60 protein-coding genes and 2 CRISPR repeat arrays (2 of these 62 only partly in view) are annotated in these 56131 nt (G+C 45.7%); of the genes, 37 read left to right on the top strand and 23 right to left on the bottom strand.

Translation table 11 applies throughout. The features are described from left to right. Both QUA43_RS10815 and secD read left to right on the top strand, forming a co-directional pair. Window positions 1–261, top strand: the final stretch of a protein-coding gene (locus QUA43_RS10815) for an alpha-ketoacid dehydrogenase subunit beta (RefSeq protein WP_333373735.1). The gene continues 723 nt to the left of window position 1, outside the view; 261 of the gene's 984 nt are visible here — the last part of the coding sequence; its start codon lies off the left edge, out of view; it ends in the stop codon at window positions 259–261. Window positions 262–416: 155 nt separating this feature from the next. Beyond that, window positions 417–1814 carry a protein translocase subunit SecD gene (gene secD / locus QUA43_RS10810; protein WP_333373732.1) on the top strand — a complete coding sequence of 466 codons (1398 nt, stop codon included), beginning with the start codon at window positions 417–419 and terminating at the stop codon, window positions 1812–1814. An 80-nt stretch (window positions 1815–1894) separates the two neighbouring features. On the opposite strand, the gene QUA43_RS10805 is transcribed toward secD, so the two are convergent. After that, window positions 1895–2041: a hypothetical protein gene (locus QUA43_RS10805; RefSeq protein WP_333373730.1), complete on the bottom strand. Its 147-nt coding sequence runs from the start codon at window positions 2039–2041 to the stop codon at window positions 1895–1897. Between the two features lie 3 nt (window positions 2042–2044). Here QUA43_RS10805 and secF point away from each other — a divergent pair, with 3 nt between their 5' ends. Both secF and QUA43_RS10795 read left to right on the top strand, forming a co-directional pair. Further along, a complete protein-coding gene (gene secF, locus QUA43_RS10800; RefSeq protein ID WP_333373727.1) occupies window positions 2045–3013 on the top strand; it encodes a protein translocase subunit SecF in 969 nt (322 codons plus the stop codon). Between the two features lie 116 nt (window positions 3014–3129). Further along, a complete protein-coding gene (locus tag QUA43_RS10795; RefSeq protein WP_333373724.1) occupies window positions 3130–3510 on the top strand; it encodes a hypothetical protein in 381 nt (126 codons plus the stop codon). Window positions 3511–3658: 148 nt separating this feature from the next. On the opposite strand, the gene QUA43_RS10790 is transcribed toward QUA43_RS10795, so the two are convergent. After that, on the bottom strand, window positions 3659–5143 hold the full coding sequence (locus tag QUA43_RS10790) for an ATP-binding protein (RefSeq protein ID WP_333373722.1): 1485 nt from the start codon (window positions 5141–5143) through the stop codon (window positions 3659–3661). Between the two features lie 1572 nt (window positions 5144–6715). On the opposite strand from QUA43_RS10790, the gene QUA43_RS10785 reads away from it, so the two are divergent. Continuing rightward, window positions 6716–7114, top strand: a complete 399-nt coding sequence (locus QUA43_RS10785; RefSeq protein WP_333261992.1) for a DUF4342 domain-containing protein — start codon at window positions 6716–6718, stop codon at window positions 7112–7114. A gap of 696 nt (window positions 7115–7810) precedes the next feature. Next, window positions 7811–8653 (top strand): hypothetical protein, encoded by an 843-nt coding sequence (locus tag QUA43_RS10780; protein ID WP_333373718.1) that lies wholly within the window; start codon window positions 7811–7813, stop codon window positions 8651–8653. A 432-nt stretch (window positions 8654–9085) separates the two neighbouring features. Here the strand turns inward: QUA43_RS10780 and QUA43_RS10775 are convergent, their stop codons facing one another. The 3 genes from QUA43_RS10775 to QUA43_RS10765 all read right to left on the bottom strand — a co-directional run bounded on the left by QUA43_RS10775 (window position 9086) and on the right by QUA43_RS10765 (window position 13074). Continuing rightward, window positions 9086–10471 carry a hypothetical protein gene (locus tag QUA43_RS10775; RefSeq protein WP_333373715.1) on the bottom strand — a complete coding sequence of 462 codons (1386 nt, stop codon included), beginning with the start codon at window positions 10469–10471 and terminating at the stop codon, window positions 9086–9088. 809 nt (window positions 10472–11280) lie between these two features. Then, the gene (locus QUA43_RS10770; RefSeq protein ID WP_333373712.1) at window positions 11281–12810 is read right to left on the bottom strand and encodes a YifB family Mg chelatase-like AAA ATPase; all 1530 of its coding nucleotides are present in this window, start codon (window positions 12808–12810) and stop codon (window positions 11281–11283) included. Window positions 12811–12858: 48 nt separating this feature from the next. Further along, complete coding sequence (locus QUA43_RS10765) at window positions 12859–13074, bottom strand: hypothetical protein (protein WP_333373709.1); 216 nt, start codon at window positions 13072–13074, stop codon at window positions 12859–12861. Here QUA43_RS10765 and QUA43_RS10760 point away from each other — a divergent pair. The 3 genes from QUA43_RS10760 to lnt all read left to right on the top strand — a co-directional run bounded on the left by QUA43_RS10760 (window position 13068) and on the right by lnt (window position 17270). Then, window positions 13068–13415: a histidine triad nucleotide-binding protein gene (locus QUA43_RS10760; protein WP_333071428.1), complete on the top strand. Its 348-nt coding sequence runs from the start codon at window positions 13068–13070 to the stop codon at window positions 13413–13415. The two genes, QUA43_RS10765 and QUA43_RS10760, sit on opposite strands and share 7 nt — an antisense overlap. Before the next feature lie 545 nt (window positions 13416–13960). Continuing rightward, window positions 13961–15043 (top strand): photosystem II q(b) protein, encoded by a 1083-nt coding sequence (gene psbA, locus QUA43_RS10755; RefSeq protein WP_333373706.1) that lies wholly within the window; start codon window positions 13961–13963, stop codon window positions 15041–15043. Between the two features lie 334 nt (window positions 15044–15377). Next, window positions 15378–17270 (top strand): apolipoprotein N-acyltransferase, encoded by a 1893-nt coding sequence (lnt, locus tag QUA43_RS10750; protein ID WP_445301962.1) that lies wholly within the window; start codon window positions 15378–15380, stop codon window positions 17268–17270. A 73-nt stretch (window positions 17271–17343) separates the two neighbouring features. Here the strand turns inward: lnt and QUA43_RS10745 are convergent, their stop codons facing one another. Beyond that, the gene (locus tag QUA43_RS10745; RefSeq protein ID WP_333373703.1) at window positions 17344–18249 is read right to left on the bottom strand and encodes a bestrophin family ion channel; all 906 of its coding nucleotides are present in this window, start codon (window positions 18247–18249) and stop codon (window positions 17344–17346) included. A 368-nt stretch (window positions 18250–18617) separates the two neighbouring features. On the opposite strand from QUA43_RS10745, the gene recJ reads away from it, so the two are divergent. After that, a complete protein-coding gene (recJ, locus tag QUA43_RS10740; protein WP_333373700.1) occupies window positions 18618–20714 on the top strand; it encodes a single-stranded-DNA-specific exonuclease RecJ in 2097 nt (698 codons plus the stop codon). Between the two features lie 121 nt (window positions 20715–20835). On the opposite strand, the gene psb30 is transcribed toward recJ, so the two are convergent. Next, window positions 20836–20976 (bottom strand): photosystem II reaction center protein Ycf12/Psb30, encoded by a 141-nt coding sequence (psb30, locus tag QUA43_RS10735; RefSeq protein ID WP_015175616.1) that lies wholly within the window; start codon window positions 20974–20976, stop codon window positions 20836–20838. A gap of 357 nt (window positions 20977–21333) precedes the next feature. Between psb30 and QUA43_RS10730 the strand changes: the two genes are divergently transcribed. The 3 genes from QUA43_RS10730 (at window position 21334) to QUA43_RS10720 (ending at window position 22746) form a co-directional block, all read left to right on the top strand. Further along, window positions 21334–21708 (top strand): YkgJ family cysteine cluster protein, encoded by a 375-nt coding sequence (locus QUA43_RS10730; protein ID WP_333211071.1) that lies wholly within the window; start codon window positions 21334–21336, stop codon window positions 21706–21708. Window positions 21709–21902: 194 nt separating this feature from the next. Next, window positions 21903–22226, top strand: coding sequence for a hypothetical protein (locus QUA43_RS10725; RefSeq protein ID WP_333373696.1), 324 nt, complete (start codon window positions 21903–21905; stop codon window positions 22224–22226). Between the two features lie 232 nt (window positions 22227–22458). Further along, window positions 22459–22746, top strand: a complete 288-nt coding sequence (locus tag QUA43_RS10720) for a YggT family protein (RefSeq protein WP_333077786.1) — start codon at window positions 22459–22461, stop codon at window positions 22744–22746. A gap of 266 nt (window positions 22747–23012) precedes the next feature. Here the strand turns inward: QUA43_RS10720 and QUA43_RS10715 are convergent, their stop codons facing one another. The 4 genes from QUA43_RS10715 to QUA43_RS10700 form a co-directional block, all read right to left on the bottom strand. Further along, window positions 23013–23444 carry a hypothetical protein gene (locus tag QUA43_RS10715; RefSeq protein WP_333373694.1) on the bottom strand — a complete coding sequence of 144 codons (432 nt, stop codon included), beginning with the start codon at window positions 23442–23444 and terminating at the stop codon, window positions 23013–23015. A 107-nt stretch (window positions 23445–23551) separates the two neighbouring features. Next, the gene (locus QUA43_RS10710; RefSeq protein WP_333373803.1) at window positions 23552–24598 is read right to left on the bottom strand and encodes a shikimate dehydrogenase; all 1047 of its coding nucleotides are present in this window, start codon (window positions 24596–24598) and stop codon (window positions 23552–23554) included. Between the two features lie 233 nt (window positions 24599–24831). Further along, window positions 24832–26196, bottom strand: a complete 1365-nt coding sequence (locus QUA43_RS10705; RefSeq protein ID WP_333373692.1) for a P-loop NTPase fold protein — start codon at window positions 26194–26196, stop codon at window positions 24832–24834. A gap of 485 nt (window positions 26197–26681) precedes the next feature. Continuing rightward, the gene (locus tag QUA43_RS10700; protein WP_333373690.1) at window positions 26682–27362 is read right to left on the bottom strand and encodes a type 1 glutamine amidotransferase domain-containing protein; all 681 of its coding nucleotides are present in this window, start codon (window positions 27360–27362) and stop codon (window positions 26682–26684) included. A 262-nt stretch (window positions 27363–27624) separates the two neighbouring features. Between QUA43_RS10700 and QUA43_RS30825 the strand changes: the two genes are divergently transcribed. After that, window positions 27625–28020 (top strand): helix-turn-helix domain-containing protein, encoded by a 396-nt coding sequence (locus QUA43_RS30825; protein ID WP_445301961.1) that lies wholly within the window; start codon window positions 27625–27627, stop codon window positions 28018–28020. Between the two features lie 281 nt (window positions 28021–28301). On the opposite strand, the gene arr is transcribed toward QUA43_RS30825, so the two are convergent. The 3 genes from arr to QUA43_RS10685 form a co-directional block, all read right to left on the bottom strand. Further along, the gene (gene arr, locus QUA43_RS10695; protein WP_333373688.1) at window positions 28302–28736 is read right to left on the bottom strand and encodes an NAD(+)--rifampin ADP-ribosyltransferase; all 435 of its coding nucleotides are present in this window, start codon (window positions 28734–28736) and stop codon (window positions 28302–28304) included. Between the two features lie 35 nt (window positions 28737–28771). Beyond that, window positions 28772–28963 (bottom strand): hypothetical protein, encoded by a 192-nt coding sequence (locus QUA43_RS10690; RefSeq protein WP_333373687.1) that lies wholly within the window; start codon window positions 28961–28963, stop codon window positions 28772–28774. Window positions 28964–29044: 81 nt separating this feature from the next. Further along, the gene (locus QUA43_RS10685; protein WP_333373684.1) at window positions 29045–31825 is read right to left on the bottom strand and encodes a phycobilisome rod-core linker polypeptide; all 2781 of its coding nucleotides are present in this window, start codon (window positions 31823–31825) and stop codon (window positions 29045–29047) included. A 467-nt stretch (window positions 31826–32292) separates the two neighbouring features. Between QUA43_RS10685 and QUA43_RS10680 the strand changes: the two genes are divergently transcribed. Further along, complete coding sequence (locus QUA43_RS10680; protein WP_333373682.1) at window positions 32293–32448, top strand: hypothetical protein; 156 nt, start codon at window positions 32293–32295, stop codon at window positions 32446–32448. Window positions 32449–32508: 60 nt separating this feature from the next. Continuing rightward, on the top strand, window positions 32509–33759 hold the full coding sequence (locus QUA43_RS10675) for a class I SAM-dependent methyltransferase (protein WP_333373679.1): 1251 nt from the start codon (window positions 32509–32511) through the stop codon (window positions 33757–33759). Between the two features lie 113 nt (window positions 33760–33872). Here QUA43_RS10675 and QUA43_RS10670 read toward each other — a convergent pair whose 3' ends face one another. The 3 genes from QUA43_RS10670 to QUA43_RS10660 form a co-directional block, all read right to left on the bottom strand. Next, window positions 33873–34316 (bottom strand): type II toxin-antitoxin system VapC family toxin, encoded by a 444-nt coding sequence (locus QUA43_RS10670; RefSeq protein ID WP_106147866.1) that lies wholly within the window; start codon window positions 34314–34316, stop codon window positions 33873–33875. Then, a complete protein-coding gene (locus tag QUA43_RS10665; protein WP_333201940.1) occupies window positions 34317–34598 on the bottom strand; it encodes a hypothetical protein in 282 nt (93 codons plus the stop codon). It abuts the gene before it with no gap. A gap of 483 nt (window positions 34599–35081) precedes the next feature. Beyond that, a complete protein-coding gene (locus tag QUA43_RS10660; RefSeq protein WP_333373675.1) occupies window positions 35082–35225 on the bottom strand; it encodes a hypothetical protein in 144 nt (47 codons plus the stop codon). An 89-nt stretch (window positions 35226–35314) separates the two neighbouring features. Between QUA43_RS10660 and QUA43_RS10655 the strand changes: the two genes are divergently transcribed. The 6 genes from QUA43_RS10655 (at window position 35315) to QUA43_RS10630 (ending at window position 38829) form a co-directional block, all read left to right on the top strand. Beyond that, entirely contained in the window at window positions 35315–35560 is a 246-nt protein-coding gene (locus QUA43_RS10655; RefSeq protein ID WP_333244187.1) for a hypothetical protein, read from the top strand. A 223-nt stretch (window positions 35561–35783) separates the two neighbouring features. Continuing rightward, window positions 35784–36415: direct repeats of the CRISPR family, unit length 34 nt; unit sequence TCCCCACTCGCTGGGGAAACTAATTGAATGGAAA. Window positions 36416–36513: 98 nt separating this feature from the next. Then, a CRISPR array of direct repeats spans window positions 36514–37082; the repeat unit is 34 nt; unit sequence TCCCCACTCGCTGGGGAAACTAATTGAATGGAAA. 133 nt (window positions 37083–37215) lie between these two features. After that, on the top strand, window positions 37216–37440 hold the full coding sequence (locus QUA43_RS10650) for a DUF433 domain-containing protein (protein ID WP_333373673.1): 225 nt from the start codon (window positions 37216–37218) through the stop codon (window positions 37438–37440). Then, window positions 37437–37682 (top strand): DUF5615 family PIN-like protein, encoded by a 246-nt coding sequence (locus tag QUA43_RS10645; protein ID WP_333373670.1) that lies wholly within the window; start codon window positions 37437–37439, stop codon window positions 37680–37682. Before QUA43_RS10650 ends, QUA43_RS10645 begins: the two co-directional genes overlap by 4 nt. Before the next feature lie 208 nt (window positions 37683–37890). After that, entirely contained in the window at window positions 37891–38256 is a 366-nt protein-coding gene (locus QUA43_RS10640; RefSeq protein ID WP_333373667.1) for a DOPA 4,5-dioxygenase family protein, read from the top strand. 154 nt (window positions 38257–38410) lie between these two features. Then, window positions 38411–38614, top strand: a complete 204-nt coding sequence (locus QUA43_RS10635; protein WP_193972043.1) for a type II toxin-antitoxin system HicB family antitoxin — start codon at window positions 38411–38413, stop codon at window positions 38612–38614. Next, the gene (locus tag QUA43_RS10630; protein ID WP_333373664.1) at window positions 38611–38829 is read left to right on the top strand and encodes a type II toxin-antitoxin system HicA family toxin; all 219 of its coding nucleotides are present in this window, start codon (window positions 38611–38613) and stop codon (window positions 38827–38829) included. Before QUA43_RS10635 ends, QUA43_RS10630 begins: the two co-directional genes overlap by 4 nt. A 114-nt stretch (window positions 38830–38943) precedes the next feature. Here QUA43_RS10630 and moaA read toward each other — a convergent pair whose 3' ends face one another. Then, window positions 38944–39933, bottom strand: a complete 990-nt coding sequence (gene moaA / locus QUA43_RS10625; RefSeq protein WP_333373662.1) for a GTP 3',8-cyclase MoaA — start codon at window positions 39931–39933, stop codon at window positions 38944–38946. Between the two features lie 254 nt (window positions 39934–40187). On the opposite strand from moaA, the gene QUA43_RS10620 reads away from it, so the two are divergent. The 9 genes from QUA43_RS10620 to QUA43_RS10580 all read left to right on the top strand — a co-directional run bounded on the left by QUA43_RS10620 (window position 40188) and on the right by QUA43_RS10580 (window position 47261). Then, on the top strand, window positions 40188–40637 hold the full coding sequence (locus QUA43_RS10620; RefSeq protein WP_333373660.1) for a nitrate reductase associated protein: 450 nt from the start codon (window positions 40188–40190) through the stop codon (window positions 40635–40637). Window positions 40638–40977: 340 nt separating this feature from the next. Continuing rightward, complete coding sequence (locus QUA43_RS10615) at window positions 40978–41439, top strand: ATP synthase subunit I (RefSeq protein ID WP_333037348.1); 462 nt, start codon at window positions 40978–40980, stop codon at window positions 41437–41439. A gap of 55 nt (window positions 41440–41494) precedes the next feature. Further along, window positions 41495–42253 (top strand): F0F1 ATP synthase subunit A, encoded by a 759-nt coding sequence (gene atpB / locus QUA43_RS10610; protein WP_242717111.1) that lies wholly within the window; start codon window positions 41495–41497, stop codon window positions 42251–42253. Between the two features lie 128 nt (window positions 42254–42381). Next, window positions 42382–42627 (top strand): ATP synthase F0 subunit C, encoded by a 246-nt coding sequence (gene atpE / locus QUA43_RS10605; RefSeq protein ID WP_006631105.1) that lies wholly within the window; start codon window positions 42382–42384, stop codon window positions 42625–42627. A 97-nt stretch (window positions 42628–42724) separates the two neighbouring features. After that, window positions 42725–43210: a F0F1 ATP synthase subunit B' gene (locus tag QUA43_RS10600; protein ID WP_006631106.1), complete on the top strand. Its 486-nt coding sequence runs from the start codon at window positions 42725–42727 to the stop codon at window positions 43208–43210. Between the two features lie 87 nt (window positions 43211–43297). Further along, window positions 43298–43825 (top strand): F0F1 ATP synthase subunit B, encoded by a 528-nt coding sequence (locus QUA43_RS10595; RefSeq protein ID WP_190740265.1) that lies wholly within the window; start codon window positions 43298–43300, stop codon window positions 43823–43825. Window positions 43826–43828: 3 nt separating this feature from the next. Beyond that, on the top strand, window positions 43829–44374 hold the full coding sequence (atpH, locus tag QUA43_RS10590) for an ATP synthase F1 subunit delta (RefSeq protein ID WP_333373657.1): 546 nt from the start codon (window positions 43829–43831) through the stop codon (window positions 44372–44374). 111 nt (window positions 44375–44485) lie between these two features. Next, complete coding sequence (atpA, locus tag QUA43_RS10585; protein ID WP_333102796.1) at window positions 44486–46003, top strand: F0F1 ATP synthase subunit alpha; 1518 nt, start codon at window positions 44486–44488, stop codon at window positions 46001–46003. 307 nt (window positions 46004–46310) lie between these two features. After that, window positions 46311–47261 (top strand): F0F1 ATP synthase subunit gamma, encoded by a 951-nt coding sequence (locus tag QUA43_RS10580; RefSeq protein WP_006631110.1) that lies wholly within the window; start codon window positions 46311–46313, stop codon window positions 47259–47261. 148 nt (window positions 47262–47409) lie between these two features. On the opposite strand, the gene QUA43_RS10575 is transcribed toward QUA43_RS10580, so the two are convergent. Both QUA43_RS10575 and QUA43_RS10570 read right to left on the bottom strand, forming a co-directional pair. Beyond that, window positions 47410–47718, bottom strand: coding sequence for a DUF2442 domain-containing protein (locus QUA43_RS10575; RefSeq protein WP_333373653.1), 309 nt, complete (start codon window positions 47716–47718; stop codon window positions 47410–47412). Beyond that, window positions 47699–47935 carry a DUF4160 domain-containing protein gene (locus QUA43_RS10570; RefSeq protein ID WP_333054534.1) on the bottom strand — a complete coding sequence of 79 codons (237 nt, stop codon included), beginning with the start codon at window positions 47933–47935 and terminating at the stop codon, window positions 47699–47701. Before QUA43_RS10570 ends, QUA43_RS10575 begins: the two co-directional genes overlap by 20 nt. A gap of 108 nt (window positions 47936–48043) precedes the next feature. Here QUA43_RS10570 and QUA43_RS10565 point away from each other — a divergent pair, with 108 nt between their 5' ends. Then, complete coding sequence (locus QUA43_RS10565) at window positions 48044–48412, top strand: hypothetical protein (RefSeq protein WP_333373650.1); 369 nt, start codon at window positions 48044–48046, stop codon at window positions 48410–48412. Between the two features lie 35 nt (window positions 48413–48447). Here the strand turns inward: QUA43_RS10565 and QUA43_RS10560 are convergent, their stop codons facing one another. Beyond that, the gene (locus QUA43_RS10560) at window positions 48448–48660 is read right to left on the bottom strand and encodes a helix-turn-helix transcriptional regulator (protein ID WP_332958465.1); all 213 of its coding nucleotides are present in this window, start codon (window positions 48658–48660) and stop codon (window positions 48448–48450) included. A 151-nt stretch (window positions 48661–48811) separates the two neighbouring features. Here QUA43_RS10560 and QUA43_RS10555 point away from each other — a divergent pair, with 151 nt between their 5' ends. Further along, complete coding sequence (locus QUA43_RS10555; protein ID WP_333373647.1) at window positions 48812–49300, top strand: hypothetical protein; 489 nt, start codon at window positions 48812–48814, stop codon at window positions 49298–49300. Between the two features lie 133 nt (window positions 49301–49433). On the opposite strand, the gene QUA43_RS10550 is transcribed toward QUA43_RS10555, so the two are convergent. Continuing rightward, on the bottom strand, window positions 49434–52058 hold the full coding sequence (locus QUA43_RS10550; RefSeq protein WP_333373644.1) for a CHAT domain-containing tetratricopeptide repeat protein: 2625 nt from the start codon (window positions 52056–52058) through the stop codon (window positions 49434–49436). A gap of 307 nt (window positions 52059–52365) precedes the next feature. Here QUA43_RS10550 and QUA43_RS10545 point away from each other — a divergent pair, with 307 nt between their 5' ends. Then, window positions 52366–52566, top strand: a complete 201-nt coding sequence (locus QUA43_RS10545; RefSeq protein WP_333373642.1) for a hypothetical protein — start codon at window positions 52366–52368, stop codon at window positions 52564–52566. A gap of 31 nt (window positions 52567–52597) precedes the next feature. On the opposite strand, the gene QUA43_RS10540 is transcribed toward QUA43_RS10545, so the two are convergent. Next, a complete protein-coding gene (locus QUA43_RS10540; RefSeq protein ID WP_333373639.1) occupies window positions 52598–53524 on the bottom strand; it encodes a hypothetical protein in 927 nt (308 codons plus the stop codon). Window positions 53525–53777: 253 nt separating this feature from the next. On the opposite strand from QUA43_RS10540, the gene QUA43_RS10535 reads away from it, so the two are divergent. The 3 genes from QUA43_RS10535 to QUA43_RS10525 form a co-directional block, all read left to right on the top strand. Beyond that, complete coding sequence (locus tag QUA43_RS10535) at window positions 53778–54422, top strand: PD-(D/E)XK nuclease family protein (protein ID WP_333373637.1); 645 nt, start codon at window positions 53778–53780, stop codon at window positions 54420–54422. 194 nt (window positions 54423–54616) lie between these two features. Next, window positions 54617–55156 (top strand): Uma2 family endonuclease, encoded by a 540-nt coding sequence (locus tag QUA43_RS10530; RefSeq protein WP_333373634.1) that lies wholly within the window; start codon window positions 54617–54619, stop codon window positions 55154–55156. Window positions 55157–55351: 195 nt separating this feature from the next. After that, a protein-coding gene (locus tag QUA43_RS10525) for a GTPase (protein ID WP_333373632.1) crosses the window boundary here: on the top strand, window positions 55352–56131 show its 5' portion. Its footprint extends 402 nt past the window's final position; the window shows 780 of its 1182 coding nt (coding positions 1–780); the start codon lies at window positions 55352–55354; the stop codon falls past the right edge of the window.

The following is a 56131-nucleotide window of genomic DNA, read 5'->3' as shown; positions in this document are numbered from 1 at the left end:
GACATGGAGACCATCGGCGCATCCATTCGCAAAACTCACAAAGTAATTATTGTAGAGGAGTGCATGAAAACAGGAGGCATCGGTGCCGAACTAATTGCTTCGATTAGCGATCGATTTTTTGACGAACTCGACGCACCGGTTTTGCGCCTGTCTTCACAAGATATTCCCACACCTTACAACGGCAATTTGGAAAGACTGACAATTGTCCAGCCCAATCAAATTGTCGAAGCCGTCCAAAAAATGGTAGCTTTGCGAGTATAAATAGTTATTGGTAATTTGTTATTTGTTGTTGGTTATTTGTTATTTGTTATTTGAAGACCGAAAAAAAGCTCGGGACGAACCAATAACCAATAACCAATAACCAATAACCAATAACCAATAACCAATAACCAATAACCAATAACCAATAATTAAATATGCAAAAACAACGTTCCCTATTAGCCCTAATTTTTGTTTTAATCATCGCCGCCATTACTGTAATAGTAACAATTCCGACGCGGCTGGGATTAGACTTGCAAGGAGGGTCGCAACTCACAATTCAAGTAAAAACTACCCCCACAATTCCCAAAATTGATCAGGGAATGTTAGAAGCAGTGCGGCGGATTGTCGAAAACCGCGTCAACGGTTTGGGTGTTTCCGAAGCATTAGTCCAAACAGTAGGAGAAGACCAAATTCTCGTGCAGTTGCCCGGAGTAAATGACCCGCAGCAAGCAGAACGAGTTTTGGGAGGCACGGCCAAGCTAGAATTTCTGGAACAACTGCCCGGAACAGAAGCACAATTAGGCATTGAAAGGCAGTTGCAGCAGGAATTACTGGTCAAACAAGCAGAATTGAAAACTAGCCCGAATGAGGCAGCAATTAAAGAAAATCAGGCTGCTTTGAAAAGAAGCAATGAGGCGATCGCCAAACTCTTCAAAAGCAGCGGCCTCGGCGGCGAAAACCTCAAAGACGCTCAACCTCAACCCTTGGCCTCTGGGAACAACTGGAACGTTGCTCTTGTTTTCGATACCAAAGGAGGCGAACTCTTTGCCCAACTCACTAAAAATTTAGCAGGCACCGGACGCAGTATCGGTATTTTCCTAGACGACAGAATGATCAGTTCTCCAGTCGTCGGCGTTGAATTTGCCCAGACAGGAATTACTGGTGGAAGTGCCGTAATTCAAGGCAACTTTACAACGCAAGAAGCCAACGATTTGGCAGTGCAATTGCGGGGCGGCGCTTTGCCGGTACCGGTCGAAATTGTAGAAAACCGCACCATCGGCGCTAGCTTGGGTAGAGACAGCATTCAAAGCAGTATTAACGCAGGTATCGGCGGCTTAGTTTTAGTCTTGATTTTCATGGTTGCCTACTATCGACTCCCTGGCGTAATTGCCAATATTGCGCTGTTAATTTATGCTCTGTTAACTTGGGCAGCTTTCGTGCTTTTGGGAGTGACATTAACGCTGCCGGGAATTGCGGGTTTTGTACTCAGCATCGGGATGGCCGTGGATGCTAACGTGTTGATTTTTGAACGCACGCGGGAAGAGTTGCGGGCGGGGAAATCGCTTTATCGATCGGTAGAATCGGGTTTTTACCGCGCTTTTTCCAGCATTTTAGACGGTAACGTCACAACAGTTATTGCTTGTGCTGCTTTGTTCTGGTTGGGCGCTGGTTTAGTTAAAGGGTTTGCTGTAACTCTGGCATTGGGAGTATTAGTGAGTATGTTTACTGCGCTCACTTGCAGCCGCACTCTGCTGTTCGTAGTATTAAGCTTTCCAGCATTGCGGAAACCTCAGTTGTTTTGTCCCGGTTTGTCGAAAACTGCTAATAGTTAACTGTTGACTGTTGACTGTTGACTGTTGACTGTTAACAGACTACGTAAGGTACGCACTCGGTAAGGTACGCATTGCCCACCCTACATTGAGAAGTTTTTCTTCCCTCTTCCTTCTTCCTTCTTCCTTCTTCCTTCTTCCCTCTTCCCTCTTCCCTCTTCCCTCTTCCCTCTTCCTTCTTCCTTCTTCCCTCTTCCTTCTTCCCTCTTCCCTCTTCCTTCTTCCTTCAAATTATGAAATTCAGTGTAATCAAACAACGATCGATCTGGTGGAGTATTTCCGCCGCTATCATCCTCGCAGGTATAGTGTCGATGGCGATTTCTTGGACTCGTCCCGACATCCGCGCACCGCTGCGCCCCAGTTTAGATTTTATCGGCGGCACTCGCCTGCAATTTGAACTCGACTGCACGAAACCAGAAAATTGTAAACCGATCGATCTTGCTGCTGTCCGCGAAGTCCTGGACGCCCAAGGTTTGGCAGGCAGCAGCATTCAAGTTATCGGCCAAGAACAGCGTGGTTTGTCGCTGCGAACAAAAACTTTGGATGTCGAACAGCGGACTGAGTTGCAAGCAGCTTTGAGCCAAAAAATAGGTGCTTTTGCTCCTCAATCTACTCAAATTGATACAGTGGGGCCTACCCTCGGTAAACAATTATTTACTTCTGGATTGTTGGCTGTATTTATTTCCTTTGCTGGAATTACGGTTTATCTAACATTCCGGTTTCAGTTGGATTATGCCTTTTTTGCTTTCGTTGCTCTATTCCACGACGTGTTGGTTACTCTTGGTGTTTTCTCGTTTTTGGGTTTAGTTCAAGGAGTGGAAGTTGACAGTTTATTTGTGGTCGCTATCTTGACAATTATCGGTTTTTCTGTTAACGATACAGTGGTAATTTACGATCGCGTGCGCGAAGTAATTAAGCTAAATCCGGGACAGTCGATCGATCAAATTGTCGATGATGCGGTCATGCAGACGCTAGGAAGGTCAATTAACACGACGATGACAACGCTGCTGACATTGTTTTCAATCTTTTTGTTTGGCGGCGAAACCCTCAAATACTTTGCTTTAGCATTGATTGTCGGCTTTATTGCGGGTGCGTATTCGAGTATTTTCATTGCCAGTACGCTACTAGCTTGGTGGCGCAGTCGCACCGGCCATTCCATCCCCGTCCCTGCAGAAGGAATCAACCAGTCAGAGGAAGTTTAATTGACTGTTAACGGTTAACTGTTGACGGTTAACTGTTGACGGTTAACTGTTGACTGACTAATAATAAATCATCAATAACCAATAACCAATGACAAATGACAAATGACAAATAACAAATGACTACTGACCAAACTTTTCAAATTGAAGTCCAAAGGCTTCACAAACTAACAGTTTACGGCCGCTGGTTAACTGTGATATTGCTGTGGATTAGCGTCGGTTCTTTGAGCCTTTGGGGTTTGCGCCGCGAAATCGCTTTGTGGTTAGAACACTTCACTTGGGCGGCGGTGCGCTACGGTTTATCTTTTCATCGCTGGCCGACTCTCGGTTTGGGTTTGTGCTTGGGAATGACTTTAGGAGTGCTAACTTGGCAAAGTCGCAATATGGTGCGAGGATTGCCCCTGCGGGAAAAACAGGGTTTGGAAAACCAAGTGCGCCGCATTCGCCAACAGGGGCCGAGTCATCCTTTGTGGAAGTGGGTTTGCAAAGGTTCACCGTAGCTGACGGGCTTTATTCTTTAGTCTCAAGCGAGAGGAACGAAAGTTTAACAAGAAGCGGTTTCAACGGCCAAGTCCCTAACTTTTATTGCTTCTGCCTTCTCCCTTCTTCCTTCTTCCTTCTTCCTTCTTCCTTCTTCCTTCTGCTATATCACGCAAAGCGAGGCAAAATCTGTGCTAGGGAAGACTGTTGAAGGGGAATTTCGATCGCAAATTCTGCACCTTTTCCCGGTTCCGAAAAGCACTTCAATGCGCCGCGGTGTTGGTTGACAACAATTTCATAGCTAATGGACAGTCCCAAACCCGTTCCTTGGCCGACCGGCTTAGTAGTAAAGAAAGGGTCAAACAACCGCTTCCGAACATCTTCTGTCATCCCCGGCCCGTTGTCAGAAATTTTAATTATTACCTTTTTTTTCTCAATTAACTCGGTGTGAATCCGAATCGTAGGAATCAGGCGGGTAGACTTAGAAAGGGATGATTGAGTCGTTGTACAAGACTGCTTTTGGTCGCCTAAGTGCGACTTTTTAGGGTTTTTTCTATCGACATTTTCGTATTTATTAGACTCAACCAGAGCGTAAACTGCATTAAGTAAAATATTCATAAATACCTGATTGAGTTGTCCGGGATAGCACTGCACCAGCGGCAAGTCGCTGTATTCTTTGTGAATTTCGATCGCCTCCTGCCCCGGTTTCCCTTTAAGCTGGCTTTGCAAAAGCATAATCGTGTTGTTGATACCGTCGTGAATGTTGACCTGCTTCATTTGAGCTTCATCTAATCTGCAAAAATTCCGCAGCGACAAAACGATATCGCGGACTCTTTCTGCACCTTGCTGCATGGAATTTAAGACTCTTGGCAAGTCTTCTAGCAAATAATCGAGTTCAATTTTTTCAGCTTCCGCTGCAATTTCCGGTATGAATTCGGAACACTGCTGCCTGTAGATGTCGAGCATCTGCATTAAAGCTTGCGTGTATTCTTTAGCGTGGTGCAAATTGCTGTAGATAAAGCCGATCGGATTGTTGATTTCGTGAGCTACTCCTGCTACTAACTGTCCCAAAGAAGACATTTTCTCAGTTTGAATTAGTTGAGTTTGAGTGCGCTGAAGTTCCAGCAGGGCAAGTTCGAGCTGTTGGGCTTGATGTCTCAATTGCGCTTGCGACTCGCGCATCGCCACGGTTGATAACTCGTGAATTTGCAACTGAGAAAGCAGCAGTTGGTGTACGTCTAAAAGTTTGTAAATTTCCGGTTCTACTTGTACTACAATTGGCTCGTGGATGAGTTCGGGCGATCGCTCCAAAGACTGCCGCACTGCTGTCATAATTGAGGTTTCGCGATCGAGAACCAACATATCAGTTTTAGTAAAGCGGTAGAGTATCAACAAAGGCTGTTGAGAAAATAACTCCAAGCTGTAGGGGCGGCTCATGTGTTCAAAAAAACGCCGCCGCGAAATCATCCCTGTAAACTTTCCTTCCTGAGTGATGATGATCCCGGGAAGTAAAGGGTTTGCCTGAAAAATTTTAGCAACTTCGTCCCCCGGACACTCAGACTCTAGGAAAAAATCGTAGAGGGTTAATTCCTGTAGAGTCGATCGCAAACCAAGCGGCGATTTCAGGGGACTCAACCCGTCAGTTTCATACACTGCTCCCTCCTTTGGTAATTGGCAGTTGCGGTTGGCTGCTGGAGTCTTGCCTACTATTTAGAAGGCCTTTTCAACTCTTTTTATAGCTTAGTCATCAACTTTCGTCTGCTCCCTCGAATCCAGTTAATTCAGCAGGATTATTTTTTGCCTTAAATCGTGCTGGTGTCCCCCGAAACGATATTGCAGGTTAGATTGATTTAACAGCAGACACCCCTTTGAAACCTGACTATGTATTGAATTTTATATATCCAAGATTTTACTAATCCGAATATAACAGTCATAACTATTTTTAATGTTTGATGACATTAATTTGGTTCAGATGGATAGACATCTGCGACCTGTGGCAGTACATTTCGTATTACCCCTTGCGTAAAATTATATTACAATAAGACAAGAATAGCGACAAATCGGCAGCCGATCGCCCGATTTTAAAATTCAGGCAAAACAGGTTTCCGGCAATTGCTAATAAATCTCAATTGTCAGTTTTTTTGCACAAATGCCGATCGCACTCAACCCGAAGATTGTATTGTAGGTAGTCTCCGAGCCAGGGACAGCCGAGGGCGAGCAATTTGTCAAGTTCGGCAGCTTATACTTTAGCCACATCGAGACTCCAAAGCTTCACCAACGAAATTTTTCCCGGCAGATGCTAAAGTTGTGCGATCGCAACTAAAACTCACATTCCACACATCCGCTTGATGTGCCTTAAAAGTTTCCCGAAAAGTACCGTCGGGGCATCAACTTGAGATTCAAATTCTGTCGCTGGCAAATCGGACACGGAGAATCAAGAGGAAGCAGAAGCAAATAATTCTATTTTACCTGATATCTTACACCTCTGTCAGCAACAGGCTTTGGGCCCTGTTCCACAAAATATCAAGTTTCTTGTGGGGAGTAGGGGTTGGGCCCCAGAACCCGCCCATAAAAGCCTTATTGAGAATGGTGCAACATCTCAGTTTGACCCGAATTTTTTCCCAACCTCCACTTCAATTTGAGGAAGTTGGTTTGGTTGCGATAATCTTTCGATCATTATTACTTCTCCTCCCCCTTGATTTTAGGCAATTCTCATTAGAAACTCTAAGATGTTGATTTGAGGAACCCTGGGGGGTCGGGTTTGGTTGGGCGATCGCACTGAGCTAAATTGAAATGACATTTGAGGAAAGTAAGCGACGGTTTCCATGTGCGGTTTCCCGAACGAGAGGTGGTAACTGTATACACGGCGGGACGATCGTACTTTCCGTACAATGTCAGTATTTCAACCTGTACACCTGTTGAGTCAGAGTCTGTGAGAGTGTAAAAGTCGCTCTCATCCTTTCGTTGTCGGGATTGGAGGTTTTTCAAGGGTGGGGCGGTGCGAGAACCCGAAGCAGACAGTTAACTAAACGGCACAAAGAGACAGGGACAGATGGGATCAGCCCAGAAGCGAGAGAGTGAGGGAATTTTCATCATCATACCTTCAGAAAATCACGACAGCAGCAGCAAGATCACCCAAAAGAATGATTGATTCAAAAAAAGTTGCATGTTATATTTCAATATAATTCTATACAAAAATACTTTTACCTAAAAGGAGAACAAAAAATGGACACACCTACAGATCGCGAACAAGAACCTGTCGGGACAAGAGAGCTCGAATCAATACCTGTATCTGAAAAAGTTTCTGCCCAAAAAGTTGCTGAGGTTAATTTTGAAACGACTCCTTTAGAAACCCCTGCTTATACTCAGGAAAAAGTTAGCGTCGAAGAGGTAAAAATTAACGGAGACGATTTGGTTGCTAAAGTTAAAGAATTGATTCACGAAGGAAATATCCGCCGCATCATTATCAAAAATGAAGAGGGACGGATCTTAGTAGAAGTTCCTTTGACAGTGGGAGTAGTTGGTGGAGTCATCGGTGCGGCCTTGTTTCCCGTCATTGCAGCCGTAGGAGCGATAGGTGCATTAGTCGCTCACATGACCATCATCATTGAAAGAACAGAATAAAAAAATTCACTTGTTAGTAAGGCTCCTGTCCGGTTAATTTCCCGCAATAAAGCTTGTTGGTAGTGAGTACGACTATCCTCTCTAGATGGATGAGAAAAAACTTGCTTTTATTACTAAAAACTTAATTGTGGCTATCTAACCGGACTTAAACACATTTCAAGCACAAACTGGCTTTATAAATATAGCAATCCTAAATGAGTCGTAAAAAATTTACGACTCATTTAGGATTGCTATAAGCTGTCGCGCATTTAAATTGTATATTCAGGGCAGGCGGGACGCCCAACCCCTACTCCCCACAAGACTTTAATTGTTTTTGACATACAATTTCAATGCCGCAACAGCTAATGCTTGCACAGCAAGCATTATAAATAACTCATTTAGCCGATATTCTTTGTTGAAGTCCGGCTAATTCTATCCCTTTGGGGACTTGGGAATCACTCTAGGGGTAGAGCCTGGTTAATACCTTAACGAGTTAGATTGGATACAAATGAAGGAAAAACCAAAAGTTCTCTAAACTCCCTAAGCTAAAAGCTGTTAAGCATTTAAACTCATGAGCCAAACACCCAACGCTTACACCTGAATCTTGACAGTAAATCAAAATAAGTGATTTAAATGCTCAACAGCTTAGCTCAAGTTTTCAAACCAGAGCATCTCCTACAGACAAATATTTTTTGAATAGTTGTGCCGAAGATAATTATGAAACCTAACGAAGAAAATAGCTCTAGCCGTGAAATTCATCAAGAAGTTCACACCGATGCAACTAACGGTCACGTCAGTACAACGCGAACTACTACAAGTGTTCCGAGTACAACGGGGAAGGCTTCTCAAGAAGCAGCTCATCACCAAGGTTATGTACAGGGTGAAATGGCCGAAAACCACCGCCAAGTTGGAGTCCAAGAAGTCCGCGATAACGAGAATGCTGGTCGCGGGTTACTGTTAGGGATTCTTCTTGCTTCTTTGGTAGGCTTAGTTCTGGGCAGTGTATATTACTTCAATCGGGGTGAGGAGGCTCCTACTCCTACTGCTGCTCCTGTGATTGTTGTACCGAAAGCGAATCAGCCTTCAGCAACACCAGCTCCGACTCGGACGATAGAGAGAGAAAAAACGATCATTCAAAAGATTGTTCCGGTTCCGGTTCAACCATCTCCAGCTCAAAACGCTACGCCGAGTCCTCAACCAAGTCCAGCTCAACAGGCAACTCCGGCTCCTCAAGCAAATCCTTCTCCCAATATCAATATTACAATTCCAAATTCACAGCAGCAAGATGCACCCGCTCAGCAAGCAGCGCCGTCTCCATCTTCGCCGTCAAATAATACCAATACTACGGTTCCGACTCCGCAGAATGAGCCAGATTCCACTCCACCAACTCCAGCACCTGAGAGTTCAGCTACTCCATCTCCAACTCAAGGTGAGGGCGCTCCTGGAACAGGTACCAGCGGCGAAACTAATACCGACAGCCAGAGCGATTCTAATCCTACAGATACGGCTGTACCTAATAGCAACTCCGGGGCAGAGGGTGCGGCTGGTTCACCGCAATAGAAGTTTGATGTCGAATTAGTCCGCCAGAGGTTCAAACCCCTGACTCATAGCTAAAGTCCTTTAAAGCTGATATCTGGCACCATTGTCAGCAACAGGCTTTTCGGCCTGTTCCACAAAGAGTTAATTTTCTTGTGGAACAGGCCGAAAAGCCTGTTCATAAAAGGCTTATTGAGAATGGTGCAACATCTGAGTTAAAGAGGACTTTTTTTATGGTTTAAACTGAAATCTTGCACCATTATCAATAAGCCTGCTATAGGCGGGATCTCCTGCCCAACCGCTACTCCCCACAAGAAAACTCATTTTTTGTGGAACAGACCCGAAAGCCTGTTAAGCGAGAATGGTGCAACATCTCAAACTAACCGGACATTGTAGCTGAACTCAAGAAACCGGGTTTCTGCGATGGAAAACGTTTTAAGATTTTGCCAACCTATCCTAAGAAACTGTTTGGTGAACTAATTTAACTTTCCCTAAAGCCGTCTTCCTGCTGTCAAAGAGTTTCATCACGCCGGAGGAGATGGTCTCGATGACATCGGGAGCGCAGTAAGAGAGAAACTCTTCCGAGGAAGTAGGATCTGCAAAAAACTCTTGAGCTTTCTTCAAAAAGTTTTCAGTTTCAGCAAAGCCGATAGATTTGATAATAAACGTAGAAACCGGGGAGTTTTTAATATCATAGCGCGATTCTTGATTGCGTCCTATTTCTAGCAGGTCTAACACTTCTCTTTGTAACTGACTTTCTAATGGGTAGGCGCTCTGTCTGTTGGGCAAGTAATCCTCCAAAACAGAAGTTTTAAATCCTGGTGTGCGTAATTCTCCCATCATAGTTGAAAGCGGAATATCGCGGCCCAAACGGTAGGAAAGAGCTTCTAAAATGGCGATAGTAATTAGCTTTACCCCCAGATAAAGTTTAGCAACTTCGATATTTTTGCGAGTTCGGGCAATCAGGTTAGCGTAGGTTTCATCGTCCGGCTCTTGCATAAACTGCTGGAAAACCAGTTCTGGTTTGAGGAAGTTCAAAAATCCTTCCATTTTTTGCAGAGACCTGCGATATCCGGCAACAGTATAGGAATTAACATTGCTCAATTCGTGGTTGGTTTCAGGCATCAAATTCCAGGTATTGTCTAAGAAATTAGAGGAATTTGGAGATGCAAAATTCTCGACATCTCTATTTGCTAACCTGACAGCACGCTTGACAATTTCTACAATTTCTGCATGGCTCCATCCCAAGTTAAAATCGCGATTCGCATTTGCCAAACGCTGGTACAAAAGTTCGATCGCACTCAAACCACTGGGCGAAACGGGACGAAAAGGGATAGTAGCTTCGATGCAAGCTGTGATCTCAGCGATCGTACTAGCTGGCAAAAAAGGCTCCAAAGATTTGGCAGCAATAACGGCACTCAAAAATTCGTTTTGGCCGCCAAACGGAGAGAGAGTCTTGCCGGGAATAAACCCAAATACTGAGGCCACTAGGTGATACATGGCATCGTTGGGCAGTTCGGTTTCATCTCTAATAACTAACTGCGATCGCACCTCTTTGACAAAAGGACAAAGGGCGCTGCTAATATTGAAACTAACGCCCTGATCGACTTGCACGTACACGAGGTCGTGAAACAGCGCAGCCAGCACCTCGATCGGATCGACTGACCCCCCGACCTCAAAAATGTGTTCCGACGTGTGAAAGTAGCGCCAAGGCCCTCTCATCGTTTGAATGATTAGCTCAGCTATCTGCTCCAGCTTGGGAATGTCTACTCGACCTCCCAATTGCTCGATCGAGCTTACCAAGCAATCCAAGCACCGTTTTTGTTCTGCCAAAAGCTCCATTTACACACCTCCAGTGCATTCCCTGATTGTCTTGCGCTTGATTGAATGGTATCAAAACGCGCTGCGATCGTGCCATAATTCGTCACTCAAAAATTTCAAATTTTATGGTGAAACAGGGAGAGGGGGCCAGAGAAAGAGGAAGAGGGAGGAAGAGCGAGGGAGAGCGAGGGAGAGCGAGAGCGGGAAATTAAATATTAAAAATTCGGCCGTTGTGGAGATTCGGGCAACTTGGGCGATCGGTATCATAAATTACAGTAAAAACGACAAAAAGTGGGTAAAAACTTGATGAATTTTTGATGAAATTATGAGGAATTTTTGACAAAAGCTGTGGGTGGGTGGCATTGACACCAGCTTCTAGCTGCGGTGGTATAAATACTGCGTGTGGTCTCAGAATAAGATTCCTAGACGTGCTGATAAACCTCTTGATATTTGCGCTGATACACTTCAGTTGATTAGCTTTCGGGCAGTTGGTCTAAAGTTTCCTCGATCGCCACTTTAACTGCTGCCTTGGTTTGCTGTCGCATTCCCAATGTAACACTAACAGAACTTACACAACTGTCACAAGTGATACTGGCACCATGCCACACAAAATCAGACAATCAACATGGGAACATCGGGGCGTTTCAGTTGCTCAATTAAATAATTGGATAACATCAATCGAGCTTCAATACCCCCTTAAGCCCTTAGTCCCCATCTGGTGGGACTTCGTATGTTTAGAAGCGATTTAAATCACCGAATCAACTGTTAGATCCCCAACTTCTTTAAGAAGTCGGGGATTGGAGTATTGTGTCTTTTGAGCCGTTGCTGACTTACTGCATGCGATCGATCGTCCGATACTGCACCGCCTCCCCCACATGATTCGTTTTCAAGCTTTCATCCCCCGACAAATCAGCAATAGTTCTAGCAACCTTCAAAATGCGATCGCTAGCCCTCGCCGAAAGCCCCAATTTCCGAATCGCCATCTCCAATAAATTCCGAGAAGCATCATCCAACTGACACCATTGGTTAATGTGACTGCTTTGCATCTCCGCATTACAGCGCAAACTAGATTCCGACTGAAAACGGCGAGTAGCGAGTTCTCGCGCCCGCTGCACCCTCACCCGCACCGGTTCCGACTCCTCCCCCGTCGGCTGTCGCGTAATTTCCTCGGGTTTCAAACGATTAACCGCCACTTGTAAATCGATCCGATCCATCAAAGGCCCTGAAAGTTTTGCCCAATATTGCTCCCTCTTTTGCGGCGAACAAGTACACTGTTGGATTGAATCTCCGTAATAACCACAAGCGCAAGGATTCGTACTCGCAACTAAAGTGAATTGAGCAGGAAACATCACCGATTGTCTAGTCCGAGAAATCGTCACATAACCATCTTCCAGCGGTTGCCGCAAAAACTCCAAAACATCTCTTTTAAACTCAGTTAATTCATCCAAAAAAAGTATGCCGCGATGTGCTAAAGAAATTTCACCCGGACGCGGAAAACTGCCGCCACCTACCAAAGAAGGCCCCGATGCCGAATGGTGAGGACTGCGAAAAGGTCGATCGCCCACCAAGCTTCCCTTATCCTTCAACAACCCCGCCACCGAATGAATCTGAGTCACATCCAAAGCTTCATCAAAAGTCAGCGGCGGCAAAATACCCGGCAAACGCCTCGCCAACATAGTCTTACCGCTCCCTGGCGGCCCCACAAAAATTAAATTGTGTCCCCCCGCCGCCGCAATTTCCAAAGCCCGCCGCGCGTGAATTTGCCCCTTTACATCTTTTAAATCTAGACCAGAAAACCGCGTTTTTGCTAACTCTTCTCTACCGTTTACTTCTACAGGCGAATAAACTTCAGGATTGTTCAAAAAATCAGTAACAGCAAAAATATTCTCAAAACCATAAACAGATATTCCGTGTACCAAAGCCGCTTCCTGCGCGTTACCAGCCGGTACAACCAACCCCGAAATACCCATTTTGGCAGCAGCAGCGGCGATCGGCAAAACCCCAGCCACAGGCCGCAAACTCCCATCTAAAGAAAGTTCCCCTAAAAACAAATAATCTCCCAAAAGTTGACCGCTGACTTGTTCGGATGCTGCTAAAATGCCAATGGCGATCGGCAAATCAAAACTCGGCCCTTCCTTCCGCAAATCCGCCGGAGTCAAATTAATCACAATACTCCGCATCGGAAAAGCATATCCCGAATTTTTTAGCGTAGCCTTAACCCTTTCTTTAGCTTCTTGCACCGCAGAATCGGGCAATCCCACAACCACAATTTTCGGTAGCCCCCCTGACACATCAGCCTCAACACCAACCTTTACCGCGTCAATTCCAACGATCGATGCACTCCAAACCCTAGCAAGCATTTTTCTTTATCCTTAATTTGCCTGTCCTTGATTCATCATCTATTATGATTAACAATGACTAATGAATATCGGAAGAGGCAAGAAAAACTTTTCCTTGCCTCTTCCTTTTCTCCTCTTCCTTCTCTCCTGCTGCGTCTTCCCTCGAACCTCTGTCCCTTCCCCCTTCCCACTTCCGCCTTCTTCCCACTTCCGCCTTCTTCCCTCTTCCCTCTTCCTTCTTCCTTCTTCCTTCTTCCTTCTTCCTTCGTTAACAACCCATGACAACTCAAGAAACGCTTTTCAGCAAAATCATCCGCAAAGAGATTCCCGCAGACATCGTTTATGAAGACGACTTGGCCCTCGCGTTCCGAGATATCCATCCGCAAGCACCCGTCCACATCCTCGTCATTCCCAAACAGCCTATTGCCAAATTAGCCGATGCCGAGTCAGAAGATCATGCTCTGATGGGACACTTGCTGCTGACTGTCAAGCGGGTAGCAGAACAACTCGGACTTAGCAACGGCTATCGGGTCGTCATTAATAGCGGCAGCGACGGCGGCCAAACTGTAGACCACCTGCACCTTCACATTCTCGGCGGACGGCAGATGAACTGGCCCCCAGGCTAAAGGCTAAGTTTTACGCAGAACTTGCGGACTCATCCTCAGAAACCCGGTTGATTTCTATTGCCAAGCGCTTCAGAAACCGGGTTTCTTTTTTCGTCAATAAACCCGGTTGATTGGAGATTATTGAGAATGCAGCCCGCACTAGAAACCCGGTTTTCAGTATTCTCCCGATAAAAATTTCCCCTCTCAGAATCCACCGATGATATGTAAATAAATATTACGAATCATCTCTTCACGACCTAATTAACAGATATTTAAATTAAAAGAGAATCGACCTGAACCAAAATAATTTGCTCGAACTGCTGAACCAAGCTACAGACAATAGATTCAGTTCTTCAGGTCGCTATATTTAAACAGTGTGGTGTGTAATATTACTTTGTAAAAAACTACAAATCTTTACTAATAATCAAGTGGTTGTAAATGTTTGTAAAATCTTTAAATTGTCAGCAGTAATCCCTTGGCAAACTTTAGTGAATGGTGTTACTAATATAAGCGTGGGGCATCCCCACAACGAACCTTGAAAATTCAATTAAGCCATCATAAACCAAATGACAACAACCGTACAGCGTCGCGAAAGCGGCAACGTTTGGGAACGGTTCTGCGAGTGGGTAACTAGCACTGACAACCGGATTTACATCGGTTGGTTCGGCGTCTTGATGATTCCTACCTTGCTGAGTGCCACCATCTGCTACATCATCGCCTTCATCGCAGCCCCTCCAGTAGACATCGACGGCATCCGCGAACCCGTTGCTGGTTCCTTGATGTACGGCAACAACATCATTACTGGTGCTGTTGTTCCTTCATCGAATGCGATCGGGCTTCACTTCTATCCCATCTGGGAAGCGGCTTCCCTCGATGAATGGTTGTACAACGGCGGCCCCTACCAATTGGTAGTATTTCACTTCCTGATTGGCATTTTCTGCTACATGGGTCGTGAATGGGAACTGTCCTACCGTTTAGGTATGCGTCCTTGGATCTGCGTCGCTTACTCTGCACCAGTTGCAGCAGCCACCGCAGTATTCTTGATTTACCCGATCGGACAAGGCAGCTTTTCTGACGGTATGCCCTTGGGTATCTCCGGCACATTCAACTTCATGATCGTGTTCCAAGCCGAGCACAACATCCTGATGCACCCCTTCCATATGTTGGGAGTTGCTGGTGTCTTCGGCGGTGCTCTGTTCTCCGCCATGCACGGTTCCTTGGTAACATCTTCTTTGGTTCGGGAAACAACCGAAACTGAATCTTTGAACTACGGTTACAAATTCGGTCAAGAAGAAGAAACCTACAACATCGTTGCAGCCCACGGCTACTTCGGTCGTTTGATTTTCCAATACGCAAGCTTTAACAACAGCCGTTCTTTGCACTTCTTGTTAGGTGCATGGCCAGTTGTCGGTATCTGGTTTACCTCTTTGGGTATTTCCACGATGGCGTTTAACTTGAACGGTTTCAACTTCAACCAATCGGTTATCGACTCGCAAGGTCGCGTGATCAACACTTGGGCTGATGTCATCAACCGCGCTAACTTGGGTATGGAAGTAATGCACGAGCGCAATGCTCACAACTTCCCCCTCGACTTGGCCGCCGGTGAAGTCACCCCAGTAGCAATGGTTGCTCCTTCCATCAACGGCTAAATTTAGCTTTTGATTAACAAAAAGCGCTCCTAGAAATAGGGGCGCTTTTTGTTTTGGCAAGTAGAATTTGAGAGATTTTTTTCTGTTAAATCCGTTAAATTTGAGATGTTGCACCATTCTCAATTAATTGTTTAGGAACAGGCTTTTCGGCCTGTTCCACAAGAAAATTAACTCTTTGTGGAACAGGCATCTTGCCTGTTCTTGAGAAGGGTGCAAGATGTGAGTTAAATCCGTTAAATCTGTTAAATCCCGTACACTGCGCGTTTCCGAGCTTTCTTCTTCCCGATCGATCTGATATATTGATTAAGAATTATTATTTTTGGCAATCATCAAAGTGGCGATATTTAACAGGCACAAATTTGAAAAACTCGTGGTTCATAAATCCAAAACATTAGCCTGGGCGATCGCACTTTTCAGCGGCATTTTGATGGCATTGACAACCGCACCAGTAAATGCTTGGCTGTTGGCTTGGGTAGCATTAGCTCCCCTGTGGGTTTTGGTTGTTAGTTATGAAAGGCCAAAGCAAGAAGTAAAACAACAAAAATTCTTCCTTCTTCCTTCTTCCTTCTTCCTTCTTCCTTCACTCTGGGGAATTGGCTATCACGGATTAGCTTTATCTTGGATTATGGGAATTCACCCGATGACTTGGTTGGGAGTTCCTTGGTGGCCGAGTTTGGCGATCGCACTTTTTTGCTGGGCATTCATCACCCTCTGGGGAGCAGCATTAGTCTCCGTTTGGGCGTGGCTATTTGTAATTCTCAACTCCCTAACTTTACCCCGAAAAAATCCAAATCTTATTCTTAACTCCCCCCCTTTACAAGGGGGGGCTGGGGGGGGTAGCTCCGATCTTATTCTTAACTCCCCCCCTTTACAAGGGGGGGCTGGGGGGGGTAGCTCCGATCTTATTATTCTTAACTCCCCCCCTTTACAAGGGGGGGCTGGGGGGGGTAAAGCTCAATTTTCAGCATTAACTCGCGTTTTAATTGGCACAGCTTTGTGGTGCGCCTTAGAAAGTATTTGGAGTACAGGTTCGCTGTGGTGGACATCACTATCTTACACGCAAAGCCCCCACAATTTAGCAATATTGCACCTCGGTCAACTCTCCGGGCCCAGCGCAGTAACAGCCGCTATTGTAGCAGTAAATGGCTTAATCGCCGAAGCTTTTATTGAAGGAAGAAGGAAGAAGGAAGAAGGAAGTTCGGCAACGGATTGTGTAACGGATGTAACGGATGTAACGGATGGATGGAAGCAGGAGAGAGTCCGAGGTAAGAAGGGAGAAGTCCGAGGGAAGAAGTGGGTTGCTTATATTTGGCCTGCGGGTTTATTTTTAGTTTTGCATATTGCAGGCTGGAGTTTGTACAATCGCCCTTTGAATCAAGAGGCGGGAACCTCATTAAAAATTGGCATTATTCAAGGCAATATTCCTAACGAGATTAAGTTTGACTCAGCGGGTTGGGGGCGCGCTTTGGAAGGTTACACCACTGGGTACAAACAGTTAGCAGACAGAAAAGTCGATGCTGTGTTAATTCCAGAGACAGCTTTGCCTTTTATCTGGACAAACGAGTATCAGCGTTCTACTCTTTCCTTTTACCAAGCTATTCTCGAACGCGGCGTTGTGGCTTGGGTTGGAGGATTCGGACAGCAAGAGAATAGTATCACTAACAGCTTATTGGCGATCGATCGCACTGGAGAAATTGTCGGCCGCTACGATAAACTAAAGCTAGTTCCTTTAGGCGAATATATCCCTTTTTACGAAATCTTAGGCGGGATTATTAATCGGCTTTCTCCCTTAGATGCTCATTTAGTACCCGGTAATTCTAAACAATTGTTTGATACGCCGTTTGGCCGCGCCATTGTCGGAATTTGTTACGATTCCGCGTTTGCGGAAATTTTCCGATATCAGGCGGCGAATGGAGGCGAATTTATGCTCACAGCTTCCAATAATGCCCATTACAAACCGCCGATGTTAGCTCAACATCACGCTTTAGATGTGATGCGGGCAATTGAGACGGATAGATGGGCAGTTATCGCAACTAATACGGGTTACTCTGCTTTTGTAAATCCTCGGGGCGAAACGATTTGGAAGTCGGGAATTAATACCTATGAAGTCCGAGATGCTACTATTTATCGGCGGCAAACTCGAACTTTGTACGTGCGGTGGGGAGATTGGCTGACACCTGTATTGTTAGTATTAGCGGGGTTAATGCGGTTTCTTGTTAAAAATTAACCAGAAGCTTTTAGATTTTAGATTTTATCTACCAATCTAAAATCTAAAATCTAAAATCTAAAATCGAATGACTCTACTTATCTTTCACGTGTTCGTGAACGCTAGGAGAGAAAGAAATTAAATCGTCGATATTGCGCTGCATGGCAGCACAAATATTGTCCAAAGGCAAATCATTGTCATCGTGCCCGAAGGGATTTTCTATTTCAATGCCGATTTCTTCGATGCCGAACAAAGTAAAACTAATTAAAGCCACAATAGGGCCGGTTCCCCAAGTCAAATCGTTCACCATTTGAAAGGGCAGTGCCAAACAGTAAAGCAACAATAGTTGTTTCAAGTGAATCGCGTAAGCCAAAGGGATAGGCGTCTTCAAAATCCGCTCGCAGCCACCTAATACATCAATCATAGAGTTGATCAACTCCTTCATAGCAGTTAACTGATAGACATCAACGCAATTGCCCTCATACTGCTCGTGCAAGTAATCCTCAATCCAAAAGGCAATTTCTAGAGGCGGATTGTTCATCGACTTGAGCTTTTGGTAGTGCACTGGGGACATTAACGGCTCCAACTCTGGATTTACTGATTGTTGCCGCAAGTGCAGTTTCAGGGCCACTGCAAAGGCAGGTAACAGGCGCAAAACTGACTTTTTTAGTTCGATATCCGGCGGGTCTTTTTCCTCAATTGCTACCCAGATTTGGCGCGCCAAATTGCGGACGTTGTTGACTAAAGTTCCCCACATTTTTCGACCTTCCCAAAATCTTTCGTAGGCTGTATTTGTCCGAAAAACTAACAGTAAACCCAGGACAATACTCGGTACAATACTCGACAAAATTGGTAAGGAAACTGGCCACTTAAAAAAGTGCAGCAGGGAAATAAGAACTCCAAAGCCGCCGCACAGCAAAACGCGGGGCAAAATTGAGGGAATGACAGACCCCCGAACCTGTAATGCAACTTTAAACCAAGGCGGTCGATCGCCACTCATGCAAGTCTCCTCATTAAATTAGCACTCAGCGCCCTAGCGCGGGCGGCGCAAATGCCTGGTAAACTTAGTTCTTCGGCTGCCGCCAGTCGATTGGAGATTCGAGATTTTAGATTGACTCCACAGATAAATCTGGGGGGTTTCAACTTTGGTCTAAAATTTTTTGGTCTCCACGACTGCTGTCGGGGGCTTGTATCCCTATTGGGGTGGGGTGAGAGCTTCCGAAAAAAGCTTTCCTACAAACAACCTTTGGATTTTACCCAAAAAACTCATCAGCATCAATCTAAAATCTAAAATCTAAAATCTAAAATTGATGGACTGATGCACTTAATTAGGTAAGATTAACTATGTATATTTAAACCTCAGCTTCCGTGCAAGAGCTACCGACATCTGTACCCCCGCATTTTCACCGATTGCCAAACCAACGGTGGCAAATTTATTCGCCTCAAACGCAGCAAGCCGAACAGTTTGCCGCAGAAATCGGTTTGTCGCCCTTGCTGGCACAGGTACTGATTAACCGGGGCATCGATTCGGTTAAAGAAGTGCAAGGGTTTATCGAACCGGAATCTCTGATTTTGCCCGCGCCAACCGATGAGTTTCCCGATTTGGCTGCGAGTGTCAAACTGTTGCGGGAGGCGATTTCAGGAGGGCAAAAAATTGCGATTTGCGGCGACTACGATGCTGACGGGATGACGAGCACGGCTTTGTTGCTACGCGCTCTGAGGCTGCTGGGGGCGAATGTGGATTATGCTATTCCCAGCCGGATGCGAGAAGGTTATGGGATTAACGATCGCATTGTAGAAGAATTTCACTCGGAAGGTGTCGCTCTCATTCTCACAGTTGACAACGGAATTGCAGCCTACGGCCCGGTTGCTAGAGCGCGAGAACTCGGTGTCAAAGTTATTATTACAGACCACCACGATTTGCCGCCAAAACTGCCCCCGGCAGATGCTATTCTCAACCCGAAATTAATTGCAGAATCTTCGCCTTATCGCGGTTTGGCTGGCGTAGGTGTTGCTTATGTTTTGGCGATTACTTTGGCTCAGGATATGCAGAAAGTTGGGGGATTGGTGAATCCGCTGCTGGAGTTATTTACTTTAGGAACTATTGCGGATTTAGCGCCTTTGACTGGAGTGAATCGGCGTTGGGTAAAGCGGGGTTTACGGCTGTTGCCTCACTCCCAATTGGCGGGTATTCAGGCTTTGATTCAGGTGGCGGGAGTGCAGCCGGGAAGTGGGGAAAGTCCCTCACTTCTCAACTCGCAAAATAAAACTAATAATTCCTTAAAGCCTGAAGATATTGGTTTTAGGCTTGGGCCCCGGATCAATGCTGTGGGGCGGCTGGCTGATCCTCAAATTGTGATAGAGTTGCTGACTACGGACGATCGCGAATTGGCTCTCAAAAACGCGATGCAGTGCGAACAAATCAATCAGCGCAGGCAGGAATTGTGCCAGGAAATTGAGCAGGAAGCCATTGCTTGGTGCGAGGAAAGTGATCTCGATTTGCAGCAAGAACGAGTTTTAGTTGTCGTGCAACCGGGTTGGCACCACGGGGTGATCGGGATTGTAGCTTCTCGGTTGGTGGAACGCTACGGCGTACCCGTTTTTATCGGTACTTTTGAGGATGAGGCTGGCGAAAACGAGGCTGTAGGGACGGTCGCCCATAAAATTGTCCGGGGTTCGGCGAGGGGAATTCCTGAGTTTAATGTATTTGACGGGCTGAATTTTTGCGCGGATTTATTAACTAAATTTGGCGGACACAAAGCGGCTGGCGGTTTTTCGATGCCGGCTGATAATCTCGAACAATTCCGCAATCAACTGTCAATTTTTGCTAATCAATGTTTGCAGCCGGAACATCTAAAACCGCTGGTTTCAGTTGATGTGCGAGCAGATTTGGCTGAGATTAATCTTGACCTTTACCGACAAATTGATGCTCTGGAACCTTGCGGGATTGAAAATAAGGCTCCTGTATTTTGGACGCCTAATGTTTGCATAACTGAACAGAAAATTGTTGGTAAAGGAGGTCACGTTAAACTAACTGCAACTCAAGATGGAAATGTATCGGCTAGTGTGAAGGCGATTGCTTGGCGTTGGGGCGAATATTTTCCTTTGCCTCGGCGGGTTGATATTGCTTACCGATTGCGGGAAAATAGTTTTAATGGCAAGACATCGGTTGAGTTAGAATTGTTGGGCGTTCGGCTACCGGCAAATGCTGCTACTTCCAGGCCACCGAGGTTCGGAAAAGTTGAGTTTGATTATTGCGATCGCACTTATTCTTGCAGTCTGTCTCCTGCAGGCTCGATCGAGGAATTGAGAATTCGCAACTCTCAAGGACAAGTTTTGGCTGTTGCACCCGGACAAAACATCGGTTTGTTAGGCAACTCCCGCAAAGATGCTAGAGAAGTCGATGTATCTCTACCTTTTTTTGAGAATTTGATTCAAACTGCTAAACACGCCCTGGGTATTTGATAACTCGCTATTTGATCGGAAAGCTCGTGCAGCAGGGAAAATTGGCGATCGAGCGTTGTGAATTTTGCATAATTTAAAACTCAAAACTCCCAACTCTCGATCGCCCCGGAGCGTGCTATAATTACAGGTCGCCGCCTTTAGCTGCCAAGAGAAAAATCACGATCGGGCCAGAAAGCACGACGGCTGCGAGTAAAGCTACCTGAACAATGAGTTGGTAGTCTACACCACCCAGACCACTGAAAAGATCGGTTATAAAGTCCATTTGTCCTCCTGACTGTAGTGATTAAGTCTAGATTGTTGAATTAGAAAATCCGCTTCTGATTTTACCGGGCGATCGACCCTATTTTTTAAGGAACTTTACAAAATTCAACAAAATGTAAACTACGATCGACCTCTCAGTCACAGGAAACCAGGGACTTGATGCCCCTTCCCGGAAAGTCCCCCAAATCTCAAATCTAAAATCTCAAAGCTCAAATCGAACCGCCCCTTCGGGATATCCGCCTCCGGCGCTGGCAATTGATATACTTGAAGAGCTCTAGTCTCCTAAAGTTTGGCATTTTCCACATAATGCTCCGAATCTAAAATCTAAAATCTAAAATCTAAAATCTAAAATCAAACTATGGCTACTTGGCGTTGCGTAAAGCAGTGCGGTGCTTGTTGTTACCTCGACCCAACAGAGCGCCCAGACTTAGACGAGTATTTATCTGAAGACGAATTAGCGGTCTATTTGAGCTTAGTCGGAGATGACGGTTGGTGTATCAATTTTGACAAAACCACCAGAGAATGCGGAATTTATGCCGATCGCCCGCGCTTTTGTCGGGTAGACTCAGAGGTGTTTCAGGAAATGTACGGCGTTGAGCCGACTGAATTGAACGATTTCGCGATCGAGTGCTGCTTGGAACACATTGAAGATTTGTATGGCGATCGATCTTTGGAAATGATCCGCTTTAACTCTGAAGTCGGAATTCTCGCCTTACCTGACGGTGTTGCATAATTGCGGGATGATTTTGATGGTTTTGGGGGATGGGCCCCTGATCCCGAAGGCGTGTATTTTCACAGCAGGCGGGACACCCCACAACCATCCTCCTCAAATTTTGCAACACCTGACAACTAACAATCTCCCGGTTTCTCACCGGGAGAGTGTCAAAATAAACAAATCAAGGAAATATCGCGCAGTTGAGTTGAGCTATGAGTAATCGAGAGGGTTTTACAGGGGGATTTATTGCCGGAGCTGCCGTTGGCGGCTTGGTGGGTGCAGTTTTGGGCGCGGTGCTGTCGCGGCGCGCTGCTGAAGCTTTGCTGAGTGAACCTTCAGACGCAAAAACCAGAAAAATCCGCCAGAGGAAAGCCAGCCAACTCGAAGCCGAAGGGATGGAAGTAGCAAGGCTGAGTTTAGAAGATAAAATTGCCCAGCTAAATCAGGCAATAGATGACGTGCGGCTGCAACTCGGCGACGTAAACGGCAACGCACCGGCGCCCGGTAGCGAGGGTTCTATCGCCCCAGACTCCTGAATCCATTTAAAATTTTAGATTAGTCGGGCAGATCAATGCGGGCGATCGGTCAACTGTCGCACATTTCTCTCTTCATCTTTCCAGCTAAAAGGGGGAGACAGAAGGAACAAGGAACAACAAAAACGCTCTTGGTCTCCCCCTCTCCCCCTCTCCATCCTCTCTGACTCCCCCAGCTATGCTAAACTCACAGTTAAAGTGTCTGTAAACTTTACTCAAACTAGAAGCAAAATTTATGAGTTCTTCAATAGCCCTTTTGGCAACCACGCTGTCCACATTTCTGCAAATCTATCTAGTCCTGATGATTTTTAGAGTGCTGTTAAGCTGGTTCCCCAATATCAATTGGTACGACCCCCCCTTTTCGATTTTGAGTCAGTTAACAGACCCTTACCTCAATCTATTCCGCTCGATTATCCCCCCCTTGGGAGGGATTGACTTTTCGCCACTGATTGCGTTTTTTGTACTTCAGTTCGGCTCGGAATTCTTGATCGGTCTTTTGACCAGCTTGCAAACATCTTTGTAGTTTGAAAAGCTTAAGTTTTTAAGCATCGAGCGTAAATTGTTTGGCCGACTTACCTGCCCGCAACTAAATTTTAGATTTGACATTTTTAGATTTACTCCCCGGTTGAAAAGCTGGGGAGTTAGTCTTACATTAGAAATGAGAAATTGCCACCCACTCAACAATCTCAAATCTCAAATCACCAATCTAAAATCGAAAACTGCATCGCAATTTCACAGGCAGCCAACCCAAAATCTCAAATCACCAATCTAAAATCTCCAAGAGTTTTGTTAGCGGCGAACCACGCCAGTAAAACCTGTAGCTTTAAATTGCTTGAGCTTCAAAGGTGTTCGTTGATTGGCGGCAACCGAAATTCTGAGCTGAAAATCGCTAACTCCGGGAGGAACTTCTTCTATAGAACCCAAGCGAGTCCGGTTTTGCATCACCGGATTGTCGTCAGCATCATAAATGCGGCCGAAAATATCGGCATTGACAACTGGTTTGCCGCTGCTATTTTCAGCTTTCCCAGTAATCAAAAAGCAGGTAGCTTCCATAGAACTGCCGCTGGTGACTGTTCCTTCTCCCATTTCTGCCGGACATTCGCGATAAGAAAGGTCGGAAAGTTTAATCGGGGTCAGAGCCCAAGCAGGTGGAGTGAATACCAAACTAAAAATTCCGATTAGGCAAGTAGCAAAAAAAAGGCTGATAGCTCGAAATTTCATAAATGGCGGGGCAAGTATATTTTAATTTTCAGCTTAGCGCGAATTCAGCCTCAAATTCCTACTTATATGAATTCTGAAAACTACAGCTACTTTTTGAAGAAATGGCATTAATCTAGACCTAAATGCTGGCGCAAGGCTTGGCGCATCACATCAACTGGGACGGATTCTTGATCCAGCCAAATTTTTAAGGCGGCCGCTCCTTGTTGAACTAGCATTTCGAGTCCGTCAATAGCTCGCGCTCCCCGAATCTGTGCATCTTTGAGAAACTGGGTAGGATTAGGGGTGTAAATTAAATCATAGACGATCGCACCTGCGGAAATTCGATCGATCTCACCAACCGCAACCGGCGACTTTTCCCCCTGCGGATACATCCCCACAGGCGTCGTGTTCACCAGCAAATCTGCCTGCGAAATTAACATTGACAAATTATCCCAAGTATGCACCTGCAAATTCTGCACGGGCATCGGAGAATTGACCCAACTCTGCTGAAATTCCGCTAAATTTTGTTCGCTGCGGCCGACAACGTGAATCTCTGCACATCCCAATTGAGCGCATCCAGCCACAACAGCCCTCGCCGCCCCGCCATTCCCCAAAATTACCGCTACTTTCTGACTCCAATCGGAACCCCCCCTAGCCCCCCCTTGGTAAGGGGGGGGACAGGATTCCACAGCCGTATTGCCCGTTTCTTCGGAACCCCCCCTAGCCCCCCCTTGGTAAGGGGGGGGACAGGATTCAACAGCCGTATTGCCCGTTTCTAAGGGAGAGGTCGCGTCTTTAGCCCCCCCTTGGTAAGGGGGGGTTGGGGGGGTTTGCAGCGGCGCGAGAAAGCCTTCAACGTCAGTATTTGTGCCGCACCAACCTTTGTCAGTCAGGTATACGGTATTGACTGCGCCGATCGATCGGGCGATCGGGGAAACTTCCGACAACAGCGGTAAGATTGCTTGTTTGTGCGGAATCGTGATGCTAAATCCCCGAACGCCGATCGCCGCAAATCCTGCAAGAGCAGCTTTTAAATCCCCTGGTTTTACCGGAAACGGCAAGTAAACAAAATCGACTCCCAAGTGGGAAATAGCAGCATTGTGCATCGCCGGCGACAAAGAATGTTCGACGGGATGACCAATTACTCCCAACAGTTTAGTAGTGCCTTTAATCATTTTTGTTAGTGGAGTGTTGACTGTTGACGGTTGACTGTTGACGGTTGACTGTTGACGGTTGACTGTTGATGGTTGAAATCGCTCTTCGGTCAAACGAAGTTCACTTCTAGCGAACTAAAGAATAAGGGCGTTATTGTAGCAGGATGTGCTAGGAAAACTAACAAAAGTCAACAGTCAACAGTCAACCGTCAACAGCATTGCCCGATCAACTGTCAACCGTCAACTGTCAACTGTCAACTCTCAACTGTTTGCCGAAACTCTTTGGCGTCAGCCAAAATCGGATTGACATCAAACCAATAATCTTCGCCGTAACGGTATTCAAACACCCAGAGACTCCGCAGCAATATTTGGTATTTAGTTTCCCCACTCACAGTTTTGGTAGCGGATACTTGGCGCAGCAATTGCCACTCATCAGGTTCGATCGCCAAAGTAAGCTGGTGGCGGCGCTGGACGATCACATTTTCCAAAGTTTCCCGCGACAGAGGAGGGTCTTGTTTCTGCAGACAGCCATACAGTAGTTGCAGCAAGTTGCGGACATGACCACCGCTGACTCGACACAGGCGATCGAGAGTTTCTGCAGAGTCAAAAACTTTGCCTACCAAAGCATAGCGCTGCGAAGGGTGCACCGTCGGAAAAGCCCGCGCCAGAACCATCTGCCGCAGCAATTCGACACCCTCAGAGCACTCAGAACCGTCGCTCAACTGCACCGGCACCATCGGCAAAACCTTCGGATCAACCCCAAACCGATTGGTCAACTGGCCCAAATCGTTAGAGAAAATCAGCACCAAAGGAATTGTATACACGACGTGGCAATTTAGTCTTGCCAACTGTTCGCCGCGATCGACAAACAAATATTCCGGCTGAAGCCGCCCCGTCGGTTTCGCGCACAGGTGTATGCGATCGAGATTGTCGATAATTACCACAAGTCCCTGTTTTCCCTGGCGTTTCAGTTCTTGATTAGCCGGTTCTAGCAACTCCTTATTCAGTGCATCTAAAATTACGTTAGTTCGCGGCTCCAAATATTGCCTTAACTCCGATCGCAGATTCGGAGCATCTTTCGCCTTAGCAGTAATTTTGCCAATTCCCAACGCCAGAGAAAATTCTCCCTCCGTGCTGGCATTTATTTCCCCAAAACCAGGGAAATTAGCTTCAGCGCTCAAGTCTATTTGAGTTTGAAAAACATCAGCAACTCCTTTGAGCAAAGCTTTAAAACCCGTCGGTTGCAGCTTGATTTTCATTTTCTCAATGCTTTCGCTCACCTGACGAGCAACGCTCAACAAAATGTCAGTGATATCTACATCTGCCATGTCTAAGTCTTTACTCGACTCAAAGTAAACAACATGAAATCCTTGTTGGTGCAATTGAGCTTGCAGCCGCAGCAATTCTGTTGATTTACCAGAGCCGATGTGACCGGTGAATAATTGACACGTAGGTGCATCGGGGGACAGACGGCTGATGGTGCGCTCCAATTGTTCTACAATTGTGCCGCCCCGCACTGAAGAGAAATCGATATAGTATTGTCGGTCTTGTTGATTTGCTACTGCCAGGGTGTAGCTGGGATTGCAGGCGCTATAAAATTTCTGTAAATTTAGTTCCATACCCTGTTCGCTCACAACTACATTATGCCCTAACAGCTTATTCGTTTAGATATGGTAATAATCAGCACACATTCCCAAGTTATTCTGATGTTTTATGGCGCGTTCAATATCTCGATACCTCCCTAAACTAGCACTCCAAAATTATACTTAATTTTTGCCTGCTGGGAATAAATCCACTTCACTAAAACCCATAACTAAGTAACTTATCTTCGTACAGCGATCGCGACTTCATCGACATCGCAGACGAAAATTTAGCAGTAATGTTCTCAGATTAAAGTGGCTATTTGAGTACGGTTAACCGAACAAACAAAAACAGGTAGTAATTAGGTATCCCGAAACCAGATTTTTAAAATCATACCTTCGCTATTTTCAGAATAGGTTGGGTACGAATACCTCAACCCAACCTACTTTTTTAGAGCATTTTGACTTACGCGCGAAGGTGTTTTTTAAGCAACTGGGTTTCTCTGTGTGATATTTTGTTCGATTTACTTATTTTCGATCAATTCTACCATTTTGTGACCGACACCTGCTGCGGAAGCGGGGTTTTGGCCTGTGACGAGCCTGTCGCTGGCAACAACATGAGCCTGAAAATTAGGAACTTTCGTAAAATTAGCCCCGCGTTCAATTAATTTCGACTCCAGCAAAAACGGCACTATTTCAGTCAGTCCCACCGCAGCTTCCTCTTCATTAGTAAAAGCAGCCACAGTCTTGTTAGCAACCAAATATTCGCCATCAGATAACTTAATATTGACTAACCCGGCCGGCCCGTGACAGACAGCACCCACAATGCCGCCTGCTTCGTAAATAGCAGCAGCAATCTCAGCGAGTTCTTGATGATCGGGAAAATCCCACATCGTCCCGTGTCCGCCAGCATAGAAAATAGCGCTGTATTCTGCGGAATCAATTTGTGCGGGATTGAGCGTATTTTCAACTCGAAAAACCTGCTTTGAATCGTCTAAAAAAGCCTTATTTAGCGGGTCTTCTAAATCAACTCCAACCATTGGAGCTTTGCCGCCTTTGGGACTGACAAAATCTACCGCTAATCCCGCCTGAGTAAATGCGTCCAATGGATGAGTCACCTCTGCGAGATAAAAACCCGTTTCTTTACCAGTGTCGCCCAGTGTATCGTGGCTGGTTAAAACAATCAGAACTTTTTGGCTAGTCATAGTTTATTCCTTTTGCGAATGTTTTTGTGCCTGTTGTTTTCATCCTAGACCGAATTTATCTAGAATACAAATTATCAAATTATTGGGTAAATATAAATCTCTTTATAGCAACCGCCAAGGTTATTACCGCGTTCTTTATTCCTGAAACCATTGCGGGGAATTGCTTTCCCTTATTCCTTATTCCTTCTTCCTTCTGCTATATGATTAACTTTCCACGGTATCGCAGCTTTAGCTTTATTGAGGTTTACCGCCTAGGAATTGTATCGGTGCCACCCGAGTCCTCCAACTCACGCAACCGGCTGTTAGCCAACACGTCGCAGCCCTAGAGTCAGATTTGGGGAAATCCCTTGTTTCAAAAGACTCCGAGGCGGATGGTTCCCACGGAAGCGGGACAAATACTGTATACTTAAATTGCTGGTGCGATCGAGAAACTTGCATCACTTCCCCACAAAAACTCAACAGCCCAAACTCCGCAAACCATCATAATCGGTACGCCCCAAGAATTTTTTACCGAACGAATTCTCAGTCAATTACCGCAGGACGATCGCACTTTTTACACCGTGCAATTTGGGTTAACGCCCGAGTTAATACAACTACTCAAAGCAGGAAAACTAAACCTTGTAATTGCTACTCAAAAACTTACTTGATCGGATATTGAATGTCAACTGCTATTCGAGGTAAATTTCTGAATCGTTGGGCAGCCAAATAGCGTTTTTCCCGACTACTTGTGTGCAAATTCGGTAAAAGAAAATCGCTTGACACTTGTCCTCAAACCTGCACAGGCTGTTGCTAATCGCATCTGGCTGGCTTTTCGGAAATCGGAAAGACAGTTACCAAAAATCAAACGGATGTTAGAATTTTGCAAATTTCAATAAGTCTATAAAGTTTTAATTCCCTCGCGGGTAAAAGTGAATTGCGACTTTATTTTCACATTTTTGCTCAATCCTCGATTGCCTCAATACCAAGTTGCTTAAGCCGCTCAAGATGCTCCTTCATGGCTTTGAGCTGTTCTGGAGTGTGTCCCTGCCAATCTGTAACCTCACCAGAGACCCGTAGCGGATTCCGAGAACGGTATGACTTTGTTGGGTTTCCAGGGAACTTCTTGTCCGTCAAATTGGGGTCATCTTCTATCGGACCAGTCGGCTCTACTATATAAATTCTGTCTGGCCCTTCGCCCAAGGCAAGTTCAGCTCCCCAAATAGCAGCATCCAAGGTGGCGGTTAGATAGACATAGGATGCCTTCTTCCTCTTACCGTAGTTTGAATTAAAGCCGGGTTCAATCAGGTCTCCCTGCTTCAGATTTGCCTTAGTGCCATGATAGAACCTTTGTGAACTTAGGTCTATTGACTTGTCCTCACTTCTGTTTGCGATCATTGTCGTTATCTTCTTTGTGAATGTCTTTTCTTTTACTACACCTCAGCCGGCTGTTTTTCTTGAGTCTTGAGCCACTCCGTTGCCGATTTCGATTCAGCCTGCGCTTCCTCCGACTGAGTAGCTAGCCACTCCTGATCAGCCTTTTCATCACCACCAAAGGAAGCTAGGGATGGATCAAAGCGGTGAGCCTTTTTCATCCAGACATCTTCAGGTGTTAAAGGTAACATCACCAAAAATCCCCCGCTACAGCATTACCGTAACGGAGGATTTTTGTCAACCTACAAAATCAATTTTCTTGCAGTTTGTTCTTAGCTTCTGTCAGTAGCAGCCACAGGCTCAAAACTCGGAACCACAATCTCACCATTCTGCTTAGTCAACTGGTTGTACAGTCTTTCAGTATTCGGGAAATTAGCAGCCGGTAGAGTCGGAAAGCGGCGGTAAGGAACAGTATCCTCACCAAAAGCCTCGGCATATTCAACGCTGTTCAACATCGCGTTGATAAAGCCCTTAATCCCTTTACTTGCCAAGATTTGGTTATAAGTCCGAATCTCCGCTTGATTGCGGGGAGCACGGCCCAAGAAGTGCTTCGTACCCAACTCAATCACCTTAGTATTGGGATAAGGTGCGTAGAACTGTTTGATGTACAGCGACGAGCAGCCCAAAGCCTCAATGAACTCCTTGAGATTGATTTCATTGTTGCCCAGTTTGCTTTCCAGCGCCGTGAATTCATTCTTCACAACGTAGGGATTTAAATCGCGTTCAAAAATTTGACGGTAAGCAGCTTGAATTAAAGTTTTCAAAGCTACTTTGTCAGAAGTAGTCGTCAGCTTGAACATCTTAGTTTGTTCGCGCCGCTTGCTGACACCTTGAGCAATCCGACTTTGCAACTCGATATCGCCTCGATCGCCTGCTGCACCGAGTTCGATAAACCGAGGAGTTTCGGGCGTCTGAGCTTGGAGATTTTGCTCAGCGATGGAACCCGATCGCATCGTCCGCATCGACAAACCACCGGGAGTCACATAGCGCTCGTAGGGTACTGTATCTTCCCCGAAAGCTTCGTTGTACTCCATGCTGTCCATGATGCTATCAACCAGCGCGTAGAAACCCTTCTTAGCGCAAATGTCAAAGTAAGCATTCATTTCCTGACGGCCATAGGTAGGGCGTCCCAGGAGTCGGCGGTGAATGTACTCGATCGCCTTACAAACGTAAAGCTTGCTCCAGTACATATTGCGGAACACGTCAGACTTCGCCAACATCCGAATAAACTCGCGCATCGGAATGTCGCCGTTTTCCAGCTTAATTTCCGCCACCTTTTGGCGCTGGCCGTCGAACACGTCGCGACCAAACACTTGCAGGTAAGCAGCCCGAATCACCGCTTGGGTGGAGCTTTCGGTAAATTTGACACTGGAAGCACTGCTGTAGCCACCGCCTGCAACAGAGCGGCCCGTCAGTTTTTTCGGAGACACGTAGCCACCCGGCAACTGGTCTAGTTTAAAGACCTTGGGGCCCAGAGAACCGGGAGCCTTACCGCGGGCTTCCGGGTTGCTCAATTGGTTTTCAATACCTGCACCTTGACGGATCAGGATGCGGCGGGTGTCCTTGCCGAAGGGAGCCGGACGGCTCTTGGGGTTGCGAGTTTCTTTCGGGAAAATCGCGCCAAACTGAATTTCTAAGGGGTCATTGCCAACACCGTAAACGTGCTGGTCTGGCAGAGGCTGGTTGTAGCCGGCAAACAAGGTGATGAACTGAGGAACCTTGCGGAACGGAGCGCTGAAATTGAACAAATCAATTTGCGGGCCCCAGTTGCGACACTCCTGAGCTTCTTGGCCCAAACCGCGTAGGTAAGGCACTGTTTCTTCGCCGAAGTAGTCGGAATATTCTTGCGAATAAACCATCGCGTCTACAAGGGCTGGCAGGCCGCCTTTGCTGACGATCGCAAAATACTTGCTAAATTCCTCCCGCGAGCTCAAACCGCGGCCGAGGAAGTGGCGGGCGGCCAATTCTACAGCACGGCTGTTGACAAACGGCTCGTAGAATTGCTGACGGTACAGAGGAGATTTACCAAGGCGGCGAATAAACTCTTTCATCGAGATTTCGCCATTTTTGACCTTGGATTCCAAGTCAGAAATGCTTTGGCTGTATGCGCGGCTAATGTCGCGCTCGAATACTTGGCGGTAAGCTGCTTTGATTACTTCTAGCTTTTCTGCCGAAGACAAGCCGGTTTTCATGACGAATTTCGATCGTCGCTCGGCTGCGTTGAAGTAAATTTGAGGCAGTTGTAAGCCTTGCTGGTCGTTGCTTTCGCGCTGCCGCACCTTGTCTGAAGGTGTGGGAGCTTTGAATTCGGTAATTGCTACGTCGAAATACTGTCCGACGATCGCACTTGCCTCTGCATTGTTTCTGAAATATCCCAAAGATGCTGCCTTCATTTCCTGCATTGCCACAATTGTGGCCGCCGAAGAGCAAGCATTTTCGATGATTTCCCGCAATCCGCGCACGTTCACCGAAATAATGTTCGGGTCGCCAGCTACGATCGCGTAGGTGATGTAACGCAAAAACCAGCTCAAATCCCGCAGAGATTTGGTCATGTTGCCCGGGCCGTAGCGCGAGACATTGATCGGCTGAAATCCTGCTGGGATTGGGCCGCTGTAGCCGCCACCGTTGCCAGAAAATAGATTTCCCAGCCCCAAGAAACCACCGCCGCCGCCACCGCCGTTGCCGCCAGAGCGGCTTTCTACGTAGGTGACATTTCCCAGTTTCATGCCTTCAGAGACATTCGCCGAGCCGCCGCGAGCCGCACCTGCTACAGCCATCGCAGGTTCTTGTGGTCTTTCCAAAAATGCCAGCGGGGAACCGCCGGTAAAAATCCGGTTAGCTGCGCGGGATACTATCAGTTCCGAGTTTTGGGTCAGCGTCGCAGAGATATCGATCCGAAGAGCCCCGGAACTGAAATAACTTGCCAGTTCGCTGAGTTCGCCCCGCTGTAGAAAGCGGTCTTGCTGTTCTGCTTGCGAAATTGTTGCGACCGGTACAGTTTGATATAGTTGCGGACGCGCAACCGAGCTTCCACCACTTGCTTTTACAGTCATTAGACTCTTTCGCTCCCTATCCAAATAGTTGCAGCATTTAACCAGACTAACCTTGCCTTCTGATGCAGGTCAAAGTAGGTATTTTTGCTTTGTTTACTTTTTGCCTTTACCTGTCACGAGGTTCGGGCGCGCTTACTTTCTTAGATTAAAATGTTTTGGTTTCATCTTTCTGCCTGCGGGGAAATGTCCGATCCGAAGGCAGGCACGGGGTACTCCCTCCGCTGCGCTCCGCCCGTACACCCGTGGAAAAAAAGACTCGGCAGGAGAGTTGCCTTTGGGCGATTGCAGCCAGTGCCTTGAATTAAAGGAAAAGAAAATCAAAAATTTTCTTCTGCCTGTTTCGGGGCTTTTGACTTTCTGCGGAAAGACGCCTCCGCTTTACCCGACAGTTCAGCGGTGGGTTATTGACAGTCCTTATTTGTTAAAAAGCCTGTCGAGATTTATTGTATAGATTTAAGAGAGCTTATATGAGAAAAAATGATAAGTTTTATTACGCAGAAGCTGTCAGGGCTTGGCTACCAGGGGTTAGTCGATCGCCCGATCCCTCTGTTTCAGGCTTGCCCAACTATCGCGAAGCGACTCTTTTGTTGCCAGTAACGCAGCAACAGAAGTGCATGGCCTAGCGCTGTTACCCCGTAGCTACTGACAACCAATCTCAAAACCCACGCACTATTACCTCACCTATGGATACTACGCCTGATATCAGTGCTGCCGTGCGGCGGCTTTACGATACTTTCCCTTTCCCGCCCGATCCTTTGTCAGATGAACCGCCCCCTGGGTACAACTGGCGTTGGAGTTGGCCTGATGCTTACAATTTTTGCACTGGCCAAAAGCCGCCAAAACTAGATGTTCGGATTTTAGATGCTGGCTGCGGCACTGGTTCGAGTACCGATTATCTGATTCACCTCAATCCTGAAGCTTCGGTAACGGCGATCGACCTGAGCGAGGGTGCTTTGAAGGTAGCACAAGAACGCTGTCGGCGATCCGGGGCGCGCGAAGCTGATTTTCGCCACCTCAGCCTGTACGATGCCGCCGAGTTAGAGGGCGAGTTTGATTTGATCAACTGCGTCGGCGTGCTGCACCACTTACCCGATCCGATCCGGGGCATTCAAGCGCTGGCGGCGAAGTTGGCGGAGGGCGGTTTGATGCACATTTTTGTGTATGCTGAGCTCGGACGCTGGGAAATTCAACTCATGCAAAAGGCGATCGCGCTTCTTCAAGGCCCGCAAAAAGGTGACTATCCCGATGGTGTGAAAGTCGGCCGTCAAATCTTTGCTTCTTTACCAGAAAACAACCGTCTTGTCAAGTACGAAAAACAGCGTTGGGCAGGAGAAAATCAGCGAGACGAATGTTTTGCTGATATGTACGTTCACCCGCAGGAAATTGACTACAATATCGAGACTTTGTTCGAGTTAATTGATGCTTCGGGATTGGAATTTATCGGTTTTTCAAATCCGGGATATTGGCAGTTAGAAAGACTTTTGGGGAAAGCGCCGGAATTGATAGAAAGAGCTCAGGGTTTGACGGAACGGGAGCTTTATCGATTAATTGAATTGTTGGATACGGAAATCACTCATTACGAGTTTTTCTTGGGCAAAAAGCCTGTTAATAAAATTGATTGGTCGGACGATAAGGCACTTTTGGCTGCAATTCCAGAGTTGAGTGGTTGTATGCACGGTTGGCCGAGTCAACAAGTGTTTGATTGCAATTACCAATTGGTCAATTTGTCAAGTGCGGAATTTGAGTTTTTGCAAGGTTGTTTACCCCCCCCAGCCCCCCCTTATCAAGGGGGGGAGAAAGAGGGAAGCCCGTCTGGGCAAGGTAAAGGAGAGAAGACTGTGGGAGAGATTTTGGCGGATGTGGAGATGGGATTGGATGAAGTGCGATCGATCTTATCAAAACAGCTAATTTTGCTAACACCCGGTAAAATCTAAGGGCGGGATCTTCGGCCCAACCCCTACTCCCCACAATCAAATTAGCTTTTTGTGGAACAGGCATCTTGCCTGTTCTTTGCTCGGAGTATAATTTATGTTAAATTCCCAATTAATCAAGGCTTTACAGTTGGAGGATTAACAGCCGTAATTTGTGAATAACGAGCGAAATCAGCAATGTTAAAAGTTAGGATATGGGTTAAACCATGAACTAGCATAGCAGCAACTAGCCGCGCATCATGAACATTGACACCTATAACCTTATACGTTATCACCAGTCGCTCCCATTCTTGATAAATTGCTTCGGTATCCAACAACAGAGGAAAAAGCTGTTTTAAGCGATTAATTTCTGCCTCTGCTTCTGTTGCAGTACGCCCTAATCCATTTCTCTGGATCGGGCGCGTGCAAACGTTCCAAAACTCGATCAAATTTTGGGGTACGATATAAAGTTGTTCCCCGCGATCGCGCAGAGTAATCACGGCATTGACAGCATCAGGATTCATTGGGTGTGCTGTATCGATGCTACGCAGCAGTATGTTTGTATCTACGAGAAACGGCATTTAACCTCTGTCTCCATAAATGCTCTCTCTGCTAATAGCTTCATCTGAAAGAGTGGGGAGATTTAGGGTACGATGACTGTCAACCCATTCTTGAAATGCTATTGACCATTCTGTTGGGGTAGCTGTTTCATAAAATGGACGTTGTTGAGGTTCAATTAGCTGTTTGAGCATCGCATCTAGTAATGGTTTAATCTGATCCGCCGTGCGGTTGGTGATTTTTCCCAAAACTTGAGTAATCGTCTGTATCTCTTGTTCGTGAGATTGCTGAAGATTGTGCAGCATAATTATCCTTGAGTGCAAGTTTTTGGGCTGATGATAGCGGGGTCGATCGCACTTTTTAAATTGATTTTAATATTATAACTGTAGCGCAAAGCCTAGGAAGTAGGCGATTGCTCGTTCCCAGGCTCTAGCTCATTGGTGACAACTTAAGACTGAAACCATTGATAAATCTCGCATTTAGCTAAGTCTAGATCCCCCTAAATCCCCCTTAAGAAGGGGGACTTTGAGCGGAATCTTGTCCCCCCCTTCTTAAGGGGGGCTAGGGGGGATCTGAGCTTAATACTCAAACAGCAGTCTGTGATTGGGTTTGACGTTAAGTTGTCACGAATGGGCTCTAGCCTGGGAACCAGTTAATCCTGGATGCACGTACTAGGATTTTCTGTTATTGCGAAGGTAGTGAAGCAATCTCAAAGCTGACGCACCTTTCCCAAATCCCAAATCCCAAATGGATTGACACAGGCCCCCCTCTGCGGCTACGCTTTGAAATTAGAGGTTGCTTTGCTTGTAGAGGAAGTAGCCCGCGTCGCCCAAAAATCTAGTTGCACTGCCCAAAGCTGCTGGTAACAGCAATGGACAGCTAACCGCCAAACTGATATCAGCAGTCTGGAGGCTAACGGAGTATGATAACACTCTCTGTAGCCGCCCTGCTATGTTTTGAAAAGCGGGGCGGCTGGGTTTTTGGGTTTTTCTAGAAAACCCAAAACCAGGAGAACATAATTATGTCACAGGAATTCTTGCCTGACGACAACAAATTCGATCGGCCAAATGACGACTCAGCAGCAGAATCGGAACAGGATGTGGTTTGTGTAACGGTGACAGGTTCGCCCAAGGGTGTCAGGGAAACCATACTCACTTTGTACCGCCTGGGATTTGCCGAAGTCGGCGATTGGAGTCCCGTACAGCGTGCAGCTAATCCGAAGCAAGTGATGAGTGTGCTGATTCGCCGTCGGAAGCGCAAAGCGTAGGTGTGACAAAAGCACCTGAGCCAGCGATTATTTAGCTGGTATTGCGAGGCTCGCGGTAAAATAGCTCAAAGGCAATTTTTGCGTCGCGAGCCTTGCAGCATTACTGGGAAAGGGTTTCAGCTATTTTTCTGGACGAGTAGTGGTGCGATTTCTCAAAAAAATCCCTGATCCTCACAAATCGCCTCTGGACACTTTGCGCTGTATGGGATGTACAATGCAGGAGTCCTCACTCGCTGGGGAAACTAATTGAATGGAAACTCTTTCTGCTCAGTCTTATCTACTAAGAAATTAGTATTATATGTCCCCACTCGCTGGGGAAACTAATTGAATGGAAACTGGATTCCCAGACTTAGATCTTCGGCCACATCGATTGTGTCCCCACTCGCTGGGGAAACTAATTGAATGGAAACGCGGCTATCCCTTGCGGGTATTCCTGGGCAACGTAGCACTGAGAGTCCCCACTCGCTGGGGAAACTAATTGAATGGAAACGTAATCCTCCCAGCATTTCCGCCATCACTTACCATATTGTCCCCACTCGCTGGGGAAGCTAATTGAATGGAAACGAATGTATCCACATTCATCGCCAAAATCCTCCGAAAGTCCCCACTCGTTGGGGAAACTAATTGAATGGAAACTTAGCCGTACTTTCTGCTGTGTAACCAAAAATTAAGTCCCCACTCGCTGGGGAAACTAATTGAATGGAAACCATTCTAAACAGATTTTACGGATTGACAAGTCGGGAAAAATCTCCCCACTCGCTGGGGAAACTAATTGAATGGAAATGACCGAGCCGCAAACGAACCGCGCCCAGAGCCAAACGTCCCCACTCGCTGGGGAAACTAATTGAATGGAAACACTAAAGATCCCGGTGCTGACTTGCTATCATCTAGCGTCCCCACTCGCTTTTAATGGAAACACAAATGATACTTTACCGAATTTTTGGGTTAGGTTTGTCCCCACTCGCTGGGGAAAGTAATTGAATCGAAACCTAAGTGGGTATCTTTATCTGCTTCATAAGTTTGAAGCCCCCACTCGCTGGGGAAACTAATTGAATGGAAACTCAACACCCAGTTTATTGTCAATTTGACCAGTAAATTGTCCCCACTCGCTGGGGAAACTAATTGAATGGAAACTTAACCCACGGGAGCGGATCAGAAAATGGAGGGTTGATGAATACTGTTTTATTCCAACTCCCCACTCGCTGGGGAAACTAATTGAATGGAAACGAAATCAGTTCAATCTTTGTCAGCGCTCCGATGTTTGGTGGCAAGGCCCCACTCGCTGGGGAAACTAATTGAATGGAAACATTTGTAGGCTGACGGGTGTATTACCGTCATTGAGAGTCCCCACTCGCTGGGGAAACTAATTTAATGGAAACATAATCAGTGGCAAAAAACGGTGTTTATCAAGTCCCCACTCGCTGGGGAAACTAATTTAATGGAAACGCAACACGCCACGCTGCATGAGCGCCTATCTTTCCGCTGCGCTCCCCACTCGCTGGGGAAACTAATTGAAGGGAAAATCATCTGCCCTGGCTACTTTCAACGTCAGGGTTCTTTTTTTATCCCTACTTGCTCAAACCTGAAATCCTGACCTAAACAAACCAGGATTATTTGCAGTTATAATTACGCTTATTAGTACCAAATATTGCTTTATGGACTACCACGACATCATCACAATTGAACCTGGAAAACGCAGTGGCAAACCATGTATTCGGGGAATGCGAATCACCGTCTACGACATCTTGGAGTATCTCGCAGGTGGCATGACGGAAGCAGAAATTCTGGAAGATTTTTCAGAACTAACTTCGGCAGACATCAAAGCCTGCCTTGCTTTTGCCGTAGATTGTGAGAAAAAGTTATTTGTGGTATCCCTGTGAAACTGCTATTCGACGAAAACCTCTCCGACCGAATTCTCCCGAAAATTATCGGTTTCTATCCCGATTCTGTTCATGTCAAAACATTTGGACTGACAAATACTGATGATGCAGAAATTTGGGAATATGCAAAGACAAATATTTTTGTGATTGTTTCCAAAAAATCTGATTTATTAACAAAATTTACTTTACGGTTATCCTCCCCAATTTATTTATCTCCGTCTTGGCAATTGCTCAACATCTAAAATTGTTCAAATTCTGCGAGATGAAATCGACATCATTAGTCAGTTTGGAGATAGAGAAGCAGAGAGTATACTGGTATTGTCCTAGCATGAAACAAAAAAAGAAAAGACTGAGGATATATCAACTTAAGGAGTTTACAGGAGTGAAGAAAATATCCCGCAAGTTAAGCTAATATAAAGTTGTTGATCTCAGCTCAATAATCCACTGAAAATGATGAAAGAAGACACCATTAACATCGTTGGTTTTCATGGACATATTTACTTCGACGCTGATAATCGCGATGCCGCAGCGCGTGTACGAGAAGGATTGACTCAGTTTGAGGTGCAGCTTGGGCGTTGGCATGACAAACCCATTGGCCCCCACCCCCAAGCAATGTATCAAGTTGCATTTTTACCAGACCAGTTTGGCAAAGTGGTTCCCTGGTTAATGCTGAATCGTGAGGAGCTCAATATTCTCATTCACCCTGAAACAGGCGACGATGTGGCAGACCACACGAAACATTCTTTGTGGCTAGGAGAGAAGCTAGAGTTGAATATCGAATTCCTGCGACCTAGGACAAGCAACGCCAGCTTATGATCTATCCGCGCGCAAGGCGAGGGCGTTACTTCAGGCTGACTTATCGCTGATAATAGATAATTAGCCGCCGATTTGAGACATTGTACGGCGACTATAATTTCCTGTATTTATTAATAATCGTTATAATATCCTTAACAAATGACTGAATAAATGTATGAAAATTAGAGCAATCATCCATCCCGCAGAAGAAGGTGGCTATTGGGCTGAAGTTCCCGCACTTCCAGGGTGCATTACCGAAGGAGATACTATGGAAGAAGTGATGGCTAATTTAAAAGATGCGATTGAAGGTTGGCTCGATGTTGCTAATAGTCGTGAAGCAATTGCCTCCACAGATAAAATTGTTGAAATTGCTGTATGAAATCTATTTCAGGGAAACGACTGTGCAAAATAGTAGAGCATAAAGGTTGGGTTTTGAGAAGAATTACTGGCAGTCATCATATCTATGAAAACCCCGAAATAGAACAAATTTTGTCAATTCCCGTTCACCGGAATCAAGATTTGAAAGTTGGAACCTTAAGAGCCTTGATGAAAATAGCCCAGCTATCTGAGGAAGATTTACAAAGTTTGTCTTAAGTATAATGTATTTTGAGAGCGATCGCCCATTTCCTAGTACGTGAAGCAAAGCTATCCGGTAAAGAATCGCCCCTCTCGTGCAAAGAACAAAAAGAGCGATCGATTTCGGGCAGTTCACCCGCCGATTTGAGACATTGTGCGGCTGTAATTTCCTTGAGTAGTTCCCGAATCCCGCTGTTTGAAATTAATCTCCGGTTTAATCTCTAATATTTGCCGCACTCGATCGCGCAATTCGCCTGTAGACACCCCATTCCGTAAAGCAGTTTTTAAGTCAATTTGACCCGTTTCGTTCAGCAGACAAGGCCGCAGCCACCCGTCAGCCGACAAACGCATTCGGTTGCAGCGATCGCAAAAACACTCGGACATCTGACTAATAAAGCCTAAAGTGCCCTTGGCCCCCGGAATTTGAAACACATCCGCCGGCCCATTTCCGCGAATTCCCGACTCGGCTAACCCGTATTTCTCGTTAATTTGTTGCCGCAATTCGGCCGAAGCTACCCAACCTTTATCACCAAATAAATCCCCATTGCCGATCGGCATAAACTCAATAAATCGAACGTGCCAATTCCGGTTAATTGTTAACGCCGCTAAATCCAATATTTCGCCGTCATTCACACCGGGAATTACCACAACATTCAGTTTCAGCGGGTCGAATCCTGCTTGATAAGCCGCTTGAATTCCCTCCCAAACCTGCATCCATCGCGATCGTCCCCGACTGCCAATTATCTTATCGAAAGTCTCCGGTTCCAGCGAATCCAAACTAATATTAATCCGGCGCAAACCAGCATTGTAGAGATTTTCCGCCATTCCCGCCAGCAAAAAGCCATTAGTTGTGATTGACAAATCTCGCGTTTCCGGCAAAGATGCGATCGACCTTACCAATTCCACCACCCCAGGCCGCAGCAGCGGTTCCCCTCCAGTCAAGCGAAACTTAGTAAATCCCACGGGTATAAAAACTTCCCGCAGCAGAGTTAGCAATTCCGAGTGAGTTAACAACTGCTGCTGCAATACATAGTCCAACTCGCTACCTTCCGGCATACAGTAGAGACAGCGGAAGTTGCAGCGGTCTATCAAGCTAATCCGAAGGTAGTCTACGGTATCCATGTCAATAGTTTGTAATATTATTTAATTATAAATGCTGATGCGAGATTCTGCAATTAATATGAACGGGCTCTTCGGCCCGTTCCACAGTGGATAAATTTTCTGTTCGTGGAACAGGCATCTTACCTGTTGCAAATTTCCAAAATTAGATAAATTGTCTGTTGGTGGAACAGGCCGGAAAGCCTGTTGCAAAAAAAATCAATATAATATGATATTATTCATAATAAGTATCAATTTAATATTTAAGCTTTTTACCTATGTTCTTTGAATTTGAAGCTGATTTTGTCGAAGCTTTGCGCTGCATTCCGATGCAAGTACGTCTCAAGTTAGATACTTGCGGCATTAAACTTAAGTTACAAGATTGGAATCATTTCAACCAAGCAGAACGGCAAAGTCTTGTAGAGTTACCTTGCTTGACAGAAGCAGAAATTATTGATTACCGAGAAAAGCTAAACCAAGTATTAATTCAACAGACAGGCAAACCGGGAACTGATTTGGCGGTTGATGAAAATCCGCCGTGGATGGATGCTGCAACTATACCGGAGTCGGTTTCGGCAAAAGCGCAAGAGCTCAACGTGACAATTTCTTTGGCCCAGTGGGCGAGTTTGCAGCCTCTACAGCGATTTGCTTTGATTAAGCTTAGTCGATCGAGCCACGAGAATAAAAATTTCATCCCGGCGCTTCAAGAGTTTAAGGTTATTCAATGAGATCAAGTTTTAATTGACTCTTCTAGGGCGCACAGAGCACAGAGTCTCCAGAATAGAGAGTTACCTCATCGATTCGCCCGATCGACCTCTGTCATACCTCACTTAGTAAGCCTCACTAAGTGAGAATCAAGAGAACAATGTGTAACCAAGTGCAGTGTGGCGGTGGGAGATGTAGGGTGAGGTCGATCGGACATTTAACGGGTTGAGGTTTCCGAAGCGCCCGACACCAAATTCCGACAAGTATGATTAATTTTATTTTAAGTATTGTTACCGCAGCGTGGTATTATTTTTCTGAGTTTGCAAAGCACTCGCCTGCTACCTGCATTAGTTTCTGAGCTTCGTGAACACGCAAAACACACCCACCGAACCCACACCAGCAACCGAGGATATTCCTCAAGCTGGCACAGTCTCAACAGTCTCGACAGTCTCGTCCGAGACAACCAATCCCATGCAAGACTTTTATCGCCTCCAACAAGAGTTGTTGGCGTACACCCTTGCTTTTACGGCGATTATTTTTATCTCCGTTTGGATTTTTTACTCCCTCAACATTGCCCTGAATTATTTGCTTGGGGCGGTCACAGGTGTGGTTTACTTAAAGATGTTGGCTAGAGACGTGGAACGAATCGGTAGCCAAAATCAACGCATCAGCAAGACAAGGCTCGGTCTGTTTTTCGCGGTGATGATAGTAGGAACACAGTGGAATCAGCTACAGATTTTACCGATATTTTTGGGATTTCTGACTTACAAAGCTGCGCTGATGGTTTACGTGATCCGAAGTGCATTAGCACTAGACTACAGGTAAGTCAGGCAATTCGAGCAAAACTCAACTCATCGATTTGTATGGGGAAGCCCGTTGAATGGCAATGCTTGACGTTCTAAACACCTTTAATCGTTTCCCCCTCGCCAAATTGGAAGTTGGCCAGCAGTTGTACTGGCAACTCGGCAATCTGAAAGTTCATGGACAGGTTTTTCTAACCTCGTGGTTTGTAATTGCTGTTTTAGTCGTAGTTTCGATTTTAGGAACCAGCAAAATCCAGCGAATTCCCAGCGGAATGCAAAATTTTATGGAGTATGCGCTGGAATTTATTCGGGACTTGGCTAAAAACCAAATTGGGGAAAAAGAATATCGCCCTTGGGTACCGTTTATTGGTACATTATTTCTGTTCATCTTTGTGTCAAACTGGTCTGGCGCTCTAATTCCTTGGAAGCTGATTAAGCTGCCATCAGGCGAATTGGGAGCTCCTACCGCTGACATCAACACGACGGTAGCATTTGCACTGCTGACTTCTCTAGCATATTTTTATGCAGGTCTCAGCAAAAGCGGCTTGGGGTATTTCGCCCACTATGTTGAACCGGTGCCTTTCATGTTGCCGTTCAAAATCATAGAAGATTTCACTAAGCCTCTGTCCCTAAGTTTCCGTTTGTTTGGTAACATTCTTGCGGACGAATTGGTGGTCGGAGTGCTAGTGTTGCTAGTGCCTTTATTTGTTCCTCTGCCAGTGATGGTTCTGGGACTATTTACCAGTGCAATTCAAGCTTTGATTTTTGCAACCTTAGCCGCAGCCTACATAGGTGAAGCTCTAGAAGGCGGTCACGGCGAAGAACACCACGATTAACTAACGATAAACGGCGAAGAATGAAGGAGGAAAAAGAAAAATTCTGAACTCAAACTTCCTCCCGTCACATCGGACAATTCTGTAGACTTTCTGTTCTCAATTTTGTACTTTAGATAAGGAAAATCATCATGAACCCAACAGTTGCTGCCGCTTCCGTAATTGCCGCCGCTTTGGCAGTAGGTTTAGCTGCAATCGGCCCTGGCATCGGTCAAGGTAATGCAGCAGGTCAGGCTGTAGAAGGTATTGCCCGTCAGCCGGAAGCAGAAGGTAAAATTCGCGGCACTTTGCTGTTGAGTTTGGCGTTCATGGAAGCGCTCACAATTTACGGTTTGGTCGTAGCCCTAGTGCTGCTGTTTGCCAACCCCTTCGCATAATAATTGGAAATTTTAGATTTGAGGTTTTGGCGATTCTAATCCAAAATCTCAAATCTAAAATCGATTAAGCGAATTAGATGGAAGCCGTCAAAAAATCATGATGCACTGGACAGTATTACTAGCAGTTGAAGAAGCGGCTAAGGAAGGGGGACTGTTTGATATAGATGCTACGCTGCCTCTGATGGCGGTGCAGTTTTTAATTCTAGTCGCAGTCTTGAATGTAATTTTTTACAAGCCGCTCAGCAAGTCAATTGACGATCGCGCCGATTACATTCGCAACACTCAAGTCTCCGCCCAAGAACGCTTGGCAAAAGCTCAGCAACTAGCGCAGCAGTACGAGCAAAAACTGGGAGAAACTCGCAAACAGTCTCAATCAGTAATTGCTGCTGCTCAAGCTGATGCCCAAAAAATTGGGGCAGCAAAAGTAGCTGAGGCTCAACAAGAAGCTCAAGTCGCGCGAGAAAAGGCTGGGCAAGAAATAGAGCAGCAAAAGCAAGAAGCAATGCGCTCACTAGAACAACAAGTAGACGCGCTCAGCGGCCAAATTCTTGAAAAGCTATTAGGGCAGTCGCTGGCCAAATAGCGAGACAGAAGAGTTTTAGATTTTTGATGGAATCTCAAATCTAAAATCGCTTCACCCAATCTGCACGCGCAATTATGGAAGAGTATCATGGGGACTGTTTTATTGCTAGCCACAGAAGCTAGCGGCGAAGGTGGTTTCGGTTTAAATTTCGATATTTTAGAAACCAACCTGATTAACCTGGTCATTATTATTGCAGTGCTGTTTTATTTCGGGCGCGGATTTGTAGGTAAAATCCTGACAGAGAGGCGTTCGGCGATCCAAGAGGCGATTCAAGAAGCAGAAAAACGCCAAAAAGATGCAGCAGCAGCTCTAGCAGAGCAACAGCAAAAATTGACTCAAGCGCAAGCAGAAGCCGAACGAATTCGTGCCGCTGCTGAAGAAACTGCCAAGAAAGCAAAAGAAGCAATTCTAGCTCAGGCAGCGCAAGACGTTGAACGCATGAGAGCAACAGCAGGTCAAGAGTTGGAAGCGGAGCGGGAAAGAGCGATCGCCCAACTGCGATCGGCGGTTGTATCTCTGGCATTAGCAAAGGTGGAAAGCCAGCTAAAAACTAGCTTGGACGACAGCGCTCAACACCAATTAATCGATCGCAGCATTGCGTTACTGGGAGGCTAAAACGTGAGTACAGTCAGCACAGAAGTCTTACAGCCTTACGCATCTGCCTTGATGTCACTGGCTCAGTCCAACAATCTCTCAGAGAAGTTCGGCGAAGATATTCGTTCCTTGCTGAGCCTGCTAGAAGGTTCAGAAGACTTGCGTCAATTTTTAGCCAATCCGCTGATAAAACCGGATGCTAAAAAAGCCGTGATTCAGCAAATAGCGGGTGAAGAAATGAGCCCCTTGATGCACAGCTTTCTGAAGCTATTAGTAGACAAAGGAAGAATTCTTTTTTTAGAAGGAATTGGCAAACAATACTTGGCAAGGCTCCGAGAACTCAACCAAACAGTATTGGCTGAAGTTACATCGGCTGTCCCGCTTTCAGACGCTCAACAGCAGACTGTTCGCGAGAAAGTGCAGGCGATGACCAGCGCTAGTCAAGTAGAAATTGAAACCAAAATAGACGCAGATTTAATCGGCGGTGTGGTAATCAAAGTAGGCTCTCAAGTAATTGATGCCAGCCTGCGGGGACAATTGCGCCGTCTGGGAATTCGCTTGAATTCCTGAGAGTTAATAGCTGATGACTATTAGCTAATTTAATTAGCAGTTAACAGTTGGTAGTTTTGAACAACTGATAACTGACAACTGACAACAAACAACTGACAACAAACAACTGACATGGCAGCAATCAGACCTGACGAAATTAGCAGCATTATTCGCCAGCAAATTGAGCAGTACGACCAAGACGTAAAAGTCTCTAACGTCGGTACTGTTCTGCAAGTAGGCGACGGCATTGCTCGGATTTATGGCTTGGATAAAGCTATGTCTGGGGAATTGCTAGAATTTGCCGACGGCACCGTGGGCATTGCACTGAACCTCGAACAAGATAACGTCGGTGCAGTGTTGATGGGCCAAGGCCTCGGCATTCAAGAAGGTTCGGCAGTTACTGCTACTGGCAGAATTGCTGAAGTCCCCGTGGGTGAAGCAATGTTGGGACGGGTAGTTGATGCTTTGGCCCGTCCGATTGACGGCAAAGGAGAAATTAAAACTACTGAATCTCGCTTGATTGAATCTCCGGCACCGGGGATTGTTTCTCGCCGTTCTGTTTACGAACCGATGCAAACAGGAATTACCGCGATTGATGCGATGATTCCGGTGGGAAGAGGACAGCGGGAACTGATTATCGGTGACAGACAAACCGGTAAAACTGCGATCGCGATCGACACGATTATTAACCAAAAATCGGAAAACGTGATCTGCGTTTACGTAGCGATCGGTCAAAAAGCTTCTACAGTAGCTAACATCGTCAACGTCCTGCAAGAAAAGGGCGCGATGGACTACACGATCGTAGTAGCAGCCAACGCTAGCGACCCCGCCACACTGCAATATTTGGCTCCCTACACAGGTGCTAGCTTAGCCGAGTATTTCATGTACAAAGGCAAGCACACTTTGGTCATTTACGATGACCTTTCCAAACAAGCACAAGCTTACCGCCAAATGTCCTTGTTGCTGCGCCGTCCTCCCGGTCGCGAAGCTTATCCCGGAGACGTGTTTTACCTGCACTCTCGCTTGCTAGAACGCGCTGCTAAATTGAGCGACGATTTGGGCGAAGGCAGCATGACTGCTTTGCCAATTATCGAAACCCAAGCTGGTGACGTTTCTGCTTACATTCCGACGAACGTAATTTCGATTACCGACGGTCAAATCTTCCTTTCTTCTGACTTGTTTAACTCTGGTTTGCGTCCGGCTGTAAACCCCGGTATTTCGGTATCGCGGGTAGGTTCAGCGGCTCAAACTAAAGCAATGAAAAAAGTAGCCGGTAAGGTGAAATTGGAATTGGCGCAGTTTGAAGAACTGGCAGCATTTTCTCAGTTTGCTTCTGACTTGGATAAAGCTACTCAGAATCAATTGTCGCGGGGTCAACGCTTGCGGGAACTGTTGAAACAGGACCAAAGTTCGCCTCTGCCGATGAACGAACAAGTGGCTATAATCTATGCCGGTATTAACGGCTATATGGATGACATTCCTGTGGAAAAAGTCAGCAAGTTTACTGTTGGTTTGCGCGACTATTTGCGGACTAGCAAGCCGAAGTACGGCGAAATTGTTCAAGGCGGAAAGGCCTTGACTGATGAAGCTGAGAAGCTGCTGAAAGAAGGCATCACTGAATACAAGCAAAGTTTCTTGGTTTCTGCGTAATTAGTCATTAGTCATCAGTCATTAGTCATTAGTTAAGTCACAGATCCCCCCTAGCCCCCCTTAAGAAGGGGGGGACAAGAGCGTTCAAAATTCCCCTTTGTAAGGGGGGAGACTAGAAGCACTCAAAGTCCCCCTTTTTAAGGGGGATTTAGGGGGATCGAGACTTCGAGACAAACATCGAGACACAGGGTTTCAGTCTTAAGTTGACACCAATGGTTAATGCCGTATCCCTACCGTAGCTAAGCTTAAAAATTGATGGCTGGGAACTAAGAACTCAGAATAAAAGCTAAGAAAAAAGGAGAAAATTATGGCAAATCTGAAAACTATTCGCGATCGCATTAAGTCGGTCAAGAACACTAAAAAGATTACAGAAGCAATGCGCTTGGTGGCCGCTGCAAAGGTGCGCCGCGCTCAAGAACAGGTGACTGCTACTCGGCCTTTTGCCGATCGACTGGCAGAGGTATTATACGGTTTGGCGGAACGCTTGCAGTTTGAAAACCTGGATTTGCCGCTGCTGAAAAAACGCGAAGTGCGATCGGTGGGACTGTTGGTAGTTTCGGGCGATCGGGGTTTGTGCGGCGGCTACAACAGCAACATCATCAGATACGCCGAAAATCGCGCTAAGGAAATCAAAGCTGAAGGCTTAGACTACAAATACGTGTTGGTAGGACGCAAAGCTACTCAGTATTTCCAGCGCCGCGAACAGCCGATCGATGCTACTTACGCTAACTTAGAACAAATTCCCACAGCACCGGAAGCGGCACAAATTGCTGACGAATTGCTTTCTTTGTTCCTGTCGGGAACTGTGGACAGAGTTGAGCTAATTTACACCAAGTTTGTCTCGCTAATTAGTTCGCGTCCGGTAATTCAAACCTTGCTGCCCCTCGACCCCCAAGGTTTGGAAACTCCTGATGATGAAATCTTCCGCTTGACATCGCAAGGCGGACAGTTTCAAGTATCGCGGGAGAAGGTTGCTTCACCTACGAAGAGTTTGCCCAGGGACATGATTTTCGAGCAAGATCCGGCGCAAATTCTGGAGGCTCTTTTGCCCTTGTATTTGAACAACCAATTGCTGCGGGCTTTGCAAGAGTCTGCTGCTAGCGAGTTGGCTGCGCGGATGACGGCGATGAACAATGCTAGTGAGAATGCTAGCGATTTGATCGGTAGTTTGACGCTGACTTATAACAAGGCGCGGCAAGCAGCAATTACTCAGGAAATCCTGGAAGTTTGCGGCGGTGCTGAGGCTTTGAATGGTTAGGTTAGGGTTGACAATTTGTTGATTTTATGGTATGCGTCTGGGGGAACTCAGGCGCTTTTTTTAAGATTATTCGGCGGTTGAAACCGCTTTTACACAAACGAAGTCCCTCTCTAAGAGACTAAGAAGGGTATTTAAGCCAGATTTGTTATTAGACTATCTTCCCGCGTTCCTCTAACCACCGCTGAAATGACTTCTGACTTTCTCCAGATGGTTTACCGAGAATAATATTTTTGATGCTAATGTCTTCGTCAATATCAGGCCAGTGGATTCCCTCATTTCCACCAATAAATCGCCAATTATTGCGTTCGTTTGATGTGCTATGCAATAGCCGAGGATACCAGGCTAAAGGAACAGAAATAGTACGACCATCGGATAGATCGACTGTTAGCGCGTCGTCTGTAACAACTACGTTTTGTGCTTGGGGAATTTCTAGCAACTCAACCATTAAAGAAGTCATTCCAACCTGCTAATAATTGCTGTTGATGTTCTTCAACAAGTTTCTGAATGCCATTGATTTCTGTACGATTGAAGCCTTTATTATTTTGAAGGCGAACTGGACTAAGCCAAAACTTAGCTTCTTCTCGATCGCGCTCAACGTGAACGTGGGGTGGTTCATCCCGATCGCCCGCATAGCAGAAGAAACGGTATGGGCCGACTCGGAGTAACGTAGGCATTCAGACTTATTAATCACAAATTGACTTCTCTATTTTAACCGATGCACGAGCTTTCATCTCTGATATAGTCGAAGTATTGAACGCGATTGTGCGATCGTCTTTAAAAAAATGGCAAAAAAAATCTGGATTGTCTACAAAACCGAAAGCATGAGTGCTCCGGGCTGGGAAGAACGTCAGCTTATGCCGAGGGGCGGTCTAACTAATATACTTTGGGAAAATTGGACTTGGGAAGAAAACCCAGAAATTCCTCAAGTAGGCGACAAAACCCGCGATTATGAAAATCTATCTGACCCCGGTAATGGAGTCACCCACGGGAAAGATGGAGATTGGGTAGTTACTCGCGTTCAGCAGTTTTTTGCTTCCGATACTGAGGAGCGAATTGTGGTGTGTTACTGTTCTTACCAACCTGTTACATCGGATTGGGAAGCACTACAACGGGGTGAGTCTGTCAATCAGATGCTAGCAACTGTCGAATAATATTGACTGGATAATTAGTTCCTAAAAGCGATCGACTATTCCTGCACAATTTCATACAAATCTTCGATCGACAAATCAAAAGTCCTTGCCAACTTGTGCAAGGCCGTCACATCAACTGTTGCTAATCCGGGCGATCGGGCATAGGTTCTGAGGGTACTGTAGACTACGCCCGATCGCTCTGAAACTTCTTTCAGCGTCCAGCCCTTCTCGGCAGCAAATTCTCGAACCCGCAACTTAATTAATCCCATAACCTCTTGACTTTTGACTAATATAAGTCATAAACTTGTAATGTAAAAAGCGATCGCCCCTAGGCCTGGAAAACTCAAGGACGATCGCTTATCAAAGTTCAAATCCCATCAACTGGGATTTATTAACCATCTGAAATTCCCATCAAGTGGGATGTATCAACCATTGAAAATTCCCATCAAGTGGGATGTACCAACTATGTTAGCAAGCTTTCGACCAAAATCAACCCCCAGACACAGATTGAGCCGGTTTGTGACAAAAGAGGCGATCGCGCGGCTGCTGAAAATCAAGGTAGAACAAATATATCGCTTCGAGTGCTGGGCGCATATCCTGTACGTGCACGCCAAAGGCATGAGTCGGTTTGTCAGTTATGCCGACTTTCCGCCTGTTTTAGGAGTGGAATCGCCCTCTGGTTTAGATTTTGGTTATTGGAAGCGCCGGATAGCGAGTCAGAAAGAGAGACACGCGCCGGATTTTTGGGTGGATTTTTATGCGGATAGATTTCAGAAAGCTGTTTCTGTTTCTGAATTGTTGGAGTGGGGGGAATTGGTGGGGGTGATTAAATTGATGTTAAGTGCGATCGCCGTGGAGTCGCTACGAAAGGTTTATGCACAAGAGAAATCTCTGCTAGAAAATTTCTAAATTAGTCCTAAACGCAGGGGTGGTTAGAAACCGGGTTTTTTGCCCAGAAGATGCGTTACAGCCCGCAGATACGGTAAAAAACCCGGTTTCTGTGGTTTTGATTTGTCCAGGAATGTAAATGCTACTGTTTCTCCTACGCCAAACCCTGCGACACAAACCCCGCCCAATTATAGGGACTGACAAACGGCAATTCTTGCCGACAAAGCCAGTCTAAACGCAATCGCACATTTTTGACAATTTCTGCTTGTTTTTCTCCTTTTTGTTGCTCAAAATAAGCCTCTAACTGCCGTTTATATTTACCAGACAACTCATCTCCTGTCAAGTTACGGAGCTTAAATTGTGCTTTTCGCAGCGCTTGCGATCGGCTATTATCCTGCTTTTCCTGATAATATAAAATACAAAATAAAGCGGTTGCTAAATCATCCACAGCCCACAAGGTACTGACCACATTTCGCGCACCCGCACAGAGGAAACCGCTAGCAATGGAGAGCGGATCGTCGGTAATTTGGGTGAGGGTTAAATTGGTTTCGCAGCAGGAGAGGAAGACTTCGGCTAAGTCTGAAAATCTCCAGGTAAAAACACGACCGAGGTTGATGTCGCCATCAAATAAATGCAGTTTTGATTCGAGGGAATTATTCAGATCGGCACTGGCGTGATGGCTGGAATGAAGGACTTGCACTTGGTTGAGTAAGTTGTGATAGTTGCCGATCGTCGCTTGCTCATATTCGAGGCGGGAATTTTTATCAATTTGGTGCATGGTTGCCAGGGTTTCGCACTCGTAGCCAGTGAAAACGAGGTCGCCTGTGGCATTTTCGACGATTCCCATTGTGGCTGGTTTGAGGTTGCCTCGCTGGTGGCAAAAGTTGAGAATTTGGCAACTGGGAACGATGCGGAGGCGGAATTTATCGCTGAGGTATTCTGGTTGTTTTTGGGGCGGGGTTTTGGCAGGGGTGATGGTGGGTTTGCTGAGAGGTTTTAAGCCGCGTGTTCTGTCGGAGGCTGTATTGCTATGGGGAATGGGAATCTCGTTTAATGGTAAGGCGGCAAAGGGAATTTGATGCAGGTACAGGTGAGGGATAATAATCAGTTCTTTGATGCCGTTGAGATGTTGTTCAATCAGTCGATTAATTTGCAGGCGGTTAGCGAGTTCGGGGAGAAATTCACCCATTTGATTTTGCCATGCGGTTTGGTTTTCTTTATAAGGTTTTAACCAGTTGTTGAATAGCCAATTTTGCAAAGTTTCAATTCCTTGACCTTCGCAGGTGTGGAGTTGGGTTGATTGATTTTGGCGCAAGATGAAAATGTGGGTATGCTCATCAGTGGTGTAAAAATTGAGGATGGCGGTTTCGGCATCGGGAATTAAGGCTTGCATCTGGTCGAAACTGAGGGGGGCTGGTTGCAATTGAGCAGCCAAAACTTGGTCTTTGCTGCGAATTTTCAGCCAAGCTTTCTGTTTTTCATCTTCTAATTGTTTAATCTTTTCGATGATAGCGTCGCCGTTGGGGATTGGTTGGCGAGTGGCGGCGATCGCTTTTGTACCGTCATTTTCAGAAATACGCAAGCGATCGCTTTGTTGTTGCAGGCGATAGTATGCTTCGACTTCGGGGGGAATGTCGCCTTGGGGGTAGAGGTCTTTGCTGGCGAATAAGTCGGCGAGGTGGCGCGATCGGGAGCGATCGGCGGTTTCGACGGCTCGATCGTATTGTTTGAGGTTGATGTAGCATTGGACGGTGTTGGCGTAAACGGAGATAGCTTCTGCAATGATTTTTTGGCGGCGTTTATCGGTTGTTGAGCCTTTGCGGAGTTGTTCTACTGCTTTTATGGCGGGTTCGTATCCTTCTAAGGCGAGTTGCCAATTGCCTTGGGTAAAGCCGATGTTGCCGAGGTTGCTACCTGCTTTTAAGCATCCGTATGGCAGAGTTTTGAGAGTGGCAATTTCTAGGCAGTCTTGATAGTTCTCGATTGCTTTTTCATATTGTCCTAGAGAGTAGTAAGCATTGCCTAAATTTCCCAGAGAAATCGCTTCCCCACGGCGATATTTGATTTCCCGATTAATGGCTAAAGACTGTTCGTGGAAATTGATCGCTCGTTCATCGTCTCCCAGACAGTAGTAATAATTACCTAAATTTCCCAGAGAAGCTGCTTCCCCAAGCCGGTCTTCGATTTCCCGATTAATGGCTAAAGACTGTTTGCAGAAATTGATCGCTCGTTTATAGTCTCCGAGAGAGTGGTAAGCATTGCCTAAACTTCCCAGAGAATATGCTTCCCCTTGGCGGTCTTCAATTTCCAGACTAATTGCTAAATGCTGTTTGTGAAAAGCGATCGCTCGTTCATCGTCTTCCAGAGAGTAATAATTACCTAAATTTCCCACAGAATATGCTTCCCCTTGGCGGTCGTGAATAGCTTGATAAATGCTAAGGCACTGTTGCCAGCACTGAAAAGCGACAAGAAACCGACTCATATCAAACTGCTCAATTCCCCAAGTCAATAAAGCATCAGCTATCTGTTTTCTGATTGCCGTTGGCTGCTGACCGCTACCAAGAAGTTTCCCCAGTTCCAAGGCAAGATTGGTTAAAAATTTAGCTACCTCTGGGTTGCCATTCTCATCCACTTGCTTAGCACCTTCCATAATTGTGTACAAAAGTCCAGGGTCGAGTAACTGGATGTTATTTTTTAATATTTTCGTTTCTTCCTTGCTGGGACATTCGAGCAGTTGTTGGATGAGTTGATGATAGGCGACTATGCGATTTTCGTACATTGTTTTTTTTCTTCCTTGTATGCGATTGTGGGGACTATTTGAGATACTATTTGATAGCTGAGAAACCTGGTTTTTTCAACTCTAAAAGGTTCACAAATCACATTAGTGCATAAACTCATCGTTTATGTTATAATTTAATTCCACCTTAACTTACCCTGATAAATTGCCTTGGATTCTAACTTTGATTGGAATTAAGGGTTGTTATCCATACCTTTGAACAAACCGATCGCACCTCCTGTATAATTCGGATTATTTCAGCCCGTAAAGCTAATATCACTGAAAGCCAAGCTTATCAAGAGAGGAAACTATGAAATCCGAGTATGACTTTTCCCAAGCAGAACAAGGCAAGTTTTACCATCCTGATGCTACATTTCATTGTCCCATTTATCTCGAACCCGATGTCGAGGAATTTGTGACTAAAATTGCTGAGCATAAAAAGATTGAGGTGCAAGTTTTGGTCAATGAATGGCTGAGAAATAACATTAAACTCATTCAAAGTATTGAGTAGGTGAAAAACCCGATTTCTTTAAAAAACCTAGTTACGGTTTTTTTACCACCTCAAAACATTGATAAAAGACTTGCCAATTGCCTTGTTTTTCCAAGTGTTCAAATAACTCTTTAAGCCGTTCAGCATTCCATTCTGGTAAAGCTTCCTCTTCACGGGGAATCAACCAAGGTAAACTCACAGGCTTCTCCAAAGCAATTGCTAAAAACTCCTCCTTTACCAGTTTCCCAAACTTAAAATTTGTCTTGCTCTCATCTCGATCTGCCCAAGAATCCTTTTGAGGCAGCAAAATAGGCGATTTCTCCATGATAGGATTCGGTGCATAGGCAGAAGATGGACAGAGCAAAAATTCCTCATCTTGGCTGCGATTCAACAACAGCAATTGAGAATTATCAAAGTCTAAATCAATAACCATCCAAAGCGACTGCTCTACGGGAATCGTTGGCGTAACTTTCTTTACCGCAGGGGGAGGCGGGGGCAAAATGAAGGATCTAGTTCCCCTTTGCACAGATGCCATTTCCTCTTTGGTTAAAAACTGTAGCCAATTGGGAGGCGATTTAGCTTTTTCCTGCAAAATTTGCCAGCCATTTTTATCAAGCCACCGCAGGTATTTGTAATTCCACAGCCAAGAATAAACCTCTCGCCAAGAGCCTCTTTGCCCTTTTTGTCCATTGAGCAAGATATCAACATTAACTCTATCTTTTTCCATTTCTTCTTTATATAGATTCACCATAGCCTGCACAACATTTTGTGCCGTTGTGCCAATTGAAGTTGCATAATCTCCCTTCCCAAGACGGGAATATTGCGACATCTCTTGTGCAATTTGTACTTGTTGAGATGTCACCGGGCGATTTTTATCATAACGGAGAGGGAAAAATACTTCCTCTCTCAACTTAAACGCCCGCTGCGTTTTCAGTTCTTCTGTAATCTCGTTAAGAAACTTTTTTTGTTCAGTAGTCATCGGGATACCTCTGATTATGCAACGAGCGAGAAACCGGGTTTCTGAAACCTCTCTTTCAATCTAGCACATCCCTAGCAGAAATAAAAAGACCATAAAACCATAAAACTATTTCAACTATTTCGACTATTTCAACTAAATAAAGTAGAAAAAATTACTCGCTCTAAAAACAACTACGTCAAGGGTATTGGCAACTATGTCAACTTTTTTATAGTGAAACTATGAACCGGGAACGTTAACAAAAAGGAAGTTGATTATGAAGCTGACACAAACGCAAAAAAGATTCAATCCCTACGCCACTGTAACTGGGCTTGCCGAAGTCTTAGCAACCGAAAAAGATTGCCTACACGCATTATGGCAACGAACTCACTATCAATTTGAAAAACAACCGAGTACCTATGACCCCTCAGAACATGAAGAAAAGCTGATTCAACGAGCAGTACAACTGCAAAAGGAAGGCTTCACCGTCTATGTTGAAAATCAAAATTCTTTCAAATATAAAGGTCAAACCTTTGATATCTGCGTTGCCGGCAGACCAGATATCATTGCTATCAAAGATGATTGGGCTGTTGTCGAAGATATCAAAACCGGCAAGCGCAAAGATTCACATAAAATGCAAGTGCTCCTCTATATGTCAATGTTGCCCTTTGCGCCGGAAACCAAAAGTATGTTTAAAGGTCACATTCCGCACGGGCGTTTAGTTTATGGAGATGGCATTTTAGATATTCCCAAGTGGTATGTTAATGAGCAATTTAGACAGCGTTTGCAGCAGTTAATTGCCCTGCTTTGTAATTCTCAACCTCCCAACCCAAAACCTAGCGATTGGGAATGTCGCTATTGTAAGGTTCCCTCTGCCTGCTGTTCTGTAAAAATGAGCCGAGGAACTGATTTATTTGCATAAGTCGATCGCCGGAAATACCCGTAATGCCGACAACCGACAGGTTAAAAGCTGTCGCTATTAGAAGCAAGTCAGCCTACGTTGCTCGGCCAGACGGCGTTACAGTATAATTTCAGCAGTGTCGGTCAAAGTGCGATCGGCCTTGCAGATCAGCCATAATAGTAACAAGTGAATTTTGTAAAAACGAGGAAATAACTATGGTCACTGCTACCATAATATCAGACAATTTAGCTCTAGAAGAGTTCGTCACCGAACCGCCCGATAACATGGAATTGGTAGACGGCCAACTTGTGGAGAAAAATGGCATGACACTAAAGACGGGGAAAATTCAGTTAAGCCTGGGGGATGCTTGGAAAAATTACAAAGATTCTAGCGGACAAGGTGGAGAGGCTTATGTCGAGGTTCCTTGCTGCACTAACCGACAAATTCGCCGGCCCGATGTCGCTTATCTCACACCAGAATTAGTTGCACAATTTGGCAATCTTGCCACTTTACCCCAAAGTTTCCCTTTAGTTGCCGAAATAGTTTCACCCACCGATATCGCTGAAGATGTCTTTCTCAAAGCACAGGAATATTTAGAATCTAGCTGTCAGGAAGTCTGGTTAGTTTTTCCCGAAAGTCGTTTAATATTCGTGATGACTCAAAATCAAATATTGACATTTAGATCCGGCGATACCGCCAGCAGCCAACAAATCCTGATCGGTTTTAACATTGATGTCGATCGATTGCTAGCTTAAACTAAATTCTACAACCTTTCATGTAGCAGCACGCCACACAAAATTCTCCTCTACACGTTGCACCAGTTCTGAAATCAAATTGCTACAATATGTTTAAGACTCCTCAGTCCGCCTTCGCGGACTTCGTTTGTAGAGCATCGGAATTCTATTCGGTGGTATTGAATTAATATCCCACCCTTATCGGAGCAAACCGCCATGTCAGACGACTTTTCCTTAGACGAGCTTTTAAATAGAAGTTACTACGCCTTCAAAGACGCAGAAGACCAAGTGGGACAGTGCAATGTTTTAGTCATCGGCAAAACCGGCGTCGGCAAAAGTACCCTGATAAATTCCGTTTTTCGCCAACGCTTAGCAGAAACCGGAGTCGGCCGCCCCATCACTCAAGGCATCCGCCAATATACCAAACCGAATTGCCCGATCGCAGTTTACGACACTCCCGGACTCGAACTCAACGCCGAACAAATTAAAGTTATTCAATTAAACGTTGCTAAACTGATTGAAGACCAAAGACTCCTGCACCCAAAAGAACACATTCACGTCATCTGGTACTGCATCAATCACAGCGCCAATAGAATAGAATCTGTGGAGGAAAGCTGGCTAAAAGAAATGGAAGTCAAAGATGTACCAGTGATTTTAGTGCTGACTCAGACGACATCTAAAAAGCCGAGCGAGTTTTTCAAGCAACTGGAACACATGAATTTGCCAGTCAGTCAAATCATCCCCGTCATGGCTGAACCGGAAGAAATTGATGAAGATTATACAGTAAAATCTCACGGTTTAGACAAGTTGGTCGATGCAACTTTTCAACTGCTGCCGGAAGTAGCTAAAAAAGCTTTTGTTAAAGAACAAATTGCCAATATTGCGCTCAAATCTGATATGGCATTTAAGTATCTAAGTGCTTATGTGGCAGGTTCTGCAATTGTCGGTGCGACTCCTGTACCGTTTGCTGATGCGCCGATTTTGATGACGATGCAA

The sequence above is a fragment of the Microcoleus sp. N9_B4 genome (assembly GCF_036701635.1).
In the GTDB taxonomy this organism is placed as follows: Bacteria; Cyanobacteriota; Cyanobacteriia; order Cyanobacteriales; family Microcoleaceae; genus Microcoleus.
This window is presented reverse-complemented; position numbering and strand designations above follow the sequence as displayed.

Excerpts from the sequence above, each read along its gene's own strand:
- secD (WP_333373732.1), top strand. The coding sequence starts at position 417 with ATGCAAAAACAACGTTCCCTATTAGCCCTAATTTTTGTTTTAATCATC.
- secF (WP_333373727.1), top strand. The coding sequence starts at position 2,045 with ATGAAATTCAGTGTAATCAAACAACGATCGATCTGGTGGAGTATTTCC.
- QUA43_RS10795 (WP_333373724.1), top strand. The coding sequence starts at position 3,130 with ATGACTACTGACCAAACTTTTCAAATTGAAGTCCAAAGGCTTCACAAA.
- QUA43_RS10785 (WP_333261992.1), top strand. The coding sequence starts at position 6,716 with ATGGACACACCTACAGATCGCGAACAAGAACCTGTCGGGACAAGAGAG.
- QUA43_RS10780 (WP_333373718.1), top strand. The coding sequence starts at position 7,811 with ATGAAACCTAACGAAGAAAATAGCTCTAGCCGTGAAATTCATCAAGAA.
- QUA43_RS10775 (WP_333373715.1), bottom strand. The coding sequence starts at position 10,471 with ATGGAGCTTTTGGCAGAACAAAAACGGTGCTTGGATTGCTTGGTAAGC.
- QUA43_RS10770 (WP_333373712.1), bottom strand. The coding sequence starts at position 12,810 with ATGCTTGCTAGGGTTTGGAGTGCATCGATCGTTGGAATTGACGCGGTA.
- QUA43_RS10760 (WP_333071428.1), top strand. The coding sequence starts at position 13,068 with ATGACAACTCAAGAAACGCTTTTCAGCAAAATCATCCGCAAAGAGATT.
- psbA (WP_333373706.1), top strand. The coding sequence starts at position 13,961 with ATGACAACAACCGTACAGCGTCGCGAAAGCGGCAACGTTTGGGAACGG.
- QUA43_RS10745 (WP_333373703.1), bottom strand. The coding sequence starts at position 18,249 with ATGAGTGGCGATCGACCGCCTTGGTTTAAAGTTGCATTACAGGTTCGG.
- psb30 (WP_015175616.1), bottom strand. The coding sequence starts at position 20,976 with ATGGACTTTATAACCGATCTTTTCAGTGGTCTGGGTGGTGTAGACTAC.
- QUA43_RS10730 (WP_333211071.1), top strand. The coding sequence starts at position 21,334 with ATGGCTACTTGGCGTTGCGTAAAGCAGTGCGGTGCTTGTTGTTACCTC.
- QUA43_RS10725 (WP_333373696.1), top strand. The coding sequence starts at position 21,903 with ATGAGTAATCGAGAGGGTTTTACAGGGGGATTTATTGCCGGAGCTGCC.
- QUA43_RS10720 (WP_333077786.1), top strand. The coding sequence starts at position 22,459 with ATGAGTTCTTCAATAGCCCTTTTGGCAACCACGCTGTCCACATTTCTG.
- QUA43_RS10715 (WP_333373694.1), bottom strand. The coding sequence starts at position 23,444 with ATGAAATTTCGAGCTATCAGCCTTTTTTTTGCTACTTGCCTAATCGGA.
- QUA43_RS10710 (WP_333373803.1), bottom strand. The coding sequence starts at position 24,598 with ATGATTAAAGGCACTACTAAACTGTTGGGAGTAATTGGTCATCCCGTC.
- QUA43_RS10705 (WP_333373692.1), bottom strand. The coding sequence starts at position 26,196 with ATGGAACTAAATTTACAGAAATTTTATAGCGCCTGCAATCCCAGCTAC.
- QUA43_RS10700 (WP_333373690.1), bottom strand. The coding sequence starts at position 27,362 with ATGACTAGCCAAAAAGTTCTGATTGTTTTAACCAGCCACGATACACTG.
- arr (WP_333373688.1), bottom strand. The coding sequence starts at position 28,736 with ATGATCGCAAACAGAAGTGAGGACAAGTCAATAGACCTAAGTTCACAA.
- QUA43_RS10690 (WP_333373687.1), bottom strand. The coding sequence starts at position 28,963 with ATGTTACCTTTAACACCTGAAGATGTCTGGATGAAAAAGGCTCACCGC.
- QUA43_RS10685 (WP_333373684.1), bottom strand. The coding sequence starts at position 31,825 with ATGACTGTAAAAGCAAGTGGTGGAAGCTCGGTTGCGCGTCCGCAACTA.
- QUA43_RS10680 (WP_333373682.1), top strand. The coding sequence starts at position 32,293 with ATGAGAAAAAATGATAAGTTTTATTACGCAGAAGCTGTCAGGGCTTGG.
- QUA43_RS10675 (WP_333373679.1), top strand. The coding sequence starts at position 32,509 with ATGGATACTACGCCTGATATCAGTGCTGCCGTGCGGCGGCTTTACGAT.
- QUA43_RS10670 (WP_106147866.1), bottom strand. The coding sequence starts at position 34,316 with ATGCCGTTTCTCGTAGATACAAACATACTGCTGCGTAGCATCGATACA.
- QUA43_RS10665 (WP_333201940.1), bottom strand. The coding sequence starts at position 34,598 with ATGCTGCACAATCTTCAGCAATCTCACGAACAAGAGATACAGACGATT.
- QUA43_RS10655 (WP_333244187.1), top strand. The coding sequence starts at position 35,315 with ATGTCACAGGAATTCTTGCCTGACGACAACAAATTCGATCGGCCAAAT.
- QUA43_RS10650 (WP_333373673.1), top strand. The coding sequence starts at position 37,216 with ATGGACTACCACGACATCATCACAATTGAACCTGGAAAACGCAGTGGC.
- QUA43_RS10640 (WP_333373667.1), top strand. The coding sequence starts at position 37,891 with ATGATGAAAGAAGACACCATTAACATCGTTGGTTTTCATGGACATATT.
- QUA43_RS10635 (WP_193972043.1), top strand. The coding sequence starts at position 38,411 with ATGAAAATTAGAGCAATCATCCATCCCGCAGAAGAAGGTGGCTATTGG.
- QUA43_RS10630 (WP_333373664.1), top strand. The coding sequence starts at position 38,611 with ATGAAATCTATTTCAGGGAAACGACTGTGCAAAATAGTAGAGCATAAA.
- moaA (WP_333373662.1), bottom strand. The coding sequence starts at position 39,933 with ATGGATACCGTAGACTACCTTCGGATTAGCTTGATAGACCGCTGCAAC.
- QUA43_RS10620 (WP_333373660.1), top strand. The coding sequence starts at position 40,188 with ATGTTCTTTGAATTTGAAGCTGATTTTGTCGAAGCTTTGCGCTGCATT.
- atpB (WP_242717111.1), top strand. The coding sequence starts at position 41,495 with ATGGCAATGCTTGACGTTCTAAACACCTTTAATCGTTTCCCCCTCGCC.
- atpE (WP_006631105.1), top strand. The coding sequence starts at position 42,382 with ATGAACCCAACAGTTGCTGCCGCTTCCGTAATTGCCGCCGCTTTGGCA.
- QUA43_RS10600 (WP_006631106.1), top strand. The coding sequence starts at position 42,725 with ATGATGCACTGGACAGTATTACTAGCAGTTGAAGAAGCGGCTAAGGAA.
- QUA43_RS10595 (WP_190740265.1), top strand. The coding sequence starts at position 43,298 with ATGGGGACTGTTTTATTGCTAGCCACAGAAGCTAGCGGCGAAGGTGGT.
- atpA (WP_333102796.1), top strand. The coding sequence starts at position 44,486 with ATGGCAGCAATCAGACCTGACGAAATTAGCAGCATTATTCGCCAGCAA.
- QUA43_RS10580 (WP_006631110.1), top strand. The coding sequence starts at position 46,311 with ATGGCAAATCTGAAAACTATTCGCGATCGCATTAAGTCGGTCAAGAAC.
- QUA43_RS10575 (WP_333373653.1), bottom strand. The coding sequence starts at position 47,718 with ATGACTTCTTTAATGGTTGAGTTGCTAGAAATTCCCCAAGCACAAAAC.
- QUA43_RS10570 (WP_333054534.1), bottom strand. The coding sequence starts at position 47,935 with ATGCCTACGTTACTCCGAGTCGGCCCATACCGTTTCTTCTGCTATGCG.
- QUA43_RS10565 (WP_333373650.1), top strand. The coding sequence starts at position 48,044 with ATGGCAAAAAAAATCTGGATTGTCTACAAAACCGAAAGCATGAGTGCT.
- QUA43_RS10560 (WP_332958465.1), bottom strand. The coding sequence starts at position 48,660 with ATGGGATTAATTAAGTTGCGGGTTCGAGAATTTGCTGCCGAGAAGGGC.
- QUA43_RS10555 (WP_333373647.1), top strand. The coding sequence starts at position 48,812 with ATGTATCAACCATTGAAAATTCCCATCAAGTGGGATGTACCAACTATG.
- QUA43_RS10550 (WP_333373644.1), bottom strand. The coding sequence starts at position 52,058 with ATGTACGAAAATCGCATAGTCGCCTATCATCAACTCATCCAACAACTG.
- QUA43_RS10545 (WP_333373642.1), top strand. The coding sequence starts at position 52,366 with ATGAAATCCGAGTATGACTTTTCCCAAGCAGAACAAGGCAAGTTTTAC.
- QUA43_RS10540 (WP_333373639.1), bottom strand. The coding sequence starts at position 53,524 with ATGACTACTGAACAAAAAAAGTTTCTTAACGAGATTACAGAAGAACTG.
- QUA43_RS10535 (WP_333373637.1), top strand. The coding sequence starts at position 53,778 with ATGAAGCTGACACAAACGCAAAAAAGATTCAATCCCTACGCCACTGTA.
- QUA43_RS10530 (WP_333373634.1), top strand. The coding sequence starts at position 54,617 with ATGGTCACTGCTACCATAATATCAGACAATTTAGCTCTAGAAGAGTTC.